Origin of the sequence: Acetobacter musti (genome assembly GCF_011516835.1) — a bacterium.
Lineage (GTDB): Bacteria > Pseudomonadota > Alphaproteobacteria > Acetobacterales > Acetobacteraceae > Acetobacter > Acetobacter musti.
The window spans coordinates 115,343-155,775 of the sequence record NZ_WOTB01000009.1; the positions used below are offsets into that span (position 1 = coordinate 115,343).

General features: G+C 61.1%; 34 protein-coding genes, 1 tRNA gene and 1 pseudogene (1 of these 36 cut by a window edge). 14 read left to right on the forward strand and 22 right to left on the reverse strand.

What is annotated here, in order from left to right:
- Window positions 1–107, reverse strand: the 5' end (the start) of a protein-coding gene (locus GOB93_RS08770) for a hypothetical protein (RefSeq protein WP_173583119.1). The gene continues 415 nt to the left of window position 1, outside the view; only the first 107 of its 522 coding nucleotides appear in the window; it begins with the start codon at window positions 105–107; its stop codon lies beyond the left edge, outside the window.
- A 349-nt stretch (window positions 108–456) separates the two neighbouring features.
- On the opposite strand from GOB93_RS08770, the gene GOB93_RS08775 reads away from it, so the two are divergent.
- Window positions 457–981, forward strand: a complete 525-nt coding sequence (locus GOB93_RS08775; RefSeq protein WP_173583120.1) for an Ig-like domain-containing protein — start codon at window positions 457–459, stop codon at window positions 979–981.
- Window positions 982–1,120: 139 nt separating this feature from the next.
- Here the strand turns inward: GOB93_RS08775 and GOB93_RS08780 are convergent, their stop codons facing one another.
- Window positions 1,121–1,570 carry an RrF2 family transcriptional regulator gene (locus GOB93_RS08780; protein WP_173583121.1) on the reverse strand — a complete coding sequence of 150 codons (450 nt, stop codon included), beginning with the start codon at window positions 1,568–1,570 and terminating at the stop codon, window positions 1,121–1,123.
- Between the two features lie 235 nt (window positions 1,571–1,805).
- Here GOB93_RS08780 and cysK point away from each other — a divergent pair, with 235 nt between their 5' ends.
- Complete coding sequence (gene cysK / locus GOB93_RS08785) at window positions 1,806–2,795, forward strand: cysteine synthase A (RefSeq protein ID WP_173583122.1); 990 nt, start codon at window positions 1,806–1,808, stop codon at window positions 2,793–2,795.
- Between the two features lie 179 nt (window positions 2,796–2,974).
- Here the strand turns inward: cysK and GOB93_RS08790 are convergent, their stop codons facing one another.
- From GOB93_RS08790 to GOB93_RS08855, 14 genes are all read right to left on the reverse strand, one after another.
- Entirely contained in the window at window positions 2,975–4,117 is a 1,143-nt protein-coding gene (locus GOB93_RS08790) for an OmpA family protein (RefSeq protein WP_173583123.1), read from the reverse strand.
- 328 nt (window positions 4,118–4,445) lie between these two features.
- Entirely contained in the window at window positions 4,446–4,784 is a 339-nt protein-coding gene (locus GOB93_RS08795; RefSeq protein ID WP_173583124.1) for a DUF1491 family protein, read from the reverse strand.
- A gap of 3 nt (window positions 4,785–4,787) precedes the next feature.
- Window positions 4,788–6,671: a S41 family peptidase gene (locus tag GOB93_RS08800; protein WP_242010646.1), complete on the reverse strand. Its 1,884-nt coding sequence runs from the start codon at window positions 6,669–6,671 to the stop codon at window positions 4,788–4,790.
- On the reverse strand, window positions 6,668–8,743 hold the full coding sequence (locus GOB93_RS08805; protein ID WP_173583125.1) for a ribonuclease R family protein: 2,076 nt from the start codon (window positions 8,741–8,743) through the stop codon (window positions 6,668–6,670). The genes GOB93_RS08800 and GOB93_RS08805 overlap by 4 nt, the downstream gene beginning before the upstream one ends.
- Window positions 8,744–8,793: 50 nt before the next feature.
- Window positions 8,794–11,487 carry a type I DNA topoisomerase gene (gene topA / locus GOB93_RS08810; protein ID WP_173583126.1) on the reverse strand — a complete coding sequence of 898 codons (2,694 nt, stop codon included), beginning with the start codon at window positions 11,485–11,487 and terminating at the stop codon, window positions 8,794–8,796.
- Window positions 11,488–11,523: 36 nt separating this feature from the next.
- The gene (dprA, locus tag GOB93_RS08815) at window positions 11,524–12,669 is read right to left on the reverse strand and encodes a DNA-processing protein DprA (protein WP_173583127.1); all 1,146 of its coding nucleotides are present in this window, start codon (window positions 12,667–12,669) and stop codon (window positions 11,524–11,526) included.
- 131 nt (window positions 12,670–12,800) lie between these two features.
- Complete coding sequence (gene plsY, locus GOB93_RS08820) at window positions 12,801–13,430, reverse strand: glycerol-3-phosphate 1-O-acyltransferase PlsY (RefSeq protein WP_173583128.1); 630 nt, start codon at window positions 13,428–13,430, stop codon at window positions 12,801–12,803.
- Window positions 13,427–14,746: a dihydroorotase gene (locus tag GOB93_RS08825; protein ID WP_173583129.1), complete on the reverse strand. Its 1,320-nt coding sequence runs from the start codon at window positions 14,744–14,746 to the stop codon at window positions 13,427–13,429. The genes plsY and GOB93_RS08825 overlap by 4 nt, the downstream gene beginning before the upstream one ends.
- On the reverse strand, window positions 14,743–15,702 hold the full coding sequence (locus GOB93_RS08830; RefSeq protein WP_173583130.1) for an aspartate carbamoyltransferase catalytic subunit: 960 nt from the start codon (window positions 15,700–15,702) through the stop codon (window positions 14,743–14,745). Before GOB93_RS08830 ends, GOB93_RS08825 begins: the two co-directional genes overlap by 4 nt.
- Window positions 15,695–17,098 carry a glutamate--tRNA ligase gene (gltX, locus tag GOB93_RS08835; protein ID WP_173583131.1) on the reverse strand — a complete coding sequence of 468 codons (1,404 nt, stop codon included), beginning with the start codon at window positions 17,096–17,098 and terminating at the stop codon, window positions 15,695–15,697. Before gltX ends, GOB93_RS08830 begins: the two co-directional genes overlap by 8 nt.
- A 146-nt stretch (window positions 17,099–17,244) precedes the next feature.
- Window positions 17,245–18,768: an FAD-dependent oxidoreductase gene (locus tag GOB93_RS08840; RefSeq protein WP_173583132.1), complete on the reverse strand. Its 1,524-nt coding sequence runs from the start codon at window positions 18,766–18,768 to the stop codon at window positions 17,245–17,247.
- Window positions 18,769–18,816: 48 nt separating this feature from the next.
- On the reverse strand, window positions 18,817–19,854 hold the full coding sequence (locus tag GOB93_RS08845) for an SDR family oxidoreductase (RefSeq protein WP_277877234.1): 1,038 nt from the start codon (window positions 19,852–19,854) through the stop codon (window positions 18,817–18,819).
- 366 nt (window positions 19,855–20,220) lie between these two features.
- The gene (locus tag GOB93_RS08850; protein ID WP_173583133.1) at window positions 20,221–21,735 is read right to left on the reverse strand and encodes a sodium:solute symporter family protein; all 1,515 of its coding nucleotides are present in this window, start codon (window positions 21,733–21,735) and stop codon (window positions 20,221–20,223) included.
- A complete protein-coding gene (locus GOB93_RS08855; RefSeq protein WP_173583134.1) occupies window positions 21,732–21,911 on the reverse strand; it encodes a DUF3311 domain-containing protein in 180 nt (59 codons plus the stop codon). Before GOB93_RS08855 ends, GOB93_RS08850 begins: the two co-directional genes overlap by 4 nt.
- Window positions 21,912–22,003: 92 nt before the next feature.
- Between GOB93_RS08855 and GOB93_RS08860 the strand changes: the two genes are divergently transcribed.
- From GOB93_RS08860 to GOB93_RS08875, 4 genes are all read left to right on the forward strand, one after another.
- On the forward strand, window positions 22,004–23,422 hold the full coding sequence (locus tag GOB93_RS08860; RefSeq protein ID WP_173583135.1) for a protein adenylyltransferase SelO family protein: 1,419 nt from the start codon (window positions 22,004–22,006) through the stop codon (window positions 23,420–23,422).
- A 98-nt stretch (window positions 23,423–23,520) separates the two neighbouring features.
- Window positions 23,521–24,927: a sugar porter family MFS transporter gene (locus GOB93_RS08865; protein ID WP_338422331.1), complete on the forward strand. Its 1,407-nt coding sequence runs from the start codon at window positions 23,521–23,523 to the stop codon at window positions 24,925–24,927.
- 236 nt (window positions 24,928–25,163) lie between these two features.
- Entirely contained in the window at window positions 25,164–28,121 is a 2,958-nt protein-coding gene (locus GOB93_RS08870; protein ID WP_338422329.1) for a DNA translocase FtsK, read from the forward strand.
- A 64-nt stretch (window positions 28,122–28,185) separates the two neighbouring features.
- Entirely contained in the window at window positions 28,186–28,869 is a 684-nt protein-coding gene (locus GOB93_RS08875; RefSeq protein ID WP_338422330.1) for an RluA family pseudouridine synthase, read from the forward strand.
- Between the two features lie 63 nt (window positions 28,870–28,932).
- Here GOB93_RS08875 and GOB93_RS08880 read toward each other — a convergent pair whose 3' ends face one another.
- Window positions 28,933–30,027 carry a glycosyltransferase family 32 protein gene (locus tag GOB93_RS08880; RefSeq protein ID WP_173583139.1) on the reverse strand — a complete coding sequence of 365 codons (1,095 nt, stop codon included), beginning with the start codon at window positions 30,025–30,027 and terminating at the stop codon, window positions 28,933–28,935.
- A 363-nt stretch (window positions 30,028–30,390) separates the two neighbouring features.
- Here GOB93_RS08880 and thiO point away from each other — a divergent pair, with 363 nt between their 5' ends.
- The 5 genes from thiO to GOB93_RS08905 all read left to right on the forward strand — a co-directional run bounded on the left by thiO (window position 30,391) and on the right by GOB93_RS08905 (window position 33,707).
- Entirely contained in the window at window positions 30,391–31,356 is a 966-nt protein-coding gene (gene thiO, locus GOB93_RS08885) for a glycine oxidase ThiO (RefSeq protein ID WP_173583140.1), read from the forward strand.
- A gap of 112 nt (window positions 31,357–31,468) precedes the next feature.
- Window positions 31,469–31,666, forward strand: a complete 198-nt coding sequence (gene thiS, locus GOB93_RS08890; RefSeq protein WP_173583141.1) for a sulfur carrier protein ThiS — start codon at window positions 31,469–31,471, stop codon at window positions 31,664–31,666.
- 4 nt (window positions 31,667–31,670) lie between these two features.
- Window positions 31,671–32,441, forward strand: coding sequence for a thiazole synthase (locus GOB93_RS08895; protein ID WP_173583142.1), 771 nt, complete (start codon window positions 31,671–31,673; stop codon window positions 32,439–32,441).
- Window positions 32,438–33,076, forward strand: a complete 639-nt coding sequence (locus GOB93_RS08900; protein ID WP_173583143.1) for a thiamine phosphate synthase — start codon at window positions 32,438–32,440, stop codon at window positions 33,074–33,076. The genes GOB93_RS08895 and GOB93_RS08900 overlap by 4 nt, the downstream gene beginning before the upstream one ends.
- A 76-nt stretch (window positions 33,077–33,152) precedes the next feature.
- On the forward strand, window positions 33,153–33,707 hold the full coding sequence (locus tag GOB93_RS08905; RefSeq protein ID WP_173583144.1) for a hypothetical protein: 555 nt from the start codon (window positions 33,153–33,155) through the stop codon (window positions 33,705–33,707).
- A gap of 28 nt (window positions 33,708–33,735) precedes the next feature.
- On the opposite strand, the gene GOB93_RS08910 is transcribed toward GOB93_RS08905, so the two are convergent.
- Window positions 33,736–34,626 carry an N-formylglutamate amidohydrolase gene (locus tag GOB93_RS08910; RefSeq protein WP_173583145.1) on the reverse strand — a complete coding sequence of 297 codons (891 nt, stop codon included), beginning with the start codon at window positions 34,624–34,626 and terminating at the stop codon, window positions 33,736–33,738.
- A gap of 181 nt (window positions 34,627–34,807) precedes the next feature.
- On the opposite strand from GOB93_RS08910, the gene GOB93_RS08915 reads away from it, so the two are divergent.
- Window positions 34,808–34,882 (forward strand) — tRNA-Val (locus GOB93_RS08915).
- Here GOB93_RS08915 and GOB93_RS22220 read toward each other — a convergent pair.
- The 3 genes from GOB93_RS22220 to GOB93_RS08925 all read right to left on the reverse strand — a co-directional run bounded on the left by GOB93_RS22220 (window position 34,833) and on the right by GOB93_RS08925 (window position 38,186).
- Window positions 34,833–35,756, reverse strand: coding sequence for a tyrosine-type recombinase/integrase (locus tag GOB93_RS22220; RefSeq protein WP_408742376.1), 924 nt, complete (start codon window positions 35,754–35,756; stop codon window positions 34,833–34,835). The genes GOB93_RS08915 and GOB93_RS22220 overlap by 50 nt on opposite strands.
- A 146-nt stretch (window positions 35,757–35,902) precedes the next feature.
- Window positions 35,903–36,220 (reverse strand): helix-turn-helix domain-containing protein, encoded by a 318-nt coding sequence (locus GOB93_RS21500; RefSeq protein ID WP_242010648.1) that lies wholly within the window; start codon window positions 36,218–36,220, stop codon window positions 35,903–35,905.
- Window positions 36,221–36,905: 685 nt separating this feature from the next.
- The gene (locus tag GOB93_RS08925; RefSeq protein WP_173583146.1) at window positions 36,906–38,186 is read right to left on the reverse strand and encodes a hypothetical protein; all 1,281 of its coding nucleotides are present in this window, start codon (window positions 38,184–38,186) and stop codon (window positions 36,906–36,908) included.
- Between the two features lie 224 nt (window positions 38,187–38,410).
- Here GOB93_RS08925 and GOB93_RS08930 point away from each other — a divergent pair, with 224 nt between their 5' ends.
- Together GOB93_RS08930 and GOB93_RS08935 are read left to right on the forward strand one after the other, a co-directional pair.
- Complete coding sequence (locus tag GOB93_RS08930) at window positions 38,411–38,944, forward strand: RNA 2'-phosphotransferase (protein WP_173583147.1); 534 nt, start codon at window positions 38,411–38,413, stop codon at window positions 38,942–38,944.
- Window positions 38,945–39,071: 127 nt separating this feature from the next.
- Complete coding sequence (locus GOB93_RS08935) at window positions 39,072–39,644, forward strand: recombinase family protein (RefSeq protein WP_173583148.1); 573 nt, start codon at window positions 39,072–39,074, stop codon at window positions 39,642–39,644.
- A 26-nt stretch (window positions 39,645–39,670) separates the two neighbouring features.
- Here GOB93_RS08935 and GOB93_RS08940 read toward each other — a convergent pair.
- Window positions 39,671–40,433: pseudogene (locus GOB93_RS08940) on the reverse strand (hypothetical protein); the annotation flags it as partial.

A 40,433-nucleotide genomic window follows, 5' to 3' on the forward strand; every position in this document is an offset into this window, starting at 1 on the left:
TCACGGGCCGGGGAACTTCCGCAACTTGCCGCGGAGGCCAGCGTGCTGCAGGACAGACCGGCCAGCAGGAGGCCGGCAGCGGCAAGACGGGAGAAAGCCGAAGACATACAGAGTCTCTCCAAAAAGGATTCGCGCAGGTTGTATGCCTGCGCATCTGACCGGAGGCGAGAATTTTTTGAAACCTGTTTGTTAACCAGGCTCGCTATAACGCCGATATCAAAGATAAATTATTATTTTCTGGCAGGTTGCATGTCTGCCATCCGGCTGTCGTGCGACCCTGTACGGGTCGGTCCGGCGCCTTTTGCGCCGAATCGAGGCTGACCGCGTGTCATCCATGCCGGCCCGTGACCTTTCAACAATGGCCGCGTTGCTCTAGAGCCTGTGGCAGCCTGGATCTGTGGCGACTCGCCATCAGATCGAAAAGTCTTTCACTCACCAGAATTGCGGAGCCTTTGCGTGCGACTGCGAGTTTTAGTCATGCCGGTTCTTACCGCCGGTCTTCTGACGGGATGTAATCACGGCGCGTTGCAGACCGGAATTACCGGAACCCCGGATCCTTTCGGCAGCGTCAGAACATCTGCCGTCTGTCAGGTTTCACCGCCGAAAGCGGGGCCGACCGGTGATCTGGTGAGTTCGATGACCGTCCGCAGCGACGATGGCCGCTGCCTCCTCAGCGTTGCGGCACCTGATGGCGGGCATTACGCTTCGTTTGGTGTCTCTCCGGCGCCGGAACACGGGAAAGCCTTCCTCTATACTCTGGATGGCAGGGTCCAGATTTCTTACACCCCGTCCCTGGGATACGCCGGTACGGACACGTTCACGGCAATTCTGATTCGCGGACCGGGGCAGAAGCGTGACCGGGTGACGGTGACCGCGACGGTGGACGCGACGGGTGTCGTTCTGCCGAAGCCAGCCGTTTCCGAGCCGCCCAAGGCTGAAAAAACCACGAAGAAGGCTCCGGTGCGCCGCCGGCGCAAGTAATACCGGAATATGGTGCCGGGCGGTTCTTTCGCGCCCGGTACGACTGACAGTCCGGGTTTGTGGTGCACCGGTTTTGTGGCCGCCGGGTCTGAGCAGCGTGTCCGGCGACAGCACACTCAGTGCGGGGGCAAAGCCGGGTTCAGATGGAGAACGAGATCGGTTCGGTAAGAGGTTTACGCAAACCTGCCGCTTCGGCCCGCCGGATGAGATCATCGAGTGTCAGATCCCGCAGCTTCGAGACCAGTTCCGTTTCCTGTTCAGACCAGAACGGGTCGATAACCTTTCCAAACAGATCACCCGAAGGGCCATCATCGCTGTCAGAGTCGGTGTTTACGACTGTTGCGACGATTTCGGCGACGCTGATATCGCGGCGCGGGCGTCCTAGATGGTAACCGCCGCGCGGACCACGGACGCTTTCAAGAAGAGATGAGCGGGACAGAGCCTGCAGCAGCGGCTCGATGCCCCGCCGGGCCAGGCCGGCGCGTTCGGCGATATCGGCCGCGCTGACTGTGCCGGTCCGTCCGGCGTGAAACGCGACATCCAGCATGATAAGCACGGCGACAAGTGCGCGGTCTCTGCGCAGCAGCATAATCGTTCCCCAGATGCGCGTTGGTTCTCCTTCCTATACCTCAGAGATGAGGACTCGTCACATATGCTTTTGAACCGATGTAAATAACGCCGGAGAGCGGATTATCCACGGCCGGATCACGTGCTATGAGGGCAGGAAGATTTATCCGGCGTTCTCTGTCGGGCATTGTACGATGTCATGACTTACCCCGTTAAGGGGCTGTACGACAGGAACCGATCAGGCGGGAGCAGGACAGGTGGCACCAGAAACAGACGCTCAGCACGGCCATTTCGGGTTTGCTCCGCCACGCGGACGGGTTTTCAGCTCTATTGTCGATGCTGTCGGCGGAACGCCGCTCGTCGCGTTGCCACGTCTCACGATGGAAGATCGTCTGCCGGCGAACATTCTTCTCAAACTGGAATTTTTCAATCCGCTTGGTTCGGTCAAGGACCGGATTGGCGCGGCGATGGTGATCGCTGCCGAACAGGAGGGGCTGATCACACCGGGGCGAAGCGTGCTTGTCGAGCCGACATCGGGCAATACAGGCATCTCTCTTGCCTTCGTTGCCGCGTCGCGGGGCTATCGCCTGATCGTCACGATGCCGGAAGGGGCTTCGATCGAGCGCAGGAAGATGCTGCGGCTCATGGATGCGCAGGTCGAGCTCACGCCGTCGCGGCTCGGCATGGCTGGCGCCATTGCCCGCGCCAGAGAGATTCTCAAAACCACACCGGATGCCTGGATGCCGGGACAGTTCGACAATCCCGCCAACCCGCTTGTGCATGAAAAGACGACGGCTGAAGAGATCTGGCGGGACACGGATGGCGCGGTTGATATCGTCGTCGCCGGCGTCGGCACCGGGGGCACCGCGTCGGGGATCGCGCATGCGCTGAAGCCCCGTAAAAAGGGGCTGCAGGTGTGGGGGGTGGAACCTGTGGAAAGCGCGATTCTGAACGGTGACGAGCCGGGGCCGCATGGCATCCAGGGCATTGGCCCTGGATTCTGTCCTCAGACGCTCGATGTTTCGGCTCTGGACGGTGTTCTGACAGTCTCCGAGAGGGAGGCGCTGGCGGCTGCGCGACGCTGTGCGCGTATTGACGGCATTCCGATCGGTATTTCGTCGGGCGCCGCGCTGCATGCGGCGATCACGCTCGCGCGGCGACCGGAGAATAAGGACACAACGATTGTTGCCATCGCGCCATCTTTTGCCGAGCGTTATCTCTCCACATCACTTTTCAACGGGCTCTGACGGACGGGCTCTGGCAGACTGGGCCGGACGGATTACGCGGCCCAGGCAGCTTCCCTGTTCTGTTGCGAACAGCGTCGGGTAATGAAAGGCCCATATGGGCCTTTCATTACACTGTTATTCAGTATCTTTGTGTGGCGTTAAGGCGGATGCGAATAATTCGCCATGTGTCGCCAGACTGATTACCGGAGAATGATTTCCACGCGCCGGTTCTGTGGCTCGCGCGTATCCGGTCCCGTTGCGACAAGCGGGTGTGTCTGGCCAAAGCCGTTTACGTCGATAATCGTGCCGGCCACGCCGTCGCGGACCAGTTCTGCTTTCACGGCGTCGGCGCGCCGCATCGACAGCGCCATGTTATAGCGTTCACCACGTGGTCCCGGATGCGCGGCCGAATTGTCCGTGTAGCCCGAGACCTCTATCCGCGTCACAGCCGTGTGGGCGGAGGCCTGCGCGGCGACCGCAACGATTGAACGGGCACGATCGCTGAGGCCAGCCTTGTCCCAGTCAAAAAACACGAGATAGGTCCGGGCCGCTGCCGGAGCGGGCGCCGCGACTTCGGCCGGAGCGGGCGGCGGCGGAGGCGGTGCCGGATTAAATTCGTATCGCAGGCCGAGCATCAGGGAATGATTGAAATCGGTAATGGTGTCCCGGTTTCCCGAAGCGAAACTGTACTGCTTTGCGGTATCCCGGCCGCCAATCGTGCCCCAGGCTGTCGATCCGTGCGACTGCGGGCCGAGCATCGTCCAGAAGCGGTATTCCGCTGTGGCGGACAGGCCGACCACCCAGGGGACGGGGAAAGAAAGACCGAAAATGCCCTGATAGGCGAAATTGCCGAATGTGCCGCCGACATGCTGGGACAATGTATTGCCGGCCGCGGTGACGGTTGTGTTCATGGCGGTCCAGCCATAACCGACGCCTGCGCCGAAATAGGGAAAGAGCCAGCTTTTACCGATATCGAGGTCGAAGAGCGCGTTCGCCATGACGCCGTAGGTCTGACGCCGGCCATCGGCGCGTGACTGCACGGAGTTCGTCACGAACCGCTCGTAATCCATATTGCGGTAATCGCCCTCGACTTCCACACGGAATCCGTTTCCGAGGCCATAACCGACCGAGCCGATCCCGACGGCGCCGGTGCGCCAGCGATCGCGGCCGTCCGGGAACATGGCGCTGGAGCGGACACGCTGATCCTGGTTGAATGTGGCGCCGCCTTCGCCGGCGACATAGATGCCCTGAACGGGCTGGGCGAGAACCGGGCTGGACAGAACACATGCGACAAGCGGCGCTGACAGGACAGAGCCTGCGAGAAACCTGTAACGCAGCTTCATTATGTTCTCCTCATGCCCGGATCGCCGTCCGCCTCTGCGCCGACTACCCGGCAATGCGATCTGACGCCATACCATCAGGCACTGTTTTGCCGAAAGCGGGATTTCGCGCAACTCGGAACAGATCACCTGACGCTCAGCGTCTGCTTTATCCTGCCAGGTCACGTCATCTTCACCTGTCCCGCATATAACGGGAAGGAGGACATGACCGGCGGGTGCTGTCTGTCAGACGCGTCCGGGGCATCCGGAGTTCCTTCAGTGCGATCGTCCGGGAGCAACTGTGGCCCGTTTACAACGGTCTGCGATTTTTTTGACGCGCCGTGAAAGGACGTCACAGCAACTTCGCCTCGAAGGGCGGAATGAAGCTGTTCACTCGGAATTCGAGCACCCAGAGATCGGGATCGCGTCCGACCTGCCGCGCGACATAGGCGTCGGCATCCTCCTCGCTGACGGGTTCGGCGCCGCTGCCACGCATCCATGCGGGAGAGCCGTCCGGTGCGCGGGTCTGCGCCAGGACGACCGCTTTTTCCGACGGGTCCACCAGAATGGCGAGAACGCCGCCGGCATCCTCGTCACCGCGCCGGAGCCGCATGGCCGGACATCCGCTCTGATTGGACTGACGCAGGACGGCGCTGACCCAGAGGGCTGTTTTGAGGCGGGGTTCACTCACAGGTCATTCGGCTCCAAGGGTCGCGCTGCCTTCCTCCGGCACCATGGCGAGGGCTGCGCGATAGGCGGCTGAATTTTCCAGCACGCTTCGGGCAAGTTCGAGATCCATATCGCCTCCGAGGGCGGCCGGACAGGCTTTGCGGATTTCCAGGATGCGCGAAACGGGTATGGGATATCTTGCCTGACGGGACTGGAGGACAGGACCCGGATCAGCCGCGTGTCCTGCTTCGAGGGCCTCAAGCTGCCGCTGTGCATCGGCGGCGCCCCGGCTTGTGCAGAGCTGCGGTATGACGCCCAGGCCCTGAAGCGGCCATCCCTTAGGGGCGATCACCCGGCTCCATGTCACGAAGAGTTCACCCCGGTCCGGAAGCTGCGCCACTGTCTGCACGAGGCCCTTTCCCAGGGTCGCGCTGCCGATGACGACCGCGCGCCGGTGGTCCGCGAGAGCGGCCGCGAGGATTTCAGCGGCGCTCGCCGTTCTGCCATCGACCAGGATGGCGACGGGTAGCCCGCTGGTCATGTCGCCGCCCTGAACGGCCCAGACATGGTTGGCCTGTGGGTCCCGCCCGCTTGTCACCACGGCGACGCCCCGGTCCAGAAGGAGGGCTGCCGCTGTGACCGCCTGCTGGAGCACGCCTCCCCTGTTGCCGCGGAGATCGAGGATGAGGCCGCGCAGACGGTGATCCTGCGACGCCTGATCAAGATACTGGCTCATCTCTTCGGCGGTTTCGGTGGAGAAGGACGTGACGCGGAGAATCACGAGCGGCCCGCTTGTGAATGCGAAGACAGTCTCCGGCGGCACCTGCGCCCGTTGCAGCGACACCGTTCTGGCGCGGCCGCCGGCTGCGGGCACCAGCTTCAGGGTGACTGTTGTTCCCGGATTTCCTCTGACCATTGCGTCGACTTCGGCCGCCGTGCGACCGGCTGTGCTGTGGCCGTTGACCGCGACGACTTCCTCGCCGACATCGATGCCGGCCGGCCAAGCGGGACCGTTTGTATTGACCGCGGTGATCACGATCACGCGCTGTTCCCGGCCGCGCCCGCGTCTGGAACCTGTTGTCGTCGTGCGGACCTGATCTCCGAAGGACAGCCCGACGGCCCCGTCTCCGCCATTTCTCGCTTCACGATCGTTATCGGCCGGCGACGGGGCGACGTAGCGTGAATACGGATCGAGGTGATTGAAAAGTTCGTCGAAAAAGCTCTGGGCGATTCCGTCCAGGCCGGCTGCGCGGATGGTGTCCGAATGGTCCCATGCCGCACCGAGAAAGGCCGTATCGACATCCGTCCATCCGCGCAGATCGTCGGCGGGAGGAGTCGCCCGTGTCAGCAGAACCGTCTGGCCGAGAAGCAGCTGGAGTCCGGATGCTCCCTCCACGACACGGAAGGACGGGTCGAGAGAGCTGATTCCACCCAGACCCCACAGGCTGAACTGCCGGATCGTATAGGGCTGCAGCGTCCGGGGCGAGAGGAATTCCATGGCCGTTGTGATCACGGAGTGGAGAAGAGCCGCATCCATCTGCGGATGAGCCTGCGCCGGGTCGGCGGAACCGGATGCCGGGGTGGCGACTTCCGGAGCGGCGGGCTGTGACTGACTGAGGGGCTGGCCGGATGGCTGACTGGCTGGCGAGCTGACGGACTGGCTGGCCGGCTGCGTGACGGCGGGAGCCGGAGGATGGCCCGCGCTGCGTTCATTTCCGGTTCCGTCATCGTCATGCGGGCTGTGAACGCCCTGAGCGCAGGCGGTTCCCGCCAGCCAGAGGATCAGAATGAATGCCGGTATGAATGCGGGTGCGGCGAGATGAAGCGGGCGGCTCGTCGGGGGACGGGTCCGCATCCGGAAAGAGGCGGTGGCGCGTTCTGTAACAGCAGGCAGCGCAACCCGGATCATGACTGTGTATCCACGAACAGAAAGATGCACTGGAATGTGGCCTGCCTCAGTCCGGCGGGCCTTACCCGGACCGCCGTTCCCTTTTTCGGGCACAGCAAACCGGATGACGGGTACGGAAACGTCCCGCGATCAGGATATTTTCTGCTCACCCTGTTTAAATCTGATGCCATCGTTTCGCTGACTGCCGGACTGACTGCCAACAGACCGGTAAGCTCCGGTTCAGTCAATGTGACCAGGGCGCCGAACGGGGTCTCGCCTGTTACATGGCCTGTGAAAATCAGGTTTGTGTGCCGCGAAAGATACAGGGCGAGCAGTTTTTCGTGAGCGTCGCGCGTGGCGCATGCGGTCCGGTTTTCCATGAAGCTGAGATGCCGCGCCAGATCTACCAGATCCCCAAACGGTGTGCGCGGAGCAGCCGCTTCATGCTCCGGTTCGTCCAGCAGCGCGCGGTGGCAGACCAGATCCGCGTAACGCCTGATCGGGCTGGTGACATGCGCGTAACTATCGAGAGCGAGAGCGAAATGCGGAGACGGGTCGCTGCTGTAAAATGCGGCGGGCAGAGAGTGACGATCCCGGCCTGCCGTGCCGGCCAGAAGCTCCTTACGGACCCGTTCCGGGTCAGCCGGCGCGGGATGACAGCGGTAGAGACCTGGCAGGTGACCGTCCTTCATGAGACGGGCAGCGGCGGAATTGGCCTGTAACATAAAATTCTCGATCAGGCGGTGGCTTTCATGCGCGGATGCCTGTTCGAGCGTCAGTGTATTCATCTCCGCGCCGGTCGTCACACGCATCTCGCTGCGTTCCATAACGAGCGCGCCCCGGTTCGCGCGCTGTCGCGACAGAACCGCATGGGCGGCACGGAGCGTTTCGATCAGTTCGCGGGACAGACATGCCGGCACGGCTTCGTCGCCGTCGCATATCATCTGAAACTGGTCGTATGTAAGGCGCATCCGGCTTCGCATGAGGCCACGCCGGATCTGCGCTGCCGTCTGATGGCCGTCTGCATCGAGCCGGATATCGAAGATGACGCAGAGCCGGTCGGCATCGGGGCGCAGTGAACACAGATCGTCGGAGAGATGTGCGGGCAGCATTGGAATGACGCGGTCGGCAAAATAGACGGACTGCCCTCTGTCGCGGGCTTCGCGGTCCAGCGCTGATCCGGGCCGGACGTAATGCGCCACGTCCGCTATCGCGATCAGCAGCCGGAAGCCGTCTCCCTCTCTTTCCGCCCATATCGCGTCATCAAAATCGCGGGAGTCGGGACCGTCCACGGTCACGAAGGGGATGTCACGCAGGTCGGAACGTCCGCTGTTCAGGGCCGCCGCGACATCGACCGGCTCGCAGGCATCTGCTTCGGCCTGCACATCGTCCGGGAAGGTTTCCGGCAGATTGTAGCCGATGATGCTGATCAGGCTCGCCGTGCCGGGAGCGTCGCCGCGCCCGAGAGTCCGGACGACGCGGGCCTGCCGGTTCGATATCGGGGTGGCGACCACAAAATCGCCGGCCTGGGAACCGGCTGTGTCAGCGGAGTCGACCTGCCAGGAACCTCGTGTGCGGGAACTGACCGGTTCGATGCGATAACCGGCCTGTGCGGGCTGCAGCAGACCGATGAGCGGGGTTTCGGCATCATCGAGCACGCGCAGGGTGCGTCCCTCGAACCGCCCTGCCCCCAGCGGTTTCAGGCGTGCAAGGACCCGGGTTCCCGCGCTGAGCGGCGGCCGGCCGGGCAGCGCACGGGCCATGAACACGACCGGCAGACGACCTGCTTCCCCGGATGAAAGAGAGGCCGCCTCGGGACGGGCGACCGGAGCGCCGTTGCGGTCTGTTCCGGTGATCACCACGACGCTGACAAGCGGCAGATAACGCAGGCCGCGAATCTTATCAGCGAGACCGGGTTCGGTGAACGCGCCTTCGAGCGCCATGCTGTGAAGCAGATCGCGCAGGGCGGCTTTATACTGCGGCCCGAGGCCGAGAGCATGAAGCAGCGCACCTGTATCAGGCGGCTGGCCGGCCTGTCGCAGGGCCTGCATCAGCGCGGCGCGATCGATCGACGCGGACCGGCGCGTTTTCATTATGCAACCCCGCCCCTGCCACTTCGTCCCCGGCAGACCAGCTTCAGTTTTTAATCAGCGTCCGCCGTGGTCCTGCTTTTCGCGCTGCTGCGCGTCGTCGTTTTCGGTTTCGTGGCCTTTGCCTTTGCCGTGGTCTTCTTCGCTGCGGGTTTAGCCTTTGCCGTTGCTCCGGCTGTTTTCTTTGCCGTGGCGGCTTTTGCCTTTGGTTTCGCGGCGGTTTTGCCGCCCTTCGCTTTGAGCGGTTTTCCCTTTTCGGCGAGAAGAGCCAGGGCACCATCCAGCGTGGTGTCATCCATGCTTTCGCCGCGCGGGAGATTGGCGACGACCTGACCGTGCTGAACGTACGGACCAAAGCGGCCCTTGCGGACGAGTACGGGCTCGCCGTCTTTCGGATGTGTTCCCAGTGTGCGGATGGAGGCCATTTTTTTGGCCAGCGCATCCACAGCACGATTGAGACCGACCGTCAGAACGTCGTCATCCTTGTCCAGCGAGCCGTAGATGGCCCCCATTTTCACATAGGGCCCGAAGCGGCCGAGGCCGGCTTCGATCGGTTCGCCGAATTCGGGATGGATGCCGACAATACGGGGCAGGCTGAGAAGGCCCACGGCCTGATCGAGCGTGATGGAGGCGCCGTCCATGCCGCGTGGCAGGGAAGCCCGTTTCGGCTTTGCCTTTTTGTCTTCCGGATTCGGTTCGCCCTGCTGGACATAGAGGCCCCACGGACCACGGCGCAGTGTGATGTCCTCGCCGGTTTCCGGATGCTGGCCAAGGACGCGCATTCCATCCTTCAGACCTTCGCCGCCATCTCCTTCGCCGCCATCGACTGCGAGGCGGCGGGTGTACTGACACTCGGGATAATTCGAACAGCCGATGAAGGCGCCGTAACGGCCGAGTTTCAGGCCGAGCCGGCCGGTGCCGCAGGCCGTGCACTGACGAGGGTCGGTGCCGTCGGCGGAGGGCGGGAAGAAATGCGGACCGAGATCGCGGTCCAGCGCGTCAATGACCTCTGTGATCGTCAGATCCCGGGTCTGCGCGACGGCCTCGGAGAACGCATCCCAGAACGCGCTCATCACGGCGCGCCAGTCGACGCGGCCGTCCGAGATTTCATCGAGTTGCTCTTCGAGACCGGCGGTGAACTGCGTGTCCACATAGCGCTCGAAGAATGACACGAGGAACGCCGTGACGAGACGGCCACGGTCTTCCGGGATGAAGCGACGGTTTTCCAGACGGACATAGCTGCGGTCCCGCAGCACGGTCAGGATGGAGGCGTATGTGGACGGCCGGCCGATGCCGATCTCTTCCATTTTCTTGACCAGGGACGCCTCTGAATAGCGCGGCGGCGGCTGGGTAAAATGCTGCTCGGCCTTCACGTCGCCGCGTTTCAGCGGGTCGCGCTCGTTCATGGGCGGGAGCATGCGGCTTTCGTCATCCGCCGCCTTGTCCGCCTCGTCTCTGCCTTCGGAGTACAGCTTCAGGAAGCCGTCGAAAGCGATGATCGAGCCGGTGGCGCGCAGAACCGTTTTGCCGGGCACGTCGGCGACATCGACAGCGACCTGATCGAGTTCGGCGGACTGCATCTGGCTGGCGACGGCGCGTTTCCAGACGAGTTCGTAAAGTCTGCGCTGCTCGTCTGTGAGGTGACGGCTCACGGAAGCCGGTGTGCGGCTGACATCTGTCGGACGGACAGCCTCATGGGCTTCCTGCGCGTTTTTGGCCTTCGTCGTATAGACGCGCGGCTGAGCCGGGACGTAGCCCGGTCCGAAATCCTTGCCGATATGGCGTCTGATATCGGTGATGGCTTCTGCGGCCATCGTGACGCCGTCGGTTCGCATATAGGTGATGAGACCGACCGTCTCACCGCCGAGATCGATCCCTTCATAAAGCTGCTGGGCGGTGCGCATGGTCACCTGCGCGCCCATTCCGAGCTTACGGGAGGCTTCCTGCTGCAGAGTTGAGGTCGTGAAAGGCGGCGGCGGATTGCGGCGGACCTTTTTCCGCTCGACGGTGCGGACGGAGAATATGCCGCCGAGGACGGCGTTCCGCGCGGCTTCGGCGTCCGCTTCCGTGGCGAGATCGAACTGGTCGAGCTTTTTGCCTTCCAGATGGGTCAGCTTTGCCGTGAACGGGGCGCCGGCTGGGGTCATGAATGTCGCGGCGACGGTCCAGTATTCGCGGCTTTTGAAGACCTCGATTTCGGCTTCGCGCTCGCAGATCAGACGGAGCGCGACGGACTGTACGCGACCGGCGCTTTTCGAGCCGGGCAGTTTGCGCCACAGAACGGGGGAGAGCGTGAAACCGACCAGATAATCGAGCGCGCGGCGGGCCAGGTAGGCCTCGATCAGCGGCATGTCGAGATCGCGCGGGTGCGCCATCGCGGTTCTGATGGCGTTTTTGGTGATCTCGTTGAAGGTGACGCGCCGGACCTCGACGCCTTTCAGCGCCTTTTTTTCTTCAAGCATGGCGCGGACATGCCAGGAGATCGCCTCGCCTTCACGATCCGGGTCAGTGGCGAGGTAGAGAGTGTGCGCTCCCTTGAGCGCCTTCGCGATGGCCGCGACCTGCTTCTGGCCGCGCTCGTCGGACTGCCACCGCATGGCGAAGTCATCGTCGGGCAGCACGGACCCGTCTTTTGGCGGCAGGTCACGCACATGCCCGAAAGAGGCCAGCACGGTGTAACCATCACCGAGGTATTTGTTGATCGTCTTCGCCTTGGCGGGCGATTCAACAACGACGACGTCAGTCATGCTCTCTCCGAGCCGGTCTGAAACCTCAGACTTTCGTCATTCTGTCTCAGCCGGCACCAACAGGACAACGGCTCCTCCAGGGAGCGATTCCACCCGCCCGGCAAGTTCGAGCTCAGTCAGAACCGACAGGACCGCGGAAACGGAGAACTGACAGTGCCGGACCAGCTCGTCAACCGCGACCGGTGTGTAGGACAGAAGCGACAGCACCCGCTCCCGCACCGTGTCAAGCCCTGACGATACGGAACCCCCACCCTCACCCCAGAGGGCCTGCCGCTCCGAGAACCCGCTGAACAGCCCTCCGCCGAAGGGTGTATCGTGCCGGAGAAACGGCAGAATATCAGCGATATTCTCGACAAGATGGGCGTTTTTGCTGCGAAGAAGATTATTGCTGCCGCGACAGCGCGGGTCGAGCGGTGAACCCGGCACGGCGAAGACGGCGCGGCTGTATTTATCTGCGAGATCGGCGGTGATCAGGCTTCCCGACTGCAATGCGGCCTCGACGACGACGGTACCGAGTGAGAGACCTGCGATCAGCCGGTTGCGGCGGGGAAAATGTCTGGCCTGCGGCATCGTGCCAAGCGGGGCTTCGGTGACAACCGCACCTTCCCGGGCGATGCGCGCCTGGAGATCCTTATGTTCCTGCGGATAGACGACGTCGATTCCACCGGCGATAGCGGCCACGGTTCCGCCCCAGTCCGGAAACACGCCATGGAGCGCGCCACGGTGAGCGGCGCCGTCGATGCCGCGCGCCAGACCGGAGACGACCGTCAGACCATTCTGGGACAGCTCCGTCGCCAGACTTTCAGTGAATCGCATTCCGACCGCCGAGGCGTTGCGGGCGCCGACGATTCCGACGCTTTGTGCTCGCAGCAGCGCCGGATTGCCCAGCACGGTCAGGACTGGCGGAGAATCGGGGAGTTCAGCGAGCAGCGGCGGGTATTCGGGGTCATGCAGGGTGATGAGCCTGCCGCCCATTTTCAGCACGCCGTCGATTTCTTCCGCGACGGCGCGTTCGTCCGGAATGGTCAGAGGCCCGCGCCGGCCTGCCCGTCGGGCTCGCTCGGGCAGTGCCCGCAGCGCCTGTTCCGCCGAGCCGTATTCCGCTATCAGCCGGCGCCATGATACCGGACCGACATTCCCGGTGCGGGCAAGTCTGAGCAGGGCCGGAAGGTCAGGATTCACGGCATTCTCCGTTTCCGGTCCTGTTTACGCCGGGATCTGTCCGCACGCCTGCATTTATCCGCACTTACTGATCCGCCCTCTGGCTGATCTGCCCTCTGGCCTCTGTCCGCCGGTTTTCCGGCAAATGGATTTTACTGGCCAATTCTGGGTTCACGACCGCTGAACAGCCGGGCGATATTCTCGCGGTGCCTGATAAAAATCACGAGACTGACCAGTGCTCCGGCCAGTGGTTTTTCGGAGATTGTGAAGGAATGGCCATACTGGAAAAACAGAATGACCGGCATGGCGGCGAAGGCCAGCAGGGCGCCTGCCGAGGAGATACGTGTGATTTTCGCGCCGAGCAGCCAGATGAGGCAGCAGGCAAGTCCGGCCAGAGGTGACATGGCGAGGACGACACCGAGGCCGGTCGCAACGCCTTTGCCCCCCTTAAAGGCGAGCCAGACAGGAAAGCAGTGACCAATGACGGCGAAGATCGCGGCGGTTGCGGTGGCGCGGTCGGCGAGTTCCGGCGGGCACATGACCCAGGCGATCAGTACGGCAAGAACACCTTTGAGGGCGTCCAGGGCGAGGGTTGCCGCGGCCAGATCTTTCCGTCCTGAACGGAGGACGTTCGTCGCGCCGATATTTCCCGATCCGATCCTGCGGATGTCGCCGCCGCCGGACAGCGCCGTCAGCACCAGACCGAACGGGATACTGCCAAGCAGGTAAGAGAAAACGACGACGGCGCCGATCAGGGTTGCCGGCGATTCGATGAAATTCACGCACTGTCTCCGAACACACGCACGCCGTTTTTCCACGTGCCCATGACCCTGCCTTCGAGCGCCCGTCCGTCGAACGGAGTGTTCTGGGAGTGTCCCGGCAGTTCACCGGCGACAACACGCCATGCGCGGTCAGGATCGAACAGGCAGAGATCGGCCGGAGCGCCATTCTCCAGCGTGCCGGCGGGGCGGGCACCTTTCCTGCGGAATGCGCCCGCCACCCCGAGGAGCGTAGCCGGCTTGCTGGTCAGCAGAGCCAGAGCTTCGGGCAGGGACAATGTGCCGTCATGATAGCGGGTGAGCGTGACGCCAAGCAGGGTGGCCAGCCCGGTTCCTCCGGCGGCCGCCTGCGCGAAGGGCAGGCGTTTGTCGTCGGCGTCGCGCGGGGTGTGGTCCGAGGCAACGGCGTCGATCGTGCCGTCTGCAAGCGCAGCACAGACGGCCTGCCGGTCGGCTTCCGCGCGCAGAGGTGGCGAGAATTTCGCATAGGTCCGGAAATCGCCGATCGCATTTTCGTTCAGGTCGAAATAGTGCGGCGCCGTGTCACAGGTTACGGGCAGGCCCCGGTTTTTGGCGCGGCGGATCAGATCCAGCCCTTCTCCGGTGGAGACGTGACCGAAATGGAGGCGGCCGCCGGTCATTTCCGCGAGACGGATGTCACGGGCGATCATGATGGCTTCGGCGGCTGTCGGGATGCCGGGCAGACCGAGGCGGAGAGCGAGTTCGCCGTCGGTGGCGCAGCCGGAACCGGCGAGTGTCGGTTCCTCGGGATGCTGGACGACCATGGCGCCGAAACCACGGGCGTAGGTCAGCGCCAGCTTCATCAGCCGCGCGGTGCTGACGGCGCGGGCGCCATCGGTGAAGGCGACGGCGCCGGCTTCGTTCAGGAGACCGATTTCGGCCAGTTCCTCGCCACGGCAGCCTTTGGTCAGCGCGCCATAGGGCAGGATCGAGACATAGCCCGGCTCCTCGCCACGGGACCGGAGCAGACGCACCATGGCGGGATCGTCGATGGCGGGTGTGCCGGTGGGCAGGACGGCGACTGTCGTGATGCCGCCGGCGAAGGCCGCGCGGGAGGCGGATTTGACCGTTTCGCGGTATTCATGACCGGGTTCGCCGATCTCGACGCGCATATCGACAAGACCTGGACACAGCACCGCACCGCCACCGTTCACGACGGTTGCGTCTTCGGGCGTGCCTTCGGCGCCGGCCTGATCGAGGCCGGCGATGCGACCGTCCCGGACGAGAAGGCGACCGGGCTGGTCGAGGCCGGAAGCCGGGTCGATCAGGCGGACGTTTTCGAAAACAAGGGCGCTCATGGCCGGGCTCCGCGCGCGAGAAGATCGAGCACGGCCATGCGGACGGCCACCCCCATTTCGACCTGTTCGCGAATGACGCTCTGGTCGGAATCGGCAATCTGGCTGTCGATTTCCACGCCGCGGTTCATCGGGCCGGGATGCATGACGAGCGCGCCGGGTTTCGCCAGGTCGAGCCGGCGGCGGTCGAGCCCGTAAAACCGGAAATATTCGCGGGCGCTGGGCACCTGACCGCCGGACATACGTTCGCGCTGGAGGCGGAGCATCATAACGACATCGGCGTCACGCAGTCCCTCTTCCATAGTATGATGGACTTCGACGCCCAGAGCCGACATTGCGCCCGGAACGAGTGTGGGCGGGCCGACGACGCGCACGCGGCAGGACATGGCGGACAGCAGATGGATGTTCGAGCGGGCGACCCGCGAATGGGCGATATCACCGCAGATGGCGACGGTCAGGCCTTCGATGCGCCCGAGATGGCGGCGGATGGTCAGGGCGTCGAGCAGGGCCTGGGTCGGATGTTCGTGGGTGCCGTCACCCGCGTTGATGACGGAGGCGTCCACCTTCTGCGCCAGCAGCGCGGGAGCACCGGACTGGGAGTGGCGGACGACAAGAAGATCGGCCCGCATGGCATTCAGGGTCGCGGCCGTGTCGAGCAGGGTTTCGCCCTTGTTCACGGAGGACTGGGCGATCGACATATTGACCACGTCGGCGCCGAGACGCTTGCCGGCCAGTTCGAAAGAAGTGCGGGTCCGGGTACTGTCCTCGAAGAAAAGATTGATGAGGGTGCGGCCACGCAGACGGTCGCGCGGGGTTTTCCGCGAGCCGTTCATCAGAACATAGGTTTCGGCGAGATCGAGAATCGGAATGATCTGGCTGGGGTGCATGCCCTGCACCCCGAGAAGGTGGCGGCCTGAGGCGCCGAAGAAACGGGAGCCCCCGGCCTGTCCTTCAGCCATTCTGCACGGCTCCGATCCGGGCCAGAACCTCATCTCTTCCGAGAGCGGCTACGGTGGCGTCAATGCCGGGCGAGGTGGTCATGCCGGTGAGCGCTGCGCGGAGCGGCTGAGCGACCTGGCCGAGTTTGTGCCCGTGTGTTTCCGCGAACTGACGGAGAGCCGCGTCGATCTGCTCAGCTTCGAACGGCTCGACGACCGCCAGCGCACGCGCCAGTTCGCCGAGCGTGGCGCGGGCTTCCGGCGTGAGATGCTTCTGGGCTTTTGCGTCGAAGGTCAGAGGAACCTGGCGTCCGAGGAAGGCGGCATTGTCGGCCAGTTCGACCAGCGTGCGGGCGCGCTCTTTCAGTCCGGGCATGAGTTTAAGGACACGTTCGCGCGTGACCGGACCGGTATCGACCCCTTCCCTGCCCGTCAGCCGTTCCATGACATCGTTTGTCAGGCGTTCATCATCGGCTTCGCGCAGGTAGACGGCGTTGACATGGGTGAGCTTGGTATAATCCATCCGGGACGGGGAGCGGCCGACGCCGTCCAGATCGAACAGGCGGATCTGCTCGTCACGGGAAAGGATTTCGGCATCGCCGTGGCCCCAGCCAAGACGCAGCAGGTAATTGCAGAGGGCTTCGGGCAGATAGCCCTCGTCGCGGAATTCGACGACCGACTGCGCGCCGTGACGTTTGGACAGCTTGGCACCGTCGGGACCATGGATCAGCGGCAGATGGGCGAAACGGGGCTGATCCCAGCCCATGGCGCGGTAGATCATCAGCTGACGGAAGGTATTGGTCAGATGATCGTCCCCGCGGATGACGTGGGTGATGTCCATGTCGTGGTCATCGACGACGACGGCGTGCTGATAGGTCGGCGTGCCGTCGGAGCGGAGGATGATCATGTCGTCGAGTTCGGCGTTCGCGACGCGGACCTCGCCCTGAACGAGATCCTCGATAACGGTTTCACCCTCATGATCCGCTTTGATCCGGACGGCATAGGGCGCACCGGGAGGGGCTTCGGACGGATCGCGGTCGCGCCACATGCCGTTGTAGCGGGGCGGACGGCCTTCGGCCATTGCCTGCTCGCGCATCTGCTTCAGCTCCTCGGGGGTGCAGAAGCATTTATAGGCTTTGCCGGCCTCAAGAAGCTGCAGAGCGACTTCCTTATGCCGCTCCACGCGGGTGGACTGGAACACGGGCTCGGCGTCCGCCGTGATGCCCATCCATTTCAGGCCATCAAAGATCACGTCCACGGCTTTCTGCGTGGAGCGTTCGCGATCCGTGTCCTCGATCCGGAGCAGGAACTGCCCGCCGTGATGGCGGGCATAGAGAAAATTAAAGAGAGCGGCCCGGGCGTTGCCGATATGCAGCAGGCCGGTGGGCGATGGGGCAAAGCGCGTGCGGACGGTCATGGTGCGGGTGCATATCACGCGGCAACGGGCGGTGCCATGGGTTCTGTGCAGAGCCGGATGACGATCATGGCACCACGCCTCCGCGACAGCGCCTTCGCGGCATCGTATCGTAACGCCGTCTTTTGCGGGTCAGTTCGCGGGTGCTTTCAGGACAGGCCTTTCAGCACGAGTTCGGCGGTGACTTTCGCGCGGCCGGCTGTAATGGTGCCGACCCGGCGGCCGGCCTTTGTCAGTGTGACGGTAAAATCGAATTTTTCGGCGTTGCCGTCGAAAGCGGCGTGGTCGAATTCCTCCTGGAACCCGGCATACTCAATTTTGGCGTCGAACTGCTGCGTCCAGAACCAGGGCAACTGATCGAAAACCTGCGGTTGCTTCATGATCGAGCGCGCCACCTGCCTGCCCTGCACTTCCGCGGTGCGCCAGTGTTCGATCCTTATCCGTCTGTCGCCATGCGGGAAGCGGGCGGCGTCGCCCGCGATGTAGAGTCCCGGCGCGGCCTGCATCCGGTCATCGACATCAATGCCTCCGTCTTCGGCGCACAGAGTGCCGGCGAACCCGGTTGCTGGTATCACACCGGTCCCGACGATCACCAGATCGGCTGGAATGTGGGTCTCGTCATCAAGATCGACACCATCCGCCTGTGTGTCTCCGGTAATGGAGCGGACGCGGCGTCCGGTGCGCAGGGTGACGCCTTTTTCCTCGTGCAGTTTCATCAGGCGCCGCGCGGCCTGTTCACCGAAGATGTGGGCGAAAGGTACGTCCATGGGTGCGACGACCGTGACGTCCAGTCCGCGCATCCGCAGGGCGGCGGCGGCTTCCATGGCGATGAAGCTGCCGCCGCACACGACGACGCGCTTTACGCCTTTTGCGATACGGGCGGCTATCGCTTCGACATCTTTTTCATGATGCAGGGTGAAGACGCCGTCTCTGTCGATACCGGGAATATCGGGGCGTTTCGCGATACTGCCCGGCGCCAGCAGAAGGTGATCGGCTTCCATAACGCGGCCGTCCGACAATGTGATACGCCGTGATCCGGGATCGACGGCTGTTACCGTGCCGCGAACGCGGTCGATGTGATGCGTCTGCCAGTAGTCTCTAGGCCGGAGTGGCGGGGCTTTTCCTGTTTTTGTTTTACCGGCCAGTACCGTCTTGCTGAGTGCTGTGCGGTCATAGGAGCAGTCTGTCTCTTCATCCACGATGGCGATGGCGCCGCCAAAACCGAACTCACGCAGGGATACGGCGGCCGTTGTGCCCGCCGCGCCGCCGCCGACAATGACGACGTGCTCTTTTTCACGGGACAGCGGGACGGGGCGGAGCGATATGGGATCGGGGGCTACGAATATCCGTCCATCCTGCGTTTTTACCGGATACTGAGACAGCGGATCGAGCGCGAGGGGTTCAATGAGATGACCGTCATCGAGTGAAAATTCGGCTTTATGCCAGGGGCACGCGATGCGGCCGTCGCAAATGGCGCCCTTTTCCATCGGGGCTCCTTTGTGCGGGCATTCGGCGCTGAATGCCCGCACATCTCCCTGCGGCGTTCTGATCAGAAAGACAGGCGTTTCGCCGACGCTGACGCGCACGGGTACGTCCGGCGACAGGCCCGTGACCGGCAGGACATCGTGCCATTCCGTCACGGGTTCCGCTGCATGCGTGGCTGTACTGGTCATTGCCGGTCTCCTTTTTCAGGACATCAGGATTGTCTGCCTATCCGGTGCTTATCCGGGCAGGCCGTTTCCGGCGTTGATGCCGACGACCTGTCCGGTCATGTAACTGGACTCTGTCGATGCCAGCATGACGTAGACCGGCGCGATTTCGGCTGGCTGTCCGGGGCGCCCGAGCGGGACGGAATCACCGAATTTCTCGACATTGGCCATCGACTGGCCGCCGCTGACCTGGAGCGCGGTCCAGAACGGGCCGGGAGCGACCGCGTTGACGCGGATTCCGCGTGGAATCAGCTGTTTCGCGAGGCCTTTGGCGTAGTCGGCGATGCCGGCTTTCGTCATTGAATAGTCGAGGATGTTCGGTGACGGATTATAAGCGTTCGTGGAACTGGTGAAGATCATGGTCGAGCCGGGCGGCATCAGCGGGATGGCCGCTTTTGTCAGCCAGAACAGCGCATAGAGGTTGGTTTTCAGGGTCCAGTCGAAATCTTCCGTCGTCAGCTCCAGCACATCGTCGTATGCGTGCTGGCGGCCGGCGCAGTTTACGAAGATATCGAGGCCGCCGAGCTTGTCCGCCGCCTGCTTCACAAGTTTTTTGCAGAATGATTCATGCCGGATGTCGCCTGGCAGAGCGACGAACTTACGGCCGGCCTGCTGCACGAGCTCACCAACTTCACGCGCGTCGCTTTCTTCCGCGGGCAGGTAATTGATCGCGACGTCCGCGCCCTCCCTGGCGTAGGCGATTGCGGTGGCGCGTCCGAGACCTGAGTCGCCTCCGGTGATCAGGGCCTTGCGGCCTGTCAGCCGGCCGCTCCCGCGATAGCTCGTCTCACCGTGATCGGGACGGGGAATCATTTTCGACGCGAGACCGGGCCAGGGCTGTGGCTGAGCCTGAAAGGGAGAGTGGACGTACATCTCACGCGGATCTTTCAGCGGTCCGGCTCCGCCCGGATGACCTTCCGGACCGACTCCCGCATCCTGTGCGACGGCCCGGTTTCCGGCGACAAGCGGGACGCCCGCGACCGCAGCGGCGCCTGCGGCTCTGAAAAGTGCCCGACGGCTGCTGTCGTGCGTTTCGTTTTCATCGCTCATGCAATGTCCTTTCCGGTTCCGGGGGCCGGACGACAGGCAAAGCGCGCGACCACCCTCTCGCCAGGGCGTTATCGCCGCTGGCGTTTCCATCTCTGCCACACTGAATATTACGCAGGATTGCCGCGAATGTTCCCCGATCCGGTCGGGAATGCCCGTGACCGGCCGGTTTCCCAGGGGATCATCTTCGGAACGGAGCGGAAACCGTGTGCGGGTCCGGACTGGAAATCCGGTTACAGGACAGGCGATGTTCCCGACATGCCGCCGTGCAGGGCCGGCCACTGTGTCCGGAGCATTTCTGTCGCGCGCGGGCTGGAAAACATGCGGGAGCGATGGTTCCGTGTTCCCGCATGTGTGACCCGATCTGTCTCAGCCGGCTGACTGTGGTCGTCCGGCCAGCGCGGGGACGAAACGACCGCAGACGGTGAAGGCCGCGACGACGACAATATTCACGGCAAGGGCGATGAGGCCGGTGGAAACCAGCTCCGAATGCCCGGCAAAGGCGAGCATGTGCACAGGTTTGAGGCCATCGGCCCAGCACATCCCGAGGCCTGTCACCATACCGATCAGCCAGCCGGCCATCATGCCGGCTGTGGAATAGCTGATGCGGAACAGGCCGAGCACGAGCGCGGGGAATGTCTGGAGGATGATCACACCTCCGAGCAGCTGCAGGTCGATCGCGAACTGGGCGTTCAGGAACAGGACGCAAAGCAACGCACCAAGTTTGACGGCAAACGCGGCGATGCGGCTGCCTGTCACGGTATCGTACTGCTTCGGCAGGATATTATGCGTCAGCAGATTGGCGGCTCCGATCGCCATCACGGCTGCCGGCACCAGGGCGCCTACCGCGATTGCCGCGAAAGCGAAGCCGGCGAACCAGTCCGGGAACAGTTTGAGGAACAGCAGCGGCACGACGAGCGAAGTTTTTGTCGTCTCGATCCCCGCGACATGGGCCATCATGCCCAGCAGCGCGATCAGTCCGAGGACGATCGTGTAGATCGGCAGATAGACGGCGTTCTGCCTGACCGTATCGGCTGATTTCGCGGCAAGGATGCCTGTCAGCGTGTGCGGATAGAGGAAGGCCGCCAGCGCGGAGGACAGCGCCAGAGTGGCGTATGGCACAAGCTGGGTGCTCTTCATGACATGCGTGGCGTCCGGCGGAGGCAGCACGCTGTTCATCACGTCGAACATATGCCCGTAACCGCCGAGTTTTAACGGTACGAGCGTAACGGCGGCGATCACCGCGATATAGATCATGACGTCTTTGATAAACGCCGTCAGCGCCGGCGCGTGCAGTCCGCCGAGCCAGGTGTAGGCGGCGAGCGAGACGAAAGCGATGATCAGGGGAACGTCACCCGGAAGACCGAGAGCCTGCACGACGGTGCGGATACCGATCAGCTGCAGCGCGATATAGGGCATCACGGCGACCAGGCCCGATATCGCGACGGCCAGTTCGAGTGTGCGGCTGCCGAACCGGGCGCGTGTCATATCCGCTGCTGTTGCGTGTCCGCCATCATGGGCGATCTTCCACAGACGCGGCATCACGACGAAGATGAACGGATAGACGATGATGGTGTAAGGAAGCGCGAAGAAACCGTATGCGCCGACGGCGTAAACGAGCGCGGGAACGGCGATGACGGTATAGGCTGTGTAGAAATCGCCCCCGACGAGAAACCATGTGATCCAGGCGCCGAACTGGCGGCCGCCCAGCCCCCAGTCCTCGTTACCGTGTCCGCCTGGCGCCGGGGAGATTTCGGGCTTCTTCTTTCCGCCGGAAAGGAACCCGCGCCAGTGTACTACTGTGCTTCCGAGGATGATTGTGATGCCGAAAAACACAATGAAGACGATGAGAGCGACCGTATCCGCCGCGGGAGCGCCGTTCATGCCCGGACTCCCTTCTTCCAGGCGAGCCAGATGAGCACGGATGTTACGGGAACCCAGGCGAACTGGTACCAGTAAAAGAACGGGAACCCGAACAGCGCTGGCCCCTGAACATTATAGAATGGTACCCAGAGCAGGCCCACAAACGGAGCCAGCAGCAATATATTGAAGATTTTCATGAAGCGACCGCTTGTTTTTTTTGTTTAGGGCCTGAGTGCACTCTAGAAGCGCGATACACTAAGTCAATAGGTCCACCGGAGGGATCACCTTTATGTCGTTTTCATCCAGCTACCGGCCAGCCCTGGATCATACCACTCTTGGCGGCGCGTTCTATGACGTTGTGGAACCGGCGGAGTTTCCCGGGCATATTCTGCGCTACCGGAATCAGAAAGCGGCCGGAACAGTGGGGCTGGACACCCTCACGGATGACGAGTGGATAGCTCATTTCGGCCGTTTTCAGCCACTTCCGGGTTCACTGCCTCATCCGCTGGCGCTGCGGTATCACGGTCATCAGTTTCGTCAGTACAATCCGGATCTGGGCGACGGACGTGGTTTTCTTTTCGCACAGTTGCGTGATTGCAACGGACGGCTGCTCGATCTCGGCACCAAAGGCAGCGGACGCACTCCCTGGTCGCGCGGGGGTGACGGGCGGCTGACGCTCAAGGGTGGCGTGCGCGAAATTCTGGCGGCTTCCATGCTGGAGGGGCTCGGCGTCGACACGTCGAGGGCATTCAGTCTGATCGAAACCGGCGAGGAACTGGAGCGGCATGATGAACCGTCTCCGACACGGTCGGCCGTTCTGGTGCGTCTGAGCCACTCCCACATCCGCATCGGCACATTTCAGCGGCTGGCGGCGACGGGAGACATGGCGTCGATCCCCAGGCTGGTGACATATGTTCTGGAGACTTATTATCCGGAGATTACCGTCTCTGAGCAGGACAATCCGGCTCTTCTGCTGTTCGGGGCGGTCTGCGCGAAGGTTGCGCGTGTCGGTGCGCAGTGGATGGCGGCCGGCTTCGTACATGGTGTACTGAACACCGACAACATCGCGATCACCGGAGAGAGCTTCGATTATGGTCCGTGGCGGTTTCTGCCGCGCTTCGATCCTTCGTTTACAGCGGCTTATTTCGATCATAACGGCCTGTATTCCTATGGAAATCAGCCGCAGGCTCTGATGTGGTCGCTTGCGCGGCTTGCTGAATGTCTTCTTGAAAATGCGCCCCATGCGGGTCTGAGCGAAATTCTTTCTTCATTTCCGGAACTGTATGAAACGGAACTGGACGCGGCCTGGTGCCGCAGGCTCGGGGTGTGCCGGGTGTCTGCGGAAGATGACCGCGCGCTGCGTCAGGCGGTGACGCTGTTCATGGAAGAGTCCGGAATTCCCTTCCATGCGTTGCCGTTTGACTGGTATGGTGGCGCTGTCAGCATGCGGCGGGCGATGGCATCTCCCCGATCGGCGTTTTATGCGGAGCCGGGCTTTCAGTCTGTCTGTGCTCTGCTCGGCTCCCGGGACGCACTGCCGGGCTTCAGGCCCGATCACGCGTATTTCAGCTCTGAAATACCTTGTGACATGCTGATCGGGACCGTTGAGACGTTGTGGTCTGCACTGAGCGCAAATGACGACTGGACGGCTCTGGATGCCGTACTCGGGGGGATCGGCATCATGTCGGACGCTCTCGGGACAGGCTGATTGTAATTACAGCATCGGAAGGAATACTCTTGAACGCGACATCCGGCTCTCCCCCGGCAGCTTCGAATACAGTTGCGAAAGCCGTCGAAGCTGCAGAAATTTCGCCTAACGCGCATCTGACGCTCTGGATCGCAGCCACCGTGGCCGCAATATGCGGCGGCCTCTATGGATACGATACGGGCATCATCTCGGGAGCGTTGCTTCTGATGACGCGCGAGTTTCATCTCGACACCGGAATGCAGGCTACCGTTGCTTCCGCGATCCTGATCGGCGCCACGCTTGGCGCTGTTATCACGGGCTGGTTCTCCGAAAAATTCGGACGACGGACAACGGTGATCGTCGTGACGGCCATTTTCGTGGTCGGGGCGGTGGCCTGTTCGATGGCGCCTGATGTAACGGCTCTGATCGCCGCGCGTGTGTTTCTGGGCATCGCCGTCGGTGGCGCCACCCAGGTTGTTCCGACATATATTTCGGAGCTTGCCCCGCATGACAGGCGCGGCAATCTCGTCACAATGTTCAATGTCGCCATTGGCATCGGAATTTTCCTCGCGAACGTCGTGGGTTTTGCCTTCAGGGACAGCTGGGGCTGGCGGCCGATGATTTCCGTGGCGGCGATTCCGGCGGCGTTCGTCTTTATTTCCATGTTTTTTCTGCCGAAAAGTCCGCGCTGGACGGCTGAAAACGAGGGGGTCCGCTCGGCAGTCGAACAGCTGAGCCGCGTCCGGACGAGCCGGAAGCAGATCCGTCGTGAAATCCATGAGATTCATGAGAACGCCAGCGGAATAGACGATGACGAGCGTGGATGGCGCGGTCTGGCACTTCCCTGGGTGAGGCCGGCCCTGATCGCGGCGCTTGGTATTGCGTTCTTCACCCAGGCCGGTGGTCTGGAGATGATGATCTATTACACGCCGACCTTCCTGTCGGATGCCGGTTTCGGAGCGTCTTCGGCGCTTCTGGCCAGCCTCGGCGTCTCGATTGTCTACTGCATCATGACGCTGTTCGGCTGCCTGTTCGTTGACCGGATCGGACGGCGGCGTCTTGTTCTGATCATGGGGCCAGGCTCGGTTGTCAGCCTTATCGGACTTGGAATCATGTTCGCGATTCATCCGGATAAGGGATCTTTCGGCAGTTATGTCACGGTCGCGTTTCTGCTGCTGTTCATGCTCTTCAACTCCGGTGGCATTCAGGTGGTTGGCTGGCTGATCGGCGCGGAGATGTTCCCGCTTCCGATGCGCGGCGCGGCGACAAGCCTGCATGCGGCGGTGCTGTGGGGCAGCGATTATCTGGTGACACGCACGGCACTGCCGATGGTGACCCTGATTTCCCTGGGCGGAACGATGTGGGTTTATGCCGGCGTGAATCTCGCCTGCGTGCTGTTCGTTCTGTTCTTTGTTCCTGAGACATCGGGCGCGTCGCTTGAGGATATCGAGACGTCCCTGCGTAACGGCACGTTCCGTCCGCATCGCGGCGAGACTCCCTCGATTGCTCATAAGGCTGCGGCGTAAGGCCGTTTTCCGTTCCGGGTGCGCGATAACAGTACGGGCGGCTGCGCACCCGGATGTTACCGGAAATGCCGGGACGGACGGCTTCAGGCGTTCAAAATTTTTTCGCATTTGAAGAATACTGGTTACGGGACCTGCATCTCGTCTTTCTGAACACACAGGGAACGGGGTATGGTCCCGGCGGCGTGCGTGCATCGCGCGCGGCATCCGAATGTCACTTGCAAGTCAGGACCGGTTATTTGGCGCGTCTCAGCCGTCTCACCACGCCCGATCTCTCGTCTCCCGCATTAAAGACGTCTCTCCGGCGACGCGGGGACGAACTGGGAGGCATCGTGCTCTGGGTGCTGGCGCTTGTACTGGCGGCCACGTTCTGGAGCTACGACCCTCTCGACCCGTCCCCCGATGTTTCGACATCACGCGCGGCCACCAATCTGCTCGGCTGGCCGGGAGCCTGGGTGGCCGATCTGCTGATTCAGGGGTTTGGCCTGGCGACGGCGGTTCCGGTCATCGCTCTCGTCGCCTGGGGCTGGCGTATTTTTCTGCATCGCGGGCTGAGTGTCTTTGTTTTGCGTGCCATTGCGCTGGTCTGTCTGCTTCCGGTGTGCAGTGCGCTTTTCGCAGCCATTCCGCTTCTGATAACGGCGATCCGCGCTCCGGCATGGCCGGCCGATTCCGGGATCGGCGGCGGGATCGGTTCGACAATCGCGCGGGCGGCTCTGGCGGCCGGCACGTCCACTATCGGACCGGCGGGCGGGGTTGTCATATGGTTGCTGGGCCTTGTGCTTGCGATCCTGCTCGGCGCTCTGGCGTTTGGACTGGATCGCCGGGAATGGCGGGCGATTGGCAGAACGACTGCTGCGGCCGCGATTTTTCTCGGACGGCAGCCGGGACTTCTGGCGCGGTCCGTCATCGCGCGGCAAAGGCGTGATCTGGTGCCGGGTGGCCTTGCGTCCGCCGGGTATGACGGAGCCGCTTCCCGAAGCGACACCTATACAGACGCCCCGTCTTACGGACGGCAGACCTGGACGCCGCGCCGGACTGAAGGCGCGTCGCGCGTTACGGAACCGGCGGGTGTTTCCCGTTCTGGCTCCGCTCAGACGCCGCGCAGAAGCGATGTGGCGCGCCAGGATGTGCCCGCGCCGGCGACGGCTGTCGCACAGCAGTTTTCTGGTGCGGCCGGTACCGAGACCGGCAGCAATCTCGCTCTCATCGCGCCGCCTGCCGAATCTCTGCCGGCCAACCGGCCGAGAGGACGGATGCCTGTGTCAGCCCCGTCTGGTGCCGAAGACGACGCGCCGATCATCTCTTTGCCCGGTCCGGCGTCGGAGAAGCAACAGGTTTACGCAGACTCAGCCGGTTCCCGACCGACGGAAGTGGCTGAAACGACGTCGGCAGAATCACCCATGCGTGTTTCAGGGCCGGTGCCGGAGCGGGCAGTGTCGGAGCGGTCACTGTCTGACCGGCTGATGTCTGAACGGCTGGTATCGGAGCCGCCGGGGTCGCAGTCACCGGTGTCGGAGCGGCCGGCGTCTGACGTGGCGCATGACGGCCGTCCTGGCGATGCCGGCAAAAAATCGCTTCTGTCGCGCCTGTTCGGAGGGCGGAATGAAGCGGAAGCGGGAAGCGGAAGCCATACGCCGGGACAGGGTGGCGGCCGCACGTCATCCTCCCCTGCGAACGGGACCGGGTGGGTGCTGCCTCCGATTTCCCTGTTGCGATCGGTACCGACCTCCCGCGCGGAAGCGGGTCCGACACGGGAGATGCTTGAGGCGAATGCCCGTCTTCTTGAGACGGTACTGGCGGATTTCGGGGTGCAGGGCACGATTGTCGATCTGCATCCGGGGCCGGTCGTTACGCTGTACGAACTTGAGCCGGCGCCTGGCATCCGTTCGGCGCGCGTGATTGGTCTTGCCGATGACGTCGCGCGCTCTCTGTCAGTTCTGAGCGTACGGATCGCGACCGTTCCGGGACGGAATGTGATCGGTATTGAGGTTCCGAATGCGGTTCGGGAGACGGTTTATCTTTCGGAACTGTTCAACCGGCCGGAATGGAGCAGGACGTCGGGCCGGCTTGAACTGGCGCTCGGCAAGGATATCGCCGGCGAGGCGGTTTTCAGCGACCTCGCGAAGATGCCGCATCTGCTGGTCGCCGGCACGACCGGATCGGGTAAATCCGTTGGCATCAATTCGATGATTCTGTCGCTGCTCTTCCGGCATTCGCCGGATGAGTGCCGGCTGATCATGATTGATCCGAAGGTTCTGGAACTCTCGATTTATGACGGTATTCCGCATCTGCTGACGCCGGTTGTCACGGAACCGAACAAGGCGGTGGCGGCCCTTAAATGGGTGGTGCGGGAAATGGACCGGCGTTACCGGGCGATGTCGCATCTTCAGGTGCGGAATATCGCCGGTTACAACGAGCGTGCGGCCCAGGTGCGTGACCGGGGAGAGGAAGTTACGCGCCGTGTTCAGACGGGGTACGACCCGGAGACCGGCAATCCGATTTTCGAGGAGCAGTCGCTTACCCTTGAGCCACTGCCGTTTATCGTCGTTGTGATCGACGAAATGGCTGATCTCATGATGACGGCCGGAAAAGAAATCGACGCGGCAGTGCAGAGGCTGGCGCAGAAAGCGCGTGCGGCCGGTATTCATGTGATCATGGCGACGCAGCGTCCTTCCGTCGATGTCATTACGGGGACCATCAAGGCCAACTTCCCGACCCGGATTTCCTTTCAGGTCATCAGCAAGTTTGACAGCCGGACGATCCTTGGCGAGCAGGGCGCCGAGCAGCTTCTCGGGCAGGGCGACATGCTGTTCATGCAGGGTGGCGGCCGGGTCACGCGTGTTCATGGTCCTTTTGTCGCGGACAGCGAGGTGGAAGCTGTCGTTCACTTCCTGCAGGAACAGGGCGAGCCGATCTATGACGAGGACGTGGTGTCCGAGCGTGAGGAAGATACGGCGAGTGGTCCGTTCGATGCCGGAACCGGTTCGGACGGCGATTCAAGCCTGTATGACAAAGCGGTCGCCGTCGTCATTCGTGAAGGGAAGGCATCCACCTCCTTTGTTCAGCGTCATCTTTCAATCGGCTATAACCGCGCGGCCAAGCTGATTGAACAGATGGAGAAGAACGGCATTGTCAGCGGCGCCGACCATGTCGGGCGCCGCAAAGTGCTGATTGGCCGGGGTGCCGATGACTAAACACAGCGCTGTCAGGCGCCGGCCGGACAGAAAGGCCTCTGCGCATCTCAGGGACCGGCCGCCTGTGCGCGCCGTTCCCGAAGGTCCCCTGCCCTTCGATATTCTGTTTCAGAACAATCAGGTTGTGGTGATCGATAAACCTTCCGGTCTCGCGGTGCATCCCGGTCCGCGGAGCGGAGCGAGCGTGGAGGACTGGTTTCCGCTGCTGAGCCGCCGTAAGGACGGCCCGTGGCTCGCACACCGGCTGGACGCGGACACGGCCGGCTGTCTTGCGATTGCGTTGCGCAAGCAGGCGCTCATCGACATGCAGGCCTGTTTTGCGGCCGGACAGGTAAAGAAGATTTACTGGGCGGTTGTCCGTGGCGTTCCTGCGGAAAGCGGGGTCATTGACCAGCCTGTGATGCGCGTCTCCGGGCCGGCCGGCTGGAAGATGATCGTTCATCCGGAAGGACAGAGCGCAGCAACAACATGGCGGCGTCTGGGGACCGACGGTACGCTGTCATGGCTGGAGCTGACCCTTCATACCGGCCGCACCCATCAGGCGAGGATTCACTGCGCCGCGATTGGCGCTCCTGTCGTCGGAGATCCGGTTTATGGGGGCGGCGGAGCGGGCGGGCAGCGGCTTCAGCTTCTGAGCCGCGAGATCAGTATTCCGCTGACCGTTCCCGTCACGGCCGTAGCGCCGCCTCCGGAGCATATGCGTTCGACTCTGATACGCTGTGGCTGGTCGCCGCTTCGGGAAGCCTGACACACAGAGTCTGCCGGAAAGCTATGAGCGACCGGCATCCGGCCTGCCGGATCGGCGACTGCTTTAAGAGGCCGGTCCGATCACTTCAGTAAATGCTGTTTCATCGTATGTGATCAGTGAGGGCATGGCCCGGATCCGTTCGAAATCGGCGTGGAACATCCGGTTCAAAGCCCGTTCGAAGATTCCCGGACCCGTTTTACAGCGGATGGGGAGGTCGGGATGCCGCCAGGAATTCCGATAGAGTGAGAGCAGAGCGTCACCCAGAACGGAACTGCCGGGGGTGGCTCCAAAGAAATCGGTGTGAACGGAGTTGTTCCGGTTCAGCAGGAATACATGGGAGTGAAGCTGTGACAGCCGGTTAAAAAAGGCGTCTTCCGACCGGATGCGGCAGTTTGCGTCCAGCCACCAGCCACCCAGTTTCTGAATGACATGCACGCGAAAGAAATCCGCCGCTTCGGCCTCGTTCCGGGCCGTCAGGAAAAGCGTCCGGCTGTCCACACCGTAGACATTATACAGCCAGTCAGCGGCTTCCTCGTGACTGAAAAGCCTGAATTCAAGACCGGCCAGGCTGTTGTGGAACTCGACATTTCCTTCGATGTCATCCGCGCTGCCCTGCGGCCTGTACATGTAAAGCCGGCGTGGAATGAGGGCGTCCGGGGACCGGATATCGGCGATATTGCTCTGCATCTGGTCGTGGTAAACTCTGTTCATCACCTCCAGATAAAGCCTGTCGCACTCCTCTCCGGTGTGGAATTCCTCGTAGCAGTTCCCCATGATGCGGGCGGCTTTGACAAAATCCGCCTGTGACCAGGCAGTCTGTATTCCGAGGATATAATTATAAAAAGGGATGGAAAGAGAACGCAGTCTGTCGAGATCATCCTGATCCGGCGTCTGTCCGGCTTTCAGGGCGCACAGGAGGCTGAGCAGCAACAGCACATGGGCACCGGGCATATCTTCGGGCTGTCCGGAATGCAGCGTGTAAGCGGTTTTATACAAACGGGCCGCTTCAGCGACACACCGGTCGGTGTGAAGAATATCGGCGAGCGTGAATGCTGTCCCGACAGTGTCGCAGCCATGTTCGTTGTAATATTCTGTCGCTCTCTGATTATTCGCCAGGTCGGAAGACGTTAATTTCGGTTCATTCACCGTATCCGACATAATTTGTCTCCGATCCCGCTCTGAGCATTTCGTTTTTTATACGGATCGGGCGGGAGCGACAACACGGGCCGTTGTGCAGCGAGGCTGAAAATTGCCTCTTATATCCGGCAGATGATGCGGATTATTATGGGGAATGAGGATCGTCCGTTTATTTTCCGCAGATATCCGGTGCCGGAATATGTTTCGCAAAATTCGGTAATTTTGTCGTCCGGCCCGGCATTGTGCGTTCTGTATGCGCTGCTGAAGGCGGCCCCTGCGTGCACATCTGGCGTTCTCTTAACAAACGTCGACAAAACCGCCATCGTGCGCCGTCCGGAGACCGGCTGATTTGTGGCCTTTCTCTGGTCAGAAGGAGAATTCGTCATGTCCGGTGGAGCAGCCATTCTGGTGCGGGGAGCAGGTGTTGCGGGTCTCGTGACGGCCGTGACACTTGCTGAGCGTGGCGCAAAGGTAACGCTGGCGGAAGCGGGTTCCCGTATCGGGTCCGGTGCGTCATGGATGGCCGGCGGGATGCTTGCGCCCTGGTGCGAAGCGGCGGATGCGCCCCGCGAGGTTACTGAACATTCGCTCGGTTCGCTCTCATGGTGGCGCTCTCATGTGCCTGACGTCGAATCGAATGGCAGTCTGGTGCTGGCTCCGGCGCGCGACACTGCTGAGATTACGCGGTTTGGGCGCAGGACGAGTCATTTCGAGGAAATCGGCGCGGAGGAGATCGCCAGGCTGGAACCGGATCTCGCGGGGCGCTTTTCGCGCGGGCTGTTCTTTCCTGAGGAAGGGCACCTCGACCCGAGGAAGGCCCTTCCCGCCCTTGCGGACCGGCTCGTCCGTCTTGGCGGACGGTTACTGCTGGATCAGGCCGATATGCCGGCTTCCGCTGGTTTCGACTACATCGTGGACTGCACCGGATTACGCGCTCGCGAGGCCCTGGGAACGCTGCGCGGCGTGAGGGGTGAAATGATCCTTCTGCGCTGCCGGGATGTTTCGCTTCACCGGCCGGTCCGGATGCTTCATCCCCGGATTCCGGTGTATATCGTGCCGCGAGCTGATCATCTTTTCATGGTCGGCGCCACTATGGTGGAAAGTGAGAATGCCGGTCCCATGACGCTGCGCTCCATGAGCGAGCTGATGAATGCGGCCTGGGTTCTGCATCCGGGATTTGCTGAAGCGGAAATCATAGAGATGGGGACGGGTCTGAGGCCGTCCTATCCGGACAATATGCCTCTTGTGACACAGGAAGGAAGGACCGTGTTTGTAAATGGCATGTTCCGGCATGGCTATCTTCTCTCGCCGTGGCTGGCGGCGCGGGCTGCGGATCTTATTTTCGGCTGAAGTCGTTCATGACATGAGAGATCATGGAACGGCTGCGGAAGCTGGCTTGCGTGAACGACGCCGAAGAACCAGATCAGAGAGGCTGGCACCGCGGGACAGGAGGGAGACCGATATGAATATTCTGGTCAACGAGGAGGCACGTGCGGTGACTGCCGGAACACTCGCGGGGCTCGTTGAGGAGCTTGGGTTTTCGGATGCGCGGATCGCCACGGCGATAGACGGTGAGTTCATCCCGAAATCCGCCCGCAGGCAGTATGTGCTGGCGGAAGGGATGCGGGTGGAAATCGTTGCTCCCATGCAGGGCGGATGAATCGATGCTTTTTTACGGAACACGTCTGTCGTCGCCTCTTATGCTGGGAACCGCGCAGTATCCCTCCCCTGAGATTCTCTCCTCCGCCGTGCGACAGGCTGAAGCCGGGGTCATCACGGTATCTCTTCGCCGGGAGGCGGCTGGCGAGCGCGCCGGTCAGGCATTCTGGGCGCTGATCCGGGAACTTGGTGTTCCGGTTCTGCCGAACACGGCCGGGTGTCACACTGTCAGGGAAGCTGTGACGACCGCTCATATGGCGCGGGAAGTGTTTGAGACGGACTGGATCAAGCTCGAAGTCATCGGGGAATCGGACACTTTGCAGCCGGATGTTTTTGGTCTGGTCGAGGCGGCCCGCATCCTGTCTTCAGAAGGATTCCGGGTCTTCCCCTACACGACCGAGGATCTTGTCGTTGCGGAAAGGCTTCTTGCGGCCGGCTGCGAGGTTCTGATGCCGTGGGGAGCGCCTATCGGGTCCGGCAAGGGGCTGAACAATCTGTTCGGGCTCCGGGCTCTCCGGGCGCATTTTCCGGATACGCCGCTGGTTGTTGATGCGGGAATCGGTCTGCCCTCACATGCCGCTCAGGCGCTGGAACTCGGCTATGATGCTGTTCTGATCAACACTGCCGTTGCGAAAGCTGGCGATCCGGTGGCGATGGCCCGTGCCTTTCGTCTGGCGGTTGAAGCTGGCCGGCTTGCTTATGACGCCGACCCTATGGAGGCGCGGGATATGGCGGCGCCCTCAACACCTCTGCTTGGAAGGCCCGTGCTCGGATGACTCACCCTCCCCTGCCCCAGCGCATTTATCCGATCGTCGATCGCGCATCGTGGATTTCCCGCCTGGGAAATGCCGGAGCCCGGTTTATCCAGCTGCGCGTCAAGGGTCTGTCCGGGACGGATCTTAAAAATGAGGTCGCGGAGGCGCTTTCTGCCGCCTCTGATACCGGGGTGACGCTGGTCATCAACGACTTCTGGGAACTTGCCATTGAGCTGGGAGCGCCCTGGGTTCATCTCGGCCAGGAAGATCTGGATACGGCCGATCTCGAAAGAGTGCGGGAAGCCGGCATCAGGATCGGGATCAGTACGCACAGCGTTCCGGAGCTGGATCGCGCTCTGGCTTTCTCGCCGGATTACGTCGCTCTGGGGCCGATCTGGCCGACACGGCTGAAGAAAATGGCTTTTGGTCCGCAGGGGACGCAAAGGCTCACGGAATGGCGCGAGCGGATTGGTGATCTGCCGCTTGTGGCGATCGGCGGGATTACACTGGCCCGGGCGCCGGAATGCATTGCGGCCGGCGCGGATTCCGTTGCAGCCGTATCCGATTTTATTTTTTCGCCGGAACCGGAGGAGCAGGTGTCGGCCTGGATCAGGGCGGTAACGGCTGCGGCTGACACCTCCCCCCGCCAGAACTGACGACATTTTGCCGGAACTTAAGGCTTCCTCAATAGCCGTAGCGGATCATTGGTCTGTGTGACTGGGCTCAGGGATCGTGCGGCGGCTATTTCGGTTTACCGGCAGAGTAAAAAGGTGTCTCGCGATTGGCTGTGTCGGCTGTGCCGTCGCCGCAGCCGCACCCGAAGGTGACCAGCCCGCGTTCAATGATAAGGATCTCGCGATCCTGGGGCAGACTCTTCATTTCATCGACCCTCCTCCGGAGGGGGAAGTGCGTATTGCTGTTGTCTTCAACCCTTTGGTCGCGGGGTCACAGGATGAGGCGGCACAGATTGTCCGGGAATTTCCTACGGATTTTACGGTATCGGGCATTCCGATGCATCCCTTCTCCATCAGTCTTGATCAGATCGGACAGGCGACTTTCGGCGCGGTCATTTCCGCGGCCGGAGCTGGCACCGGGGCGTTACGGCAGGCTCTGAGCAGACAGCATGCGATCTGTGTGACAAATCATCCTGAACAGGTTTCAGCAGGGTATTGTCAGATCTACATCACCTCGCAGCCGAGCGTGGATATCCGGTTGAATCAGTCTGCGTCGGACGCCGCCAATGTTCATTTCGCCACGGCCTTCCGGCTGATGGTGCGCGCGCTTTAAACCGGGTCGGTGTCGGGCTTTTTCCGCATTACTGTGCTGCTTCGGGCCGGGCGCATCTGAGTTCCTGCTGCTCAGTGACACATCGTGCCATGTCTGCGATGACCTGGCTCACCTTCTCCGCGAAACGGGGATTGAGACCGTAACCGCCGCCGGTCCGGGGGCACATATATAATGTTCTGCTCATTTCCAGCTGGATGACGCTTACGTTGTCCTGCGGCTGACCGTAATGACTGGTGATAAATCCGCCGGCGAAAGGATGATTGCGGGCCACGCGGAAACCGAGGCTCAGCAGGGACTTAGCGAGAGTCTGCACGAATACGGGCCTGCTGGAGGAACCGAAACGGTCACCGATGACGATGTCCGCTTTTGTTCCGTCCACTCCGGGAGGCATCGAATGCATATCGAGCACGACGCAGAATCCATATTCTGCGCGTATCTCATCGATCAGCTTTCTCAGGACCGCATGATAAGGGTACCAGAACTGCCGCAGCCGGCTCGCGGCTTCTTCCATGGACAGTTTATTCGCATAAACCTGCCGGCCGCCTGACACGACACCGGGCACACTACCGAGACCGGCGCGGCCCCGCTCACTTGGCATCAGCAGAGTCTCGTCGCCATTCTCCACCATGCGGGGGTCCAGATCGGAGGATGCCCGGTTTACATCGCACACCACACGGGGAAATGTCGCGCAGAGCAGCGTGGCGCCGTACTGAGGCGCGGTGGCGATGAGGGTATCGACATGAAAATCCTCTCCGCTTCTGAGGATATCGAGCGGAAGCCGCGAGCGGGCCAGAAACTCGGCTGTATAGTTACGTCCGGAATGCGGAGAGCACACGATCATGGGGATTGCAGGACCGGGCGGCCGGACGACGGCGACCGGAGCCGTGCAGAAACCGCCGGAACCGGCCGCTGCATTCATGGTGGCGTTTTCAGAGGTCTCAGAAGCCTGCGCTTTCTGATCAGTGCTGGCATCCGGCCAGAAGTTCATATGTGTCAGTCCAACGGAATCGTTCGTGTGATGACACTAAAATACACGTTTTGCATCCGATGGGGTTGCACTCTTCTTCGGAGGACGGTAGAAGCCGCGCTACCGAACGGATGGGCGCATAGCTCAGCGGTAGAGCACTACCTTGACATGGTAGGGGTCACAGGTTCAATCCCTGTTGCGCCCACCATCTGTTCCGGCAGAAAACCAACGGTTTTCTGAGACTTATGCATCGGAGTGCCATCCTTTGCAATTGAGTCTAGCACGCTGTTAGCACGCATGTTGAAATTTACCATCGATCGGGCTGCTACCCGGTCGATGGCGCTTGCGACCTCGTCAATAGCCTGCTTGGCGTTTGCGAGGAAGTCCGGACGCACGTGCACATAGCGGCCTGTGGTACGGAGATTTGGCATGGCATGCCCCATGAGCGAGGCAACTTCTATCTCTGGTACGCCACGCGTAATCAGTTCGGTCGCCATAGTATGGCGAATTGTGTAGGGCACGATTTCTGACGGCAGTCCTGCTGATTCGCGCGCGGCGCGCCAAGCTCCGTTGATCTTGAGAATCGGCTTGTCTTTGTAGGTCACGAGATGACCCGAGGCCACGCTCTCAATCCATGACCTCAAAAACTCCGGCACCGGGATACGTGGTCTCCGCTTCTTCGTTCGAGCACGGCCTGGCGGGTTAAGGTCAATCACCCCGTGCCCCAGATCGCATTGCTCACGAGTGAGTTGCAGAAGCGCCTCAGGGCGTGACGCCGTTCCAATCAGAAGTGCAAGAAACATGCGAAGATGAGGCGGCATATCTGTCTCCCAAAGCCGAGCCATCTCCTGAATCGTCATAATGCGCTCGCGCCCCTCACCCTCGGGTGGCAGCACAATCGGAATCTGACGATCGATCTCGCCATTCTTCCAAGCCCAGTTCACCGCGGCAGCGGCGATACCCATGACGCGGCGGGTATAACCCGCAGAATAACCCTTGCCTCGCAGGCACGAAGCAATGCGTTTCTGCTCGGCCACTGTGTACCCAGCCACAGAAGCACCGGGCTCCACGCTGTCCAGCATCAGTTCCAGCGCCCTTCTGTTTGGTCCTGAACTTCGGGTTTGCTTACTGTGATTCTTATAATATCTCAGAAAAACTGACGCCAGGCTTGTCTCTAAAACGGGCTTATTTCTTCGATTTGTATGCTCAGTTACATATTCTGCCAGCCTTATTTTCGCCTCTTGAAGAACAATTGTGCCGAGAGATGCTCGTTTTGTTTGTCTTGTTTTTGCATCATAATGGCATGCGCACCACGCATTTGAGTTGGGACGCTTCCCGAGAAAGTACTGTCCGATTCTGAAGGAAGCGTTGGGCATTGCTCGTTTCTCGTCAGATACTCTGATAAATGAGAGTTGGTGTATCGCACGCGGCAACGGATTTTGAGATACCCGATCTGGCCCGCCTGCCGTTCCCGGCGCAGAGTAATCACTGACACGCCCAAAAGAGCAGCCGCTTCCTTTTCCGTATGAAGAAATCCCGGAATCATAGATCATTTCTCGTACAGACGCATGGCCATGCACAGCGTTCCTGCAACAGGAACATTCATCGGGATTTGCAAGAGGTCCATCTTTATGGTTCGCAGATAGCAGATATTGCCCAAATGCTCGTCTCCTCGACAAGCAGCCATCTGGTGACTGGACCTTATCTGCGGAGATGAAAGTTCTCCCGATATGGCGTATATCCAGTCCAGGCAGGCCGCTAGGTTGTTTCTTTGCGGTTCTGCGTGGGGGTGCGTGTTACGAGCTCGCATCCCCACAACTTGTTATTTCATATGCACATTCGAATAATAATATCAAATAAAAACCAATAGACCACAATGTCTATTGTAGAAATGCATGCTTTCAATGCGTGCATTATAGTAATGATTGCATTATTTCCATGAATGCATGCATTGAAAGCATGCATTCATTCGTCATGAAAGTATGATGCATGCATCATGCATGCAAACTACAGAGCGGATCTACTTCCACATTTTTTCAAAGGCTTATGTAGATTTCCCCCGAAGCAAGGCCATAGCCTGCCCCCAGTATATCCTGCTCTTCAGTAGAATGCTCCCGGACGCCTTCGGCGGCCTACGGCGCTCCCACGCTGCGCTCGCTCCGGGTCTGCTCTGTCTTTTGCCGGGCAAGTCTGCTTGCTCCTGAAGCGGAGAATTTTGCGACTAAATCGCGTCACAGCCCCGGCCCATAATCCCATCCGCTGTCATTCCGCTCGTCTGCGACTTCCTTGGCTGTGACGTCCCACCTGCGCACGGCTCGGGCAATGGCGGCGATAAAGGGCGCGACTACCGACCGGAACGGTTCGAGAATGGCTGAAAGGACACTGCGTCTACGCTCGGTGATCTGGTCAGAATAGTTGATCCGCCATCCCATCTCCGGTGCTTCTTCTGCCCCTATAACTTCCCGACGATAAAACGCTTCGGCCCCGCTCTGCATGGCCTTCAGAATGGCATCATGACCACTCTCTTGTGCGGCCTCTTTGGTTGCTGTGGCGTCCAGTTTTAACTCAGTGACCTCGGCTAAAATGCTGCGCGTATCTGATGGAAGGCTGCGCACCATCTGCTTCAATGCCGCTCTTCGTTCTTCGGAAAGCGTCGTGCTTGTCGCAGTCTTATGTTTACCGCCTTGAAAGGAGAGACGGATTTCATCTTTTCCGATAGCTCTGACGATCTCGGCTGTGTTCCATTCTTTTTCCTCTATTGCGCGTTCACGTCGATCCAGTTCTTCCGCACGCTCGCGCAGCAAGTCAGCATGAACATGCTTGCGTTGCGTTTCCTTTTTGGGATCACCACGCCGCAAACGCTGATCTATGTGCTGGCTGGCCCAATCCCCCCAACTGTCCTGTAAGGCAGAATAGTTCCTTTTTTTCTTTGGCCTCCCGTATTTGTTGAGCACCGGCGTTCCATCTTCATTAGGCGGCATGGGGTATTTCTTAGCGACAGCTTCCAACCCTGACTTGACCGAAATCGTCAGCTTCGGCTTTCGGCCACGACCGCCGCTCTGCATAGCAGTCGGACACACAAACAGATCCACGACACCCGCGCCCTTTTCGTCCACGTCCAGACGGGCCGCAATGAGGGATTCCTCGCCAAATTCCGACCGCGCCCATGCCTGCGCCTGTTCGAAGAGAGCTTGGACCTGTGGATTGTTTGGATCTCTGGGGTCGCCGGTTTCCGCCAGGACATCGGGGGAGATAACGGCAATCATATGAGCCATGATTGCTGCCCCTTTTCCCTCAGAAGCACCTGTAGCTTCCTTGAATGCCTTGTACGCAATCTCCAGTTCCAGGGGCGCGGCCGGGCTGTATCGCGAGGCAACGAGGTTCAAAACCGTGCGGCTCTTTTCCACGCGCTTTTCGCTGACCTCATCTTCGCGCTTTCCATGAGCTTCCGCCATGCGGATAGTAGCCATGCTTTTGATCTGCTGAACACGGACTGCAACGAGTGCTTTCACATGGTTATCCCCCTGTCATGGGGATAACACACTAGCCCCTATTTTCCGATGGAAAACCCGGCTCCGCCTTAGGAGTGTGGCAGGGACACCCTGCACCCGTGAACACTTTCATAGAACGACACGAATCCCTCTCCCCCCCGTTAATATGCGCTCCGGGGGTCGACACGACCCGACACAAGTAAGCATCATTCGAGAGGAACGAGTCCTATGCGAAATCTACCACCATGAAAGATGGCGAAATCGCCCGGTTGCTGTCCCTGATCCTGCGGCATGAACCTGAACGGATCGGCCTGACGCTGGACGGGCAGGGTTGGGCGAAGGTTCCTGATCTGATCCGGCTGGCGAAGCGGGCGGGTAAACCGTTCGACCGCACCACCCTGCAACGGGTGGTTGAGATGAACGACAAACGGCGCTTCACTCTCTCGCCGGACGGTCAGCGCATCCGGGCCGCACAGGGTCATTCCCTGCCGGTTGATCTCGATCTGCCTGCCATCCAGCCGCCTGACCGGCTCTGGCACGGTACCGCCCGCGACAACCTCGATGCGATCTTCCGGGAAGGGCTGAAACCGGGACGCCGCCAAATGGTCCACCTTTCCGCCGACCGGGCGACGGCGCAACGTGTTGGAGAAAGGCACGGAAAGGCTGTTATTTTGGGCATCGAGGCCGGTGCGATGTTCCTCGATGGGTTTCCCTTCTACCGGGCCGATAACGGTGTGTGGCTCACCCCTATAGTTTCAGCTGTTTATCTGACCTTTTAGTGTGTGTGGGGGTCTGTCCAGAAAACGGTGGTTTTCTGAACGTCATAAAAATCCGCTTTGCAGCGTCGCGTGGTCATACTTATCTTGTTAATATTCTCGTCCAGTTTTCAATGTTCAGGTTTAGTCAATGAATCAACGGATCGGTTACGCCCGTGTTTCTACGGAAGACCAGCACCTGGACCTGCAACGTGATGCACTTCAGCAAGCTGGCTGCCGCGTTATTTATGAGGAGACAGCCAGCGGCAAAAATGCAGCGCGCCCCGAGCTTGAACAATGCCGAAAGGCTTTGCGGAGTGGCGACACGCTTGTCGTCTGGCGGCTTGACCGACTTGGCCGCAGTCTGCCTGACCTCGTACACATCGTGGCAGATCTTGAACGCGGTGGAGTAAGCTTTGAGAGCCTCTCCGAGAAGATAGAAACCGGAAGTGCCGCAGGTAAGTTAGTTTTTCATGTATTCGCTGCGTTGGCTGAGTTTGAGCGTAGCCTGATCCGTGAACGAACCTATGCCGGCCTTGCCGCGGCACGCGCCAGAGGCCGTTCTGGAGGTCGGAAACCCAAGCTCCATGACAAGCAGCTACGAGAAATCAGGGCGCTATTGCGCGATCCTGATATCCGGGTAACAGACGTAGCGCGACGGTATAATGTCTCGCGGACAACGCTGTACAAATACGTCGGGGCCATTACCCCGCACTCAAAATGACCAGCCCCAGATTTTCTGACCAGCTATTACCCTTGGAATCCCTCCCATAACCCGCCCTGCTTCACGATAGCAGCAATAACGGCACGCAACAGCGAGCTATCGTTCAGCATCTGTTTGCCCATCTTTTCATGCGCCTCCATCAGTTCGATGGTCGCATTCAGTCCTTCTTCCTGAAGATCGGGTGAGTTGGCGAACTGGTCCTTGGTGTTGGCCTTTGCCTGCTCCCGCAGTTTTTCTGATTCTGCCAACTTGGTTTCCAGTCCGGTAACAAACGCCACCTTGTCTCCATCCGTCAGATCACCTTCGAACAGGTCATTGATTGCCTCAATGATACGGGAAAGCTGAACTTTCACCTTCTCCTGCGGTTGCCCCGACCCGGCTTCCTTTATCGGTTCCAGCCCGTCACCGGCTTCGTTCTTCAGCCCAAGCTTCTGCTTGCCAAGGTCCTTCATACGGTGATGCGTCAGACGCAAAGTCGTTGTGTCGATGGTCTCACGCTCACGGTCGAACTTCAGCAGCGGCCAGAGCATTTTCGCGAACAGGTACAATTTTTCATAATCCGGATTGCCGTAGTTCAGCATCTGACTGAAAAACTCATACATCCGCACGTAGGACGCCAGATCACTCCGGAACTGGATCAGGCCGTCAATCCGTTCCTTTGCTTCTTTCCGCTCCTGTGAGATGGGGTGGTTGCCGTCCTCCCCGCACGGCATCGCAATGTGCCAGAATGGTCGTTGGAAGAAACGACTGCGCGAAAGGACGGCAGATGAAGGATACAGTGATAGGCGT

Excerpts from the sequence above, each read along its gene's own strand:
- GOB93_RS08840 (WP_173583132.1), bottom strand. The coding sequence starts at position 18,768 with ATGACCAGTACAGCCACGCATGCAGCGGAACCCGTGACGGAATGGCAC.
- gltX (WP_173583131.1), bottom strand. The coding sequence starts at position 17,098 with ATGACCGTCCGCACGCGCTTTGCCCCATCGCCCACCGGCCTGCTGCAT.
- GOB93_RS08935 (WP_173583148.1), top strand. The coding sequence starts at position 39,072 with ATGAATCAACGGATCGGTTACGCCCGTGTTTCTACGGAAGACCAGCAC.
- GOB93_RS08845 (WP_277877234.1), bottom strand. The coding sequence starts at position 19,854 with ATGAGCGATGAAAACGAAACGCACGACAGCAGCCGTCGGGCACTTTTC.
- GOB93_RS21500 (WP_242010648.1), bottom strand. The coding sequence starts at position 36,220 with ATGATTCCGGGATTTCTTCATACGGAAAAGGAAGCGGCTGCTCTTTTG.
- GOB93_RS08860 (WP_173583135.1), top strand. The coding sequence starts at position 22,004 with ATGTCGTTTTCATCCAGCTACCGGCCAGCCCTGGATCATACCACTCTT.
- topA (WP_173583126.1), bottom strand. The coding sequence starts at position 11,487 with ATGACTGACGTCGTCGTTGTTGAATCGCCCGCCAAGGCGAAGACGATC.
- GOB93_RS08805 (WP_173583125.1), bottom strand. The coding sequence starts at position 8,743 with ATGAAAACGCGCCGGTCCGCGTCGATCGATCGCGCCGCGCTGATGCAG.
- GOB93_RS22220 (WP_408742376.1), bottom strand. The coding sequence starts at position 35,756 with ATGCTGGACAGCGTGGAGCCCGGTGCTTCTGTGGCTGGGTACACAGTG.
- GOB93_RS08895 (WP_173583142.1), top strand. The coding sequence starts at position 31,671 with ATGCTTTTTTACGGAACACGTCTGTCGTCGCCTCTTATGCTGGGAACC.
- GOB93_RS08790 (WP_173583123.1), bottom strand. The coding sequence starts at position 4,117 with ATGAAGCTGCGTTACAGGTTTCTCGCAGGCTCTGTCCTGTCAGCGCCG.
- thiS (WP_173583141.1), top strand. The coding sequence starts at position 31,469 with ATGAATATTCTGGTCAACGAGGAGGCACGTGCGGTGACTGCCGGAACA.
- GOB93_RS08850 (WP_173583133.1), bottom strand. The coding sequence starts at position 21,735 with ATGAACGGCGCTCCCGCGGCGGATACGGTCGCTCTCATCGTCTTCATT.
- thiO (WP_173583140.1), top strand. The coding sequence starts at position 30,391 with ATGTCCGGTGGAGCAGCCATTCTGGTGCGGGGAGCAGGTGTTGCGGGT.
- GOB93_RS08825 (WP_173583129.1), bottom strand. The coding sequence starts at position 14,746 with ATGAGCGCCCTTGTTTTCGAAAACGTCCGCCTGATCGACCCGGCTTCC.
- GOB93_RS08830 (WP_173583130.1), bottom strand. The coding sequence starts at position 15,702 with ATGGCTGAAGGACAGGCCGGGGGCTCCCGTTTCTTCGGCGCCTCAGGC.
- GOB93_RS08880 (WP_173583139.1), bottom strand. The coding sequence starts at position 30,027 with ATGTCGGATACGGTGAATGAACCGAAATTAACGTCTTCCGACCTGGCG.
- GOB93_RS08910 (WP_173583145.1), bottom strand. The coding sequence starts at position 34,626 with ATGAATGCAGCGGCCGGTTCCGGCGGTTTCTGCACGGCTCCGGTCGCC.
- GOB93_RS08930 (WP_173583147.1), top strand. The coding sequence starts at position 38,411 with ATGAAAGATGGCGAAATCGCCCGGTTGCTGTCCCTGATCCTGCGGCAT.
- GOB93_RS08780 (WP_173583121.1), bottom strand. The coding sequence starts at position 1,570 with ATGCTGCTGCGCAGAGACCGCGCACTTGTCGCCGTGCTTATCATGCTG.
- GOB93_RS08855 (WP_173583134.1), bottom strand. The coding sequence starts at position 21,911 with ATGAAAATCTTCAATATATTGCTGCTGGCTCCGTTTGTGGGCCTGCTC.
- GOB93_RS08800 (WP_242010646.1), bottom strand. The coding sequence starts at position 6,671 with ATGATCCGGGTTGCGCTGCCTGCTGTTACAGAACGCGCCACCGCCTCT.
- GOB93_RS08900 (WP_173583143.1), top strand. The coding sequence starts at position 32,438 with ATGACTCACCCTCCCCTGCCCCAGCGCATTTATCCGATCGTCGATCGC.